Below are 56,228 nucleotides of genomic sequence, written 5' to 3'. Positions count from 1 at the left end.
CGTGCGGCACGCCGCAGGCCTTGAAGCTGACCTTCTTGAAATCGCCCATTTCCACCGGGTGGTCGATCAGCTCGTCGTAGTCGGCGGCGCGATAGCGGCCAAAGCCGGTCTTCTTCTTGACGTCCTCGGCCGGCAGGCTGGTGGCGACTTTCCACTCGGCGTAAGCCTTGCCCTCGGGCGCATGGATGTCGACGGTGCAGGCTTCGCCCTCGTAGCCTTCCGCCGCCAGGAACACGCTGGTGCCGTTGAAGAAGCCGCGCTCGCCGTCGAGGTAGGCGCCGCGCACCGACAGGTCGAAGGCGTAAACCTGATAGCGCAGCGTCAGCGCGCCCTTGGCCGGCGCAGCCTGCCAGCGGTTCTTTTCCAGCTGCCGCAGCGCCACCGGTTTGCCGCCGGCGCTGGCCGCCATCCCGACGATGTGCTTGGAAAATTCACGGATCATATAACTGCCGGGAATCCACGCCGGCAGAAAAAACACCTGGCCATCCTTGGCTGGATGCGAGATGGTGACAGTTGCCTCGAACAGATGCGCCTCCGGCGAAACCGGGCGCAGCGTGTAGTGTACTGGGACGGGTTGAGTCATGATCGGCCTGCGAGCGTTGCAAAACTTGATGATTCTAGCATTTCCGCGATTTCGGCGGTGGCCCTCGTGGCGTATTGATCCATGTCAAGAAGTCATACCGACAGGCCAATACAATTGCATGCGTGGCAACATGTACTATTCGTATTGCTACCCTCGTCATACCGCGAGAATTAGGACAGACAGGAATCGATCCAAGCCGGCTATGCAACTGGCTCGCATAAGGCATTTGATTTAGAATAACGGCATTGGATGCATGGAAATTTGGTGCTATCGAAAAGGCTTCCGAACTGCTAATACAGACATCAAAGCTTATCGGTACAGGTCAAGCACCTGATTCGACTTTTCGCAAAACGGTTCCCCGCGGCTTGCTTTTCCAATTCTCCAGATAGGGATGAAGCCGGAAAGTTCAAGTCGCCTTGGTTTGTCATGTTCTGAGTTAGCAACCTTGGAGAAAACCTTAAATGGAAACGCAATCCACTTATAACTATAAGGTGGTGCGCCAATTTGCCATCATGACCGTAGTTTGGGGCATAGTCGGCATGTTGGTGGGCGTCATCATTGCGGCCCAGTTGGTGTGGCCGGAGCTCAATTTCGGGCCCTGGTTCCACTTCGGCCGCCTGCGCCCCTTGCACACCAACGCCGTCATCTTCGCCTTCGGCGGCTGCGGTCTGTTCGCCACCTCCTACTACGTGGTGCAGCGCACCTGTAACGTCAGGCTGATTTCCGACAAGCTGGCCGCCGTCACCTTCTGGGGCTGGCAGCTGGTGATCGTGCTGGCGGCCATCACGCTGCCGCTGGGCTTCACCACCTCCAAGGAATACGCTGAACTGGAATGGCCGATCAAGCTGCTGATCGCCGTGATCTGGGTGATCTACGCGATCGTGTTCTTCGGCACCATCGCCATCCGCAAGGTCAAGCACATCTACGTGGCCAACTGGTTCTACGGCGCCTTCATCCTGGCCGTGGCCCTGCTGCACATCGTCAACTCCGCCTTCGTGCCGGTGACCATGTGGAAGTCCTATTCGGTCTACTCCGGCGCCGTCGACGCGATGGTGCAGTGGTGGTACGGCCACAACGCGGTGGGCTTCTTCCTGACCGCCGCCTTCCTCGGCATGATGTACTACTTCGTGCCCAAGCAGGCCGGCCGCCCGGTCTACTCCTACCGCCTGTCCGTGGTGCACTTCTGGGCGCTGATCTTCACCTATATGTGGGCCGGTCCGCACCACCTGCACTACACCGCGCTGCCCGACTGGACCCAGTCCGTCGGCATGGTGTTCTCGCTGATCCTGCTTGCGCCGTCCTGGGGCGGCATGATCAACGGCATCATGACCCTGTCCGGCGCCTGGCATAAGCTGCGCACCGATCCGGTGCTGAAGTTCCTGGTGGTATCGCTGTCGTTCTACGGCATGTCCACCTTCGAAGGCCCGATGATGTCGATCAAGACCGTCAACGCCCTCTCCCACTACACCGACTGGACCATCGGCCACGTGCACTCCGGCGCGCTGGGCTGGGTGGGCTTCATCACCATCGGCTCGATGTACTACCTGATTCCGCGCCTGTTCGGCCGCGAAACCATGCACAGCGTCAAGCTGATCGAGGCCCACTTCTGGCTGGCCACCGTCGGCGTGGTGCTCTACATCGCCGCGCTGTGGATCTCCGGCGTGATGCAGGGCCTGATGTGGCGCGCGCTGAATCCGGACGGCACCCTGACCTACGCCTTCGTCGAAGCGGTGAAAGCCACCTACCCGTACCACACGGTGCGCCTGCTGGGCGGCTTCCTCTACCTCTCCGGCATGCTGCTGATGGCTTACAACACCTACCGCACCGTCGTCGCAGGCCGCGCCGTCGATGCCAAGATTCCGGCCATCACCGCAGAAGCACATTAACAGGCGAGAATAATCATGGACAGAATCCAGAAACTGATTGAAGAGCATGTGGGCTGGCTGATCGTGCTGACCCTGCTGGTGGTCAGCGTGGCCGGCCTGGTGGAAATCCTGCCGCTCGCGTTCCAGAAATCCGTGACCGAACCGGTGGCCGGCGTCAAGCCGTTCACCGCCCTGCAGCTGGCGGGCCGCGACATCTACATCCGCGAGGGCTGCACCACCTGCCACACCCAGATGATCCGCCCGTTCCGCGCCGAAACCGAACGCTACGGCCACTACTCGGTGGCCGGCGAATCCGTGTACGACCATCCGTTCCTGTGGGGCTCCAAGCGCACCGGCCCCGACCTCGCCCGCGTCGGCGGCCGCTATTCCGACGAATGGCACCGCGTGCACCTGAACAACCCGCGCGACGTGGTGCCGGAGTCCAATATGCCGGCCTTCCCGTGGCTGTCCAAGAACCTGGCGGACGCCGACGTGGTGCCCAAGAAGATGGAAGCCCTGCGCCTAGTCGGCGTGCCGTACACCGACAAGGACATCGCCGAGGCGAAGTCCCAGGTGGAGGGCAAATCCGAACTGGACGCCGTCGTCGCCTACCTGCAAGGCCTGGGCCTTGCCGTGAAGAACAGGCGCTAAGCCATGGACTGGGTCACTTTCGGGCGTTCGCTGTTCACCGTGGTCTGCTTCGCCTTCTTCATCATGGTGTTGATCATGGCCTACAGCAAACGCTCCAAGAACCGGTACGAGGAAGCGGCCAACCTGCCCTTCCTGGACGACGACAAGGTAGAGGAAGCCACGCATGACGAGGCTTCCCACGGAGCAAGAAAATGAGTCAATTCACAAGCGGTTTCTGGAACATCTGGATCATCGTGATCGTGCTGGGCGGCATCATCGGCCTGACGCTGCTGGTGTTCACCCAATCCAAGACCACGGTCAAGAAGGGCGAGGAAGTCGACATCACCGGCCACATCTGGGACGGCGACCTGGCCGAGTACAACAACCCGCTGCCGCGCTGGTGGATGCTGATGTTCTACATCACGCTGATCTTCGGCATCGTCTACCTGGCGCTGTATCCCGGCCTCGGCGACTACAAGGGCCTGTTCGGCTGGACCCAGGTCGACCAGTACAAGGCGGAAAGCAAGGCTGCCGAGCTGAAATACCAGCCCTTGTACGACAAGTATCTGAAGCAGGACCTGAAATCGGTCGCCGCCGATCCCAAGGCGCAGGAAATGGGCCGCCGCCTGTTCCAGACCTACTGCGTGCAGTGCCACGGCGCGGACGCCCGCGGCGCCAAGGGCTTCCCCAACCTGGTCAGCCATGACTGGATGTACGGCGGCGAGCCGGACACCATCAAGACCACTATCCTGAATGGACGCCACGGCCAGATGCCGGCCTGGGGCGCCGCTTTCGGCGAGGAAAAGGTCAAGGATGTGGCCAACTACGTGATGTCGCTGTCCGCTCACAAGAAGAAGTACGACGCGGAGCGCGCCGCCCGAGGCAAGGAAACCTTCGCCGCGGTATGCGCGACCTGCCACGGTCCGGACGGCAAGGGCAACCAGCAGCTGGGCGCGCCCAACCTGACCCACCCGTCCGGCAGCTGGCTGTACGGCGGCACCGAGAAGGCCATCATCGAAACCATCACCAACGGCCGCAACGGCCAGATGCCGGCCTGGAAGGACTTCCTCGGCGAAGGCAAGGTCCACTTGCTGGCCGCCTACGTCTGGAGCCTGTCCAACAACCCGAAGGCCCAGCAGTAACACGCTTCGCCATCGCGCGCCGCCCGCCCCGAGCGGGCGGCGCGCTTCGCCTCCCACCCACCCAGAGGCTTTGGTAGAGCGCATCGCCCGGTGAGTTTCACCAAACCCTCTTCAGGAAAACGACATGTCCGAATCGCTGAAGAAAATTCCGATCAAGGTTGAAGCCGCCGGCCAGGACAAAGAAACCGTCTCGCTGTACGAATCCCAAAAGAAAATCTACGTCCGCGCCGCCAAGGGCATGTTCAACAATCTGCGCATCCTGTTCGTGCTCGGCACCCAGCTGGTCTACCTGGGCCTGCCCTGGCTGCAATGGAACGGCCGCCAGGCGGTGCTGTTCGACCTGGCGGACCGCAAGTTCTACCTGTTCGGCCTCACCGTCTGGCCGCAGGACTTCGTCTACCTGGCCGCGCTGTTGATGTGCTGCGCCTTCGGCCTGTTCACCTGGACCACCATCGCCGGCCGGCTATGGTGCGGCTACTCCTGTCCGCAGACGGTGTACACCGAGATCATGCTGTGGATAGAACAATGGGTGGAGGGCGACCGCAACAAACGCATCAAGCTTGACGCCTCGCCGATGGGCTTGCGCAAGCTCAGGCTGAAGTCGACCAAGCACTTCATCATGATCGCGTTCTCGCTGTGGACCGGCTTCACCCTGGTCGGCTATTTCACGCCGATCCGCAGCCTGGTCGCGGCGCTGCCCACCTTCGGCTACGGCCCGTGGGAAACGTTCTGGATGTTCTTCTACGGCGGCTTCACCTATCTGTTCGCCGGCTTCATGCGCGAGCAGGTGTGCAAGTACATGTGCCCCTACGCCCGCTTCCAGAGCGTGATGTTCGACGCCGACACGCTGATCATCTCCTACGACGAGGCCCGCGGCGAGCCGCGCGGCGCGCGCAAGAAGGGCACGGATCCGAAGGAGCAGGGCCTGGGCTCCTGCATCAACTGCAGCATCTGCGTGCAGGTGTGCCCGGTGGGCATCGACATCCGCAACGGCCTGCAATACGAGTGCATAGGCTGCGCCGCCTGCATCGACGCCTGCGACGAAGTGATGGACAAGATGGGCTACCCGCGCGGCCTGATCCGCTACACCACCGAGAACGCGCTGGAAGGCAAGTACCCGGAAAAGGAAATCGCGTCGCGGCTGAAACGGCCCCGCGTGGTGCTGTACATGCTGGTGCTGAGCGCGGTGATCATCGCCGCCGTCGCCTCGCTGGCGATGCGCAAGCCGTTCAAGGTGGACATCCTGCGCGACCGCGCGTCGCTGGTGCGCGAGACCGATGAGGGCTGGCTGGAAAACACCTACATCATCAAGATCATCAACACCACGGAACATCCGCAGCAATTCCGCATCACAGCGGAAGGCCTGCCCGACATCAAGGTCAAGACCGAAACGCCGCTGGTGGCCATTCCCGCCGCCGCCACCGACAGCGCCACCGTGCACGTGGAGGCCGACCCGCAGTACGCGACCAAGGGCAGCCACCCGATCCGCTTCATCGTAGAATCCGCCGGCGATCCCTCGCTGCGGGTAGAAGAAAAATCCAGCTTCATCGGAGAATGACATGCAACACACCGCCCACCACCCCGCCCGCCCCTGGTACAAGGAGCCCTGGCCCTGGATACTGTTCGGCCTGCCGGCGGTGTCCGTGGTCGTCGGCATCTTCTTCCTGATGGCGGCGATCAAGTCCGACGACGGCCTGGTCACCGACGACTATTACAAGAAGGGCAAAGCGATCAATATGGAGCTGCGCCGCGACAAGGCCGCCGCCCAGATGGGCCTGTCCGCCCAGCTGATGTTCGGCAGCGACGGCCGCAGCCTGCGCCTGGTCACCGCCAGCAAGGTCAAGCTGCCGGACACCCTGTCGCTGCGCATGATCCACCCGGCCCAGGACGATTACGACCTGTCCGCCGTGATGACCATGGCCGGCCCCAATCTGTACCAGGGCATCCTGCCCAAGATCCCGGTCAACGCCAATCACTGGTACGTGCAGCTGGAAGACCATGACAAGAAATGGCGGATCCAGGGCGAGTGGAAGCCCGGCTCGGGACAGATGGTGATGCTGGGCCAGCCCCATCTGGAGCCGGCCGAGCACTGAGCGCCAAACTCGCATCCCTATCGAAACGGCCCGCAAGCGGGCCGTTTTCTTTGCCTGGCCGACGGCTGGACTACGCCACCGCCCTCACCCGGCTGAGCCAGGCAAGCGCGCCCGCGCCCGCCTGCCACGCCGCCGTCGCCAGCATCAAGTCCCGCAGCGGCATGCCGGCCGACAACACGCCGCCCAAAACCAGCGCCAGCGGCATCAGCAGCTTGAACAAGGAGCCGGTCAGCCCGGACACGCGGCCGATCAGCGCCGCGGGCGTCGCCTCCTGCCGGTAGCTCCACACCCCGACATTGCCGCACACCACGACAAAGCTCTGCAGCGCCATCGCGCCCGCCAGCCACGGCATCTCGCTCAACACCGCCTGGGCCGCCATGCCGCCGGCTTCCAGCAGCAGCGCCAGACAGATCATCCGTCCCAGGCCCAGCGCCGCTCTCACCCTCGCCACGCACAAGCCGGCCGCGATGCCGCCCGCGCCGGCGCAGCCGAACAGCAGTCCCAGTTGGCTGGGCGAGAAGCCGAGCTGGTCGCGGGCGCGAAACAAGAACAAGACCTCGGCCACGCCGGCCGCGCCATTGGCCAGCACCACCACCCAGCTCAACTGCCACAGCGCCGCGTTGCCGCGCAGTGTCCGCCAGCCGGCGGCCAGCTCCGCCAGAAAGCGCCGCTCGCCGGCCTGTCCCGGCCCTTGCGCCGGCACCCTGGCCATCAGCGCCGCCGACAACAAGAACATCAGCGCCGGCGCGCCCAGGCTCCAGTGCGGGCTGGCCCAGGCGATCAGCAGGCCGGACAGCATCGGGCCGCTGACGGCGAACACGTCGAACAAGCTGCCCAGATAGCCATTGGCCTGCACCAACTGCGCCGGCGGCACGCTCTCTTTCACCAGCGCCATCCGGCAGATGGCGGTCACGTAGTTGCACAGCATCACGCAGAAGGTCAGCGGATAAAACAGCCATGCAGCCATCCGGCCGCCGGCCAACGCCAGCGCGCAAACGCCCAGCAGCGCAGCCATCACCAGCAAGGCACGCTGCGCCCAGCTGCGGCGGCACACCCGGTCCACCCACACGCCGATGAACACCGCCAGCAGCAGATTGGGCAGAAACTCCACCGCGCGCAGATTGCTCATCGCCGCCAGCGAATGGGTCAGCTCGTACAGGATCAAGGGCAGCGCCAACTGGTAGATCTGGCCGCCCAGCGCTAGCAATGCGGTGGATGCGAACAAGCCGGCGAACACCGGCTGCCGCCATAAAGAAGAAGAAACCGCGGACATGCGCGCTCCATGACATTTGACAGAAGCGGCAGTATCCGGCACAAAAGCGGGAACAAAAACGGAACAGATCAAAGCCATTCCTCCCCTTTTATGCGCCTGCTCCAACACTACCAGCGCCTGAGCCTGGCCTTCCCCGCGCACGACGGCCCGGCGCGGCTGGCAGACATCGCCGCCGCCCTGCATTGCAGCCCGCGCCATGCCCGCGAACTGCTGCAGAGCATGGCGGCAAACGGCTGGCTGCGATGGCTACCCGGCCTGGGGCGCGGCCATCCGTCGCGGCTGCGCCTGCTCGCGCCGACAGGCCAGTTGGAAACGGAAGCGGTGCGCGCCCACCTGGCCGCTGGCGACATCGAAAAGGCGATGCGCTTGCTGCCCGCAGCCGCCCGCAGCCAAGTGGCCGAGCTGCTGCCCGCTTATCTCGGCGTGTCGCCGGCCGAACCGCAAACGCTGCGCCTGCCCTTCTACCGGCCGCTGCACAGCCTGGACCCGGTCCGGATCAATCGCCGCACCGAATGCCACCTGATCCGCCAGATCTTCGACGGCCTGACCCGCTACAACCGCGCCCAGGGGGAAATCGTCCCGGCGCTGGCCCACCACTGGAGCCATGACGGCGCATGGCGGAACTGGCGCTTCCATCTGCGCCCCGGCGTCGCCTTCCACCATGGCCGCGCGCTGGATGGCGAAGACGTCCGCCAGAGCCTGCTGCGCTTGCGCGACGAGGCCGGTCCGCACCAGGGCCTGCTGCTCCATATGGAAAATGTGAGCCTGCCCGCGCCGCTGACCGTCGACATCCGCCTGGCCCGCCCCGACGCCTTGCTGCCGCGGCGGCTGGCCGACAGCGCCGCCACCATCCTGCCGCGCGACCGCTGGCCGCAAGCCGACTTCGGCCGCTTCCCCATCGGCACCGGCGCGTTCAAGCTGGAAGCCAACAACGACTACCGCGCCACGCTGCGCGCCTTCGACCGCCACTGGAAAGAAAGGCCGCTCTTGGACGCCGTGGATATCTGGGTGGTGGACGATCCGGATGTGCGGGCCCGGCTGGATGCCCGCTTCTGCCACCCGGATAAGCCCGCAGTCCGGCCATCACTGCAGCAACTGGAGGCCGGCTGCAGCTATCTGGCCGCGAACCCGGCCCGGCTGGACGCCGCTCAACGGCGGACGCTGGCCGACTGGCTGCACCCAACCGTCTGGCAAGCCGCGCTTGCCGGCGAGCCGGCGCTGGGCATGCTGCCGCAATGGCGGCACCGCCCGGCGCCCGTCCAGCCGCAGCCCCCGCGCCTGCCGCCGACGCTGCGGCTGGTCACCTACCAACTGCCGGCCCATATCGAGCTGGCCGAGGCCGTGGCGCGCCGCTTGCGCGACATTGGCAGCCGGATCGCGCTGACCGTCATGTCCTATCCCGATTTCGCCCGCTACGACTGGCTAGATGACGCGGACCTGCTGCTGACCGGCGAAGTGATGGCCGACGATGTGGATTTCGGCGTCTACCAATGGCTGTGCCAGGATGCCGGCTATCGCCATTGGCTGGAAGAAGGGACTCGACAAAAAATCCGGCTAACGGAAAGAAGACTGGCGATGGAACCGGACGCGGAGCGGCGCTGGCAAGGCTACGAAGCGCTGGCGCGAACGCTGGTGGAGGAAGCCAGCCTGATTCCGCTGCGGCATCATGTCCAGACGATGGAATTCGCGCCGCAGCTGCGGGGCGTCACGCTGGCGCAGTGCGGCTGGATGGATTTCGGCAAAGCGTGGCTGGCTCCCCCGCTCTGAGCAAGCCCTGGCTCAGATGGCGGCGTCCGAGTGATAACGCAGCCAGAAAGCCTCGCGGCAGCCGTTGTCGAAGCTTTTGCTCATCGGCTCGATGCCCGGCGAGCTGCCCAGCTCCAGCACTTCATAGGTGATCCAGCTCTCGGCGCAGGCCTGCTCGCTAGGGTAATCATCCACCTCGATGCGGCGGCGGATCGCCACGCCGTTGTCGAAGCGGTACACCCGCTCCTGCAAGCTCACTTCGCAATCGGCCTCGCGCCAGCTGTCGCGCCGCTCCTCGCGGCCGACGATGCGTTCCGCGCCGGCGCCGCCCATGATCGCCCGCGCGTAGCCGGCCAAGGGTTCGCTCGCGCCGTCCATCACGCGCTCTCCTTGCGAATGTCGGTCAAGAGCGGCCGGGCCAGGCGGCGGTAATCGTCGCCGTCCAGCACGATGGACGCGTCCAGCCGCCCGGCGTTGAAGGCGATCTCCCGATAGCGCGCCAGCAACTGCGGATCCGCCACCAGGCGGATGGAAGGATCGAAACTGAACGGCGGGATGGCGCCGATCACGCAGCCGGTCGCCGCCTCGGCGTCGGCCGCATCCGCCAGCTTCACCTTGCGCGCGCCGACGGCGGCGGCCACCTTGGCGAAATCCACCCGCTCGTCGCCGGGCAGCACCGCCAGCACGAACTGGCCAGGCGCGTCCGCCACCCGGCACAGCATCGCCTTGGCGCCCTGCCCCACCTCGGTGCCGCGTATCTCCGCCACCTTGTGCGAATTGCCCTCGGCCGGATGTTCTATCACCCGGAAGCGGGCGTCGCCCGCTTCCAGCATTTTCCGCAAACGTTCAAACACGGCACACTCCTCACGCGCATACCAGATATTTCCAAACAACATGAGGCCGGAAAGCGAATCGGCAAGCCCCGGCCATGCTTGCGGCTCTGGCCACGACGGACTGGACGAGGCCGCGCGGCAAGGCGGGCGTTGGCGATGCGCGCGCAGCTTCTCCGCCAGACTGAGTCCCTTGCCCCCGCGCCTGGGCCTGCCTTGCCCAGCGTCCCATCCGGCCGTTCCGCTTGCCCGGCGCGCGCCGTCCATGCATGATGCATGACCAGGCAGTAGCCGGGAGACCGTCCCGCCGCGCGCCTGCGCCGCAGCCACCACATAGAAAGGTTGGAGATCATGTCGAAAGAGCTCGTCTTCTATACCAACCCGCAGTCGCGGGGCAATATCGTGCACTGGATGCTAGAAGAAGTGGGCGCGCCCTACCGCCCGGTGCTGCTGGAATACGGCGCGTCGATGAAGGCGCCGGAGTATCTGGCCATCAATCCGATGGGCAAGGTGCCGGCCATCCGGCACGGCGACCAGGTGGTCACAGAAGGCGCGGCCATCTGCGCCTATCTGGCCGACGCTTTTCCCGAAGCCGGCCTCGCGCCGGCGCCCGCCGAGCGCGGCGATTATTATCGCTGGCTGTTTTTCGCCGCCAGCTGCGTGGAACACGCTTGGACCAACCAGGCCGCCGGCTTCACGCCCACCCAGGAGCAGCAGCGCATGTTCGGCTACGGTTCCTACGAGGCGACGATGAATGCGCTGGCCAAGGCGGTGGCCGGCCGCCGCTATATCGCCGGAAACCGCTTCAGCGCGGCCGACGTCTATGTCGGCCGCACGATAGGCTACGGCATCGATTTCGGCAATATGCGCGACTGGCCGGAACTGGTTGCCTACTGGGACGGCCTGAAAGACCGGCCGGCCCTGCTGCGCGCCGCCGAGCAGGCGGCCCGGTGGCAGGCCGGCAAGGCTTAAGCTCCCTGGCGACGCCGGCAGCGGGGGGCCTTCCGCCCCCCGCGCCAGGCCCCGCTACGCCGGCCGCAGCCGCGCGGTGAAGTGGCGCAATATCGGCGGCTCGTAGTCGAAAACCAGCCCTCTCACCCCCGCCGCGCGCCGCTTCACGTCTATCAGGCAGTCGGCGATGTAGTCCATATGGTCGTTGGTGTAGACCCGCCGCGGTATCGTCAGCCGCATCAGCTCGAACGGCGACGGCTCCTGCCGGCCGGTCTGCGGATGGCGCCCCAGCAGCAGCGAACCGATCTCCACCGCCCTAACGCCGCCTTCCAGATACAGCTCGCAGGCCAGCGCGTGCGCGGGGAACTGCCCGGCCGGGATATGCGGCAGCAGCCGCGCGGCGTCGACGAAGACCGCGTGGCCGCCGGTCGGGGTCTGGATCGGCACGCCGCCCTCGCGCAGCCGCTCGCCCAGGTAGGCCACCTGGCCGATGCGATAGCTCAGGTAAGCGTCATCCAAGCCCTCCTTCAGGCCGATGGCCAACGCCTCCATGTCGCGGCCGGCCAGGCCGCCGTAAGTGATGAAGCCCTCCATCGGCACGCAGCGCACCTGCACCGCGCGGAACAGCGCCTCATCGTTCTTGAAGCAGCACAGGCCGCCGATATTGACCAGCCCGTCCTTCTTGGCCGACATGGTGAACATGTCGCCGTAATCGAACATCTCGCGCACGATGGACGAGATGGCAACGCCGGCATAGGCCGGATCCCGTTCGCGGATGAACCAGGCGTTCTCGGCGAAGCGCGCCGCGTCGATCACCACCGGAATGCCCTTCGAACGGGCCAGTGCGCTGGCCGCGCGGATATTGGCCATCGACACCGGCTGGCCGCCGGCGCTGTTGCAGGTGACGGTGACGATGATGGCCGCGACGTTTTCCCCCTCGGCCTCGACGATCTCGCCCAGCCGCGCCAGATCGAAGTCGCCCTTCCAGTCGTAGGCCGCGCCAGTGTCCAGCGCTCGCGGCGTCAGCGCGTTGACCGCGCGCGCGCCGGCCAGCTCGACATGGGCCTTGGTGGTGTCGAAATGGTAGTTGGACAGAAACACCGGCCGCTCGCCGCGGCAGCGCTTCACCAGCTCCGGAAACAGGATCTGCTCGGCGCCGCGCCCCTGGTGGGTGGGAATGGTGTGCGCGTAGCCGAACAGCTCGCGCACGGTGTCGGCCAGCCGCAGGAAGTTGCGGCTGCCGGCGTAGGCCTCGTCGCCCATCATCAGGCCGGCCCACTGGCGGTCGGACATCGCGCCGGTGCCGCTGTCGGTCAACAGATCGATATAGACATCCTCGGCCTTCAACAGGAAGGGATTCCACCCGGCCTCCTGCAGCGCCTGGCGGCGGTATTCGGCGGTGGTTTGGCGGATCGGCTCCACCATCTTGATGCGGAACGGTTCGGGAATGCGTCGTGCCATGGTCTTCTCCTCGGCGCGGTCGCGCCGTCCGCTCGAAGGCGGACAGGGCGGCGGCCAGCCGTCATGCGATCGAAACAAATAGGGAACGTTTGCCGGAGGAGATCAGGCGTGCGGAAAGTCGAACGTCAGGATGATGTCGACGGTATACCAGTTGGGACGCAGGCCATTGAGGTGAGTCAGCGCCTGGCCAGCATGGGGTTCGATGTTCATCGCCACACCTTGAGGCAGTTGCACGGTCGCCCGGACGCGGGCGCAACCTCAAGATAGGCCAGAATTGTCAGACTGCGCAACAATCATCAACTAACAGAAACAATCAGGGCATTGATTTGTATACATTCAACAATAGCCGACATGCAATAAACTCATAAAACTTAGAGTATTGACTAGCAAAAAATCATCCATAAAGAAAAGCATTTGCTCTATTTATTACAATGTAATTGATCTTGTTTAAAAAAAATTTTCACATCTCAACATTTAATCGATATGATCTTGCGCTGCCTACAAAATCCAAGGCATGCATAAAAAACAAAAAACACCGCTCGTTGCTGGTGATATCTCAAGTCACTCGAAGGAACCCTTATGTCTACACAATCGCATCCCAAGGGGCTTTATCTGCTCTTTGTGACGGAGATGTGGGAGCGCTTCAGCTACTACGGCATGCGCGCCATCTTCACCCTGTACATGATCAAGGCGCTGCTGTTCGACAAGGCCCATGCTTCGGACATCTACGGCACCTATACCGGCCTGGTCTATTTCACCCCGCTGATCGGCGGCTACATCGCCGACCGCTACTGGGGCAACCGCCGCTCCATCCTGGCCGGCGGCGTGCTGATGGCCATCGGCCAGTTCATGCTGTTCTTCTCCGGCTCGCTGCATGAAACCAATGTCGCCGCCGCCTCCTGGCTGCTGTACGGCGGCCTGGGCATGCTGATCGCCGGCAACGGCCTGTTCAAACCGAACATCTCGTCCATGGTCGGCCAGCTGTACGCCCCGGGCGACAAGCGCGTGGACTCCGCCTTCACCATCTTCTACATGGGCATCAACACCGGCTCGCTGATCGCGCCGCTGGTTTGCGGCACCCTGGGCGACACCGGCAATCCCGCCGACTTCAAATGGGGCTTCATGGCCGCCGGCTTCGGCATGCTGCTGTCGCTGGTGGTGTTCACCCTGTTCAAGAACCAGTACCTGGTGACCCCGGAAGGCAAGCCGATCGGCATGGCGCCCAAGCGTCACCACGACAGCGGCGAAAAAGTGGTGCACGCGCCGCTGACCAGCATCGAGAAGCAGCGCCTGGCGGTGATCCTGATCGTGTCCGCCTTCGTGATCTTCTTCTGGTCCGCCTTCGAGCAGGCCGGCGCCTCGCTGACCTTCTTCGCCGAAGAGCAGACCAACCGCAACCTGATGGGCTACGTGATCCCGGCCTCCTTCTTCCAGTCGCTGAACCCGATTTCGGTGGTGATTTTCGCGCCGATCTTCGCCTGGATCTGGACCAAGCTGGGCAGCAAGGGCATGGAGCCCTCCTCTCCGGCCAAGATGGCGCTGGGCCTGTTCTTCCTGGCGCTGGGCTATCTAGTGATCGCCTTCGGCGTCGACGGCCTGGCCCCGGGCGTCAAGGTCAGCATGCTGTGGCTGGTCAGCCTGTACGTGCTGCACACCTTCGGCGAACTGAGCCTGTCTCCTATCGGCCTGTCGCTGGTGGTGAAGCTGTCCCCGGCCCGCTTCACCGGCCTGATGATGGGCATCTGGTTCCTGTCGTCGTCCGCCGCCAACAAGTTCGCGGGCACGCTGTCCGAGCTGTACCCGGACCCGGCCAAGCCGGTGCCGCACTTCCTCGGCTACGCGGTCACCAATCTGCACGACTTCTTCATGCTGTTCGTGATGATGGCCGGCGCCAGCTCCCTGGTGCTGTTCGCGCTGTCTTCGGTGCTGAAGAAGATGATGCACGGCCGCTGAGCCGCCGCTTACCCGATCCAAGCCAACGCCGCCTCCGGGCGGCGTTTTCGCTGGCGGGACGGAAGACGCCGGTCCCGGTCTGTGATAGCCTTGCGCCGATCCTCTACCCCGTTTTGAAAACAAGTTTACGGATGAATACCGCTGCCACTTCCTCCTGGCGGAAGGCGGCCGGCTACGCCTTGCTGGCGCTGCTGGCCATCCGCCTGCTGGCGCTGTGGGCGATCCCGCTCACCGACACCACCGAGGCCCGCTACGCCGAGATCGCCCGCAAGATGCTGGAAACCGGCAATTGGGTGACGCCGCTGCACGACTACGGCGTGCCGTTCTGGGCCAAGCCGCCGCTGTCCACCTGGCTGTCCGCAGCCAGCATGGGCCTGTTCGGCGTCAACGAGTTCGCCGCCCGCCTGCCCGCGCTGCTGCTGGCCATCGGCGCGCTGTGGCTGACGGCAGATCTGATGCGCCGCCGCGCCGGCAACGACGCCGCGATGGCCGCCGCGCTGATCTTGGGCGGCGGCCTGCTGTTCTACGGCGCGGCCGGCACCGTGATGACCGATCCCTCGCTGATGTTCTGCGTCACGCTGAGCCAGGTGGCGTTCTGGCATGCGATGAGCGGCGGCGGCCGGCCGTGGCGTTACGCCTTCTTCGCCGGCCTGGGCCTGGGCCTGTTGGCCAAGGGGCCGCTGGCCGTGGTGCTGGTGGGCATGCCCATCTTCGTCTGGGTATTGGTCCGCAATCAATGGAAAGCGCTGTGGCGCGAGCTGCCCTGGATATCCGGCACCCTGCTCGCCGCGGCCATCGCCCTGCCCTGGTACACATGGGCGGAAATCCGCACGCCGGGCTTTCTCAACTACTTCATCATGGGCGAACACGTCAGCCGCTTCCTGGACGCTGGCTGGAAGGGCGACAAGTACGGCTTCGCCCACGCCACGCCGCGCGGCATGATCTGGCCTTATGCGCTGGGCGCGCTGTTTCCATGGTCCATCGCCATGCTGGCCTGGCTGGCCAGCCGGGCGCGCCGACTGCCGGCCATCGTCCGCGCCGGCGAAAACGACGGCTGGCTGCTGTATGTCTCCTTGTGGACCGTGATGACGCTGCTGTTCTTCACGATGTCCGGCAACATCATCTTCCCGTACTCGCTGCCGATGCTGCCCGGCGCGGCGCTGCTGATGGCGGAGCTGTGGCATCGCGGCCGCGACGAGCGCGCCGGCCGCGCGCTGCCGTGGCTGGCGCTGTCCTCCGGCCTGCTGGTGCTGGCGGCGATCGGCCTGCAATGGCATGACGGCGCCAGATATTTCCGCACCCAGAAGCCGGTGATAGCCGCCTGGCGCCAGCAGCAGCCCGCGCCGCAGGCGACGCTGTTCTACTGGGACAGCCGCCGCGAGTTCTCCGCGGAGTTCTACAGCCAGGGCCGGGTGCGCACCACCGCCGACGCGCACGCGCTGGCCCCGCAGCTGGCAGCCCATCCGGGCAGCTGGATCGTCACCGAGCAGCGCGACTTCGCCAGCCTGCCGCCGGCCATCGCCGCGGGCTATCTGAAGGCCGGAGAGTTTCCGGTGATGAAAGACAGGATGTTGCTGCTCAAGCCGGCGACAGCCCATTGACTGCGAAGACCACCATGACCGACGCACGCAACTTCGTACCGCCCTACCTGCTGGAACTGCACGCCGCCGAACGGCCGGCCGACCCGCTGGTCAGCTGCCTGATCCCGGCCTACAACGAGTCGGAAAACATCGTGCCGATGCTGGAGACGCTGCACCGGCTGCTGTCGGCGCACGGCTATCGCCACGAACTGGTGGTGGTGGACGACGGCAGCCGCGACGACACCGTGCCCAAGGCGCTGGAAGCCGCCAAGCGGCTGCCGGTGACGCTGATCCAGCTGTCGCGCAATTTCGGCAAGGAAATCGCGCTGACCGCCGGCATCGACAATATCGGCGGCGATGTCGCGGTGCTGATAGACGGCGACTTCCAGCATCCGCCGGAAATGGTGCCGGTCTTCCTCGCCAAATGGCGCGAGGGCTATGACATGGTCTACAGCGTGCGCGCCAACCGCGACGGCGAAACCCTGGCCAAGCGCGCGTTCACCCGCGTGTTCTATGCGCTGCTGAACAGCGGCGCGCCGCTGAAAATCCCGGAAAACACCCAGGATTTCCGGGTGCTGGACAAGAGCATCCTGGAGGCGCTCAGGCGCATGCCGGAGCGCAACCGCTTCATGAAGGGCCTGTACAACTGGGTGGGCTTCACCCAGCTGGCGATGGAGACGCAGACGCGGGAACGCCGCGCCGGCAAAAGCAGCTTCAATTTCCGCAGCCTGTTCAATCTGGGCCTGACCGGACTCACCGCCTTCTCCAACATGCCGCTGCGGATCTGGACCCTGGTCGGCTGCGTGATCTCGCTGCTGTCCATCGGCTACGCGATCTGGGAGCTGGTGCACACGCTGCTGTTCGGCAACCCGGTCAGCGGCTGGCCGACGCTGGCGGTCGCCGTCACCTTCCTCGGCGGCGTGCAGCTGCTGTCCATCGGCATACTCGGCGAATACGTCGGCCGCATCTTCAACGAAGTCAAGGGCCGGCCTACCTATTTGATCAGCCGCATCGCCAAACCCAGGGACGAGCGGGACGAATGAAAAAGCAGTTGTTCTGGTTCGGCGTCGTCGGCGTATCGGCGATGCTGCTGCACTTCGCGCTGGTGACGCTGGTTCTGGTGCCGCTGGGCGCGCCGCCGCTCGCCGCCAACGTGCTGGGCTTCCTCGGCGCCTTCCAGCTCAGCTACTGGGGCCACCGCCGCTTCACTTTCGAAGCCGGCCACGTGCCGCACCGCCAGGCGCTGCCGCGCTTCTTCGGCGTGTCCTGCCTGAGTTTCTGCGTCAACGAGGCGATGTATTTCGCGCTGCTGCGCTACGCGCCGCTGGATTACCGGGTTTCGCTGGCCATCGTGCTGTTCGCGGTGGCGGCGCTCACCTTCCTGCTCGGCAAGCTGTGGGCCTTCGCCTCCGCGCCACAAACAAATTAACGCCCGGCCGGCTCGCTCGGTAAACTTTCCCGCCAGCCACCGGTCATACCGCCCATGACGAAACGATTGACACTCTGCGCCGACGACTTCGCCCAGTCCGGCAGCATCAGCGCCGGCATCCTGCAACTGGTCGATGCCGGCCGCCTGTCCGCCACCAGCGTGCTCTGCCAGTCGCCGCTCTGGCCAGAGCTGGCCGGCGAGATCAAGGCGCGGGCCGATCGCGTCGATGTCGGCTTGCATTTCAATCTCACCCACCCGTTCGACGCGCCGGTCAAGCCGCTGTCTCACTGGCTGATGAAGAGCCAGTTGCGCCAGCTGTCGCAGGCTGCGCTGCGCGACGAGGCGCTGGCGCAGATCGACAGGTTCGCAGAGCACTACGGCCGCTTGCCGGACTTCGTCGACGGCCATCAGCACGTGCACGCGCTGCCGGTGATACGCGACGCGCTGTTCGACGCCATCCGGCGGCGCTGGCAACAGGATGCGCCGCCCTACCTGCGCTCGCCCGACAAACTGGGCCATCCCGGCGACAACCGGCTGAAGGCGCTGGTGCTGCGCAGCGTGTGCACCAATTTCGACGAGCAGGCGCGCGAGCGCGGCTTTTCCACCTCGCCGTGGTTCGGCGGCATGTATTCGCTGAGCCCGCAGGCGGATTTCGCCGGTCTGATGCAGGCCTGGCTGGCCCGCGCGCCGGACCGCGCGCTGATCATGTGCCATCCCGGCCTGCCCACCAACGACGCCTCCGACCCCATCGCCGCCAGCCGCGGCCGCGAATTCGATTTTCTCTCCGGCAGCGCCTTCGCCGAGCTTTGCCTCAAGCACAAGGTCGGCATCGCCCGCTTCCAGCCCGAGCCCGCCATCGCCGCCTAAAGGCCTGGGGCGCTCAGGCGCCCGGCCACGGCTGGCACCAGGGCTCGCCCAGGTCCGCCAGCCTGTCGCGGCAGGCCTCGCCGATAAAGCGCTCTCCCGCCAACGGCGGGCAGACGAAGGCGAATCTCTCCCCGTCCAGTTCGAAACGCAAGGCGTAGGCGTGCAGGTAGCCGCGGTCGGCCTCGCTGCCGCCGTACAGCGCGTCGCCCAGTATCGGCGCGCCCTGCGACTTCATCGCCACCCGCAGCTGGTGGGTCTTGCCGGTACGCGGCCGCAGCAGGAACAGCCTCAATCCCGGCTCCAGCGCATAGCTGAAAAACTGGGTGACGGCCGGATTCTCCCGGCCTTCCGTCAAACGCCAGGCGCCGCCCCTGCCCTTGGCCATGTCGCCGGCCACCCTGCCCTGCTTCTTCAACGGCTTGCGGTCCGACAAGGCCAGGTAGTATTTCTCGACCTCGCGCCCGGCCAGCGCGTCGCCCAGCGCGCGCGCCGCCTCGGCCGAGCGCGCCACCAGGATCAGCCCGGACGTGATGCGGTCCAGCCTGTGCACCGGCCACAGGGCCTCGTCGTCCAGCCCCGCGCGCAGGGCATCCATCAAGCCGGGCGCATCGCCCTCGCGGTGGAAGCTCGCGCCGGGGTGCTTGTCGACGAGATAGAAACGGGGATCTTGGTGGATCAGGGTGAACATGGCAGCCGAAGAGGAGGGAAAAGCCCCGCATTGTAGGCCACCCGCCGCAGGGGGAACAGCGGCGGCGTCACTGTCCGGCGTCCTTGCGCTGCTGCATCTCCATCCGCAACTGCTTGCGCATCTCGGCGGCGCGGAAGCGCTGCCGCTGCTCCTCGGTCTCCAGCACCAGGGTCGGCACCGTCATCGGCTTGCCGTCCTGATAGGCCACCATGGTGAAATAGCAGCTGTTGGTGTGGCGCTGGCTGCGCTGCTGGATGTTTTCCGCCACCACCTTGATGCCCACCTCCATCGAAGTGCGGCCGACATGATTGACGCTGGCCAGGAAGGTCACCAGCTCGCCGACATGAATCGGTTGCTTGAATAGCACCTGGTCCACCGACAGCGTCACCACATAGCAGCCGGCGTAGCGGCTGGCGCAGGCATAGGCCACCTGGTCCAGCAGCTTCAGCAGCACGCCGCCGTGCACATTGCCGGAAAAATTGGCCATGTCCGGCGTCATCAGCACCGACATCACCAGCTCTCTTTGCCTCTGGGCTTCTTCGCTCATCGTTTGCTCCCGCATATATACAGGCGGACATTCTGCCACGGTCATTGGAATAGCGGGCAGGCGCTTCTATACTGTATGGACAGAGGAACGCGTTTCATGTCCATTTCAAGTGTAGCCGGCGGCTATTCCAGCTACGGTTTCAGCATGCATGGCGCCAATTGCCAGTGTCCCGCCTGCCAAGCCTTGCGCTCGCAGGCCGCGCCCGTTTCCGACGCCTCCTCTTCCCCGCCGCAAACCGCCAACGCCATCCCCAGCGCTTCAGCGGGAGACAAAACCGGCAACGACGCCCCAGGCCAGGGCCAGGCCGACAACGCGAAAACCGCGCGGCAAGCCGGGCCCGCCGCGCCCAAAACGCCAGACGGCAAGCCCCTGAACGACGCGCAGCAGAAGGAAGTGGAAGACCTGAGGGCGCGCGACACCGACGTGCGCCGCCACGAAGCCGCCCACCAGGCCGCCGGCGGCGCGCTGGCCGGCGCGGCCAGCTTCACCTATCAACAGGGACCGGATGGCAAGCAATACGCGATAGGCGGCGAAGTGCCGATCCAGATCAGCCAGGGCGGCACGCCGCAGGAAACCATACGCAACGCGCAAACGGTGCGCGCCGCCGCGCTGGCGCCGTCCGACCCGTCCGGCCAGGACCGCGCGGTGGCGGCAGAAGCCACCCAGATGGAACAGCAGGCGCGGATGCAATTGCTGCAACAGCAGAGCGGCAATCAGAATCTCAGCCCGCTGCAGAAACTGCAGCAAGCGACCGCCCCGGCCGGCAGCGCGCAGGCCAAGGGCGGCAATATCGACACCTACGCCTGATGGCCGCTGACAAACCGCTGATCCTGCGTCGCGCCTCCTTGCCGTGCTGCGTGCGCTGTCTGCGTCGGCGCGCCTGGGCTCTGGTGCGCTACGAGGTTTTGTTCGCGGCGCCAAGCGCCTGCCCGCGATCCCCGTCGTTTTGGCGATGCCGCGCTGAAAGCGTCTCGGGGATGCGCATGGACTGCATGCGCATTCCGCCTCCTCGGCCGCTTCGCCCTGCCTCGCGCCCGTGCGCGAAAGCGTGTGCCCGCGTTAAACCCGCCGCGCCAGCCGCAGGCCGTTGGCGATCACGATCAGGCTGGTGCCGACGTCGGCGAACACCGCCATCCACAGGCTGGCCACGCCGGCCAGCGCCAGGCCGAAGAACACCAGCTTGATGCCCAACGCGATCGCGATGTTCACTTTGAGCACCGACGCGGTGCGGCGGGCGTGAACGATCAGGTCGGCCAGCCGCGACAGCTTGTCGTCCATCAGCGCCACGCCGGCCGTCTCCAGCGCGCTGTCCGATCCTGCCGCGCCCATCGCGACGCCCAGGTCGGCCCGCGCCAGCGCCGGCGCGTCGTTGACGCCGTCGCCGACCATCGCCACCTTGCCGCAGGCCTGCAGCTGCTCGATGAAGCGCAGCTTGTCCTGCGGCAGCAGGCCGCCGTGCGCGGCGGAGACGCCGGTCTGCGCCGCCACCGCGGCCGCCACCTGCGGACTGTCGCCGCTGAGCATCACCGCGCGCACGCCCATTTCGCCCAGACGGGCGATGGTGGCCGCGGCCTCCGGCCGCACCTGGTCGGCGACGGCCAGCACGCCCAGCGCCCGCTCGCCGTCCAGCAGCACCAGCGCCCCCTCGCCCGCGGCGTCCATCCGCGTCAGCTCAGCCGCCAGCGCCGGCGTCAGCGCGCCCTGCTCCTCCGCCAGCCGGCGGCTGCCCAACTGCAGCGCGCGGCCATCCACCCGGCCGCGGACGCCGCGGCCCACCAGCTCGCTGACCTGCTCTGCCGCCGGAACGGCGATGCCGCGCCGCGCGGCCTCGTCCAGCACCGCCTTGGCCAGCGGATGGGTGGAATGGCTGTCCAACGCGGCGGCCATCGCCAGCACCGCGGTCTCATCGCCGCCGTCCAGCGCCGCCACGCGGGTGACGCGCGGCTCGCCCAGGGTCAGCGTGCCGGTCTTGTCCAAGCAGACGGTGTCGATGCGGGCCGCCATTTCCAGCGGCGCGCCGCCCTTGACCAGCAGGCCGTGGCGCGCGGCCGAGGCCAGCGCGCTGACCACGGTCACCGGCGTGGCGATCACCAACGCGCACGGGCAGGCGATCACCAGCATCACCAACGCGCTGTAGATCGCCTGGTGCCAGGCCATCAGGCCCAGCAGCGGCGCGGCCACGGCGAACAAGGCCGCCAGGGCCAGCACCACCGGGGTATAGACCGAGGCGAAGCGATCGATGAAGCGCTGCGTCGGCGCCTTGGACGCCTGCGCGTCGCGCACGGTGGCGATGATGCGCGCCAGCACCGAGCCGGACGCCGGCGCCGTGGTCTCGATCTCCACCACGCCGCTGCCGTTGATGCTGCCGGCGAACACCGCGTCCTTGGGCCCCTTGTCCACCGGCAGGCTCTCGCCGGTGATGCTGGCCTCGTTGAAGCTGCTGTGGCCGTCGGCGATGCGGCCATCCAACGGCACGCGCTCGCCCGGGCGCACCCGCACCCGGCTGCCCACCGCCACCTCGGCCGCCTGCGCCTCGCGCCAGCCGGCGCCGTCGGCCACCCAAGCGGTTTCCGGCGCCAGCGCCATCAGCGCGCGCACCGCCTCGCCGGCCTTGGCCAGCGACATCGCCTCCAGCCGCTCGGCGATGGCGAACAGGAACAGCACCATCGCCGCCTCCGGCCACTGGCCGATCAGCATCGCGCCGATCACGGCGACCGACATCAGGAAATGGATGTTCAGCGTGCGGGAGGACAGCGCGATCCAACCCTTCTTCAGCGTCGGGATGCCGCCCAGCAGGATGGAGGCCAGCGCCAGCGCCGCCACTTCCAGCCGGCCGTCGCCCAGGCTCCAGGCGATGGCCTCCGACGCGGCGGCGGCCAGGCCTGACGCCGCCAGCAGCAGGTTGGCGCGCCCTCCATGGCCTTGCGGCGCCCGCGCCTGCGCGCCCGCGTCCAGCTCCACCGCCTTCATGCCCACCTTGGCGATGGCGCTCCTGACGCCGTCCAGGTGCGGCAGGTCGTGGCGCAGCAGCAACACCCGTTCGATGAAATTGAATTCCAGCGCCACCACGCCGTCCATGCCGGCAAGCGCCTTCTCGATCAACCTGGCCTCGGTCGGGCAGTCCATCGCCTGGATCTGCAGCCGAGACAGATTCGCGCCCTTGCCCTCGCCCAGTTGCACCCGGGCCGGCGCCGCATGGCCATGCGAATGGCCGCAACCCGCGCCATGCTGGTGGCCTTGATCATGCTTGTGGTCGTGCCCATGCCGGTCGCCCGGTTGGTGTTCGTGGCCGCAGCCGCCCTGGCGTCCATGGGCATGCTCGCGCGTCTGCCGCTCTCCGCCGCCCTGGGCCAGCGCGGCCCCCGCCTTGGATGAGCAGCAATCGCCGCCGCGGGCAGCTTGGTGTCCCTGGTGCGGCGATGCGGCCTTGCGATAACGCGTGATGCTTGACATATGCGCCTCCATTGGTAGTCTGGGCACATTGCACACCCTGTAGTCACTACAGGGTCAAGCGTTTTTCTCGGGAGAACGTCATGTTGATCGGAGAACTGGCGCGCCAGACCGGCTGCGAGGTGGAAACCATACGCTACTACGAGCGCGAGGGCCTGCTGTCCGCGCCGCAGCGCTCGGCCTCCGGCTACCGCCGCTACACCGCGGAGCAGCTGGGCGAGCTGAACTTCATCCTGCACTGCCGCTCGCTGGGCATGTCGCTGGCCGACATCCGCAACCTGGCCGCGTTCAAGGCCGACCACGAACACGACTGCGAGGACATCAATCTGCTGATCGACCAGCAGATCGCCAAGGTGCATCAGCAGGTGGAAGCTCTGCGGCTGCTGGAGCAGCAGCTGCTGGCGCTGCGCGACAAGTGCCACGACAGCCACGCGGCGGCCGATTGCGGCATCCTGCAGACGCTGGTGGAGGCAGCCGAGGGCGCGCCCTGCGTCTGCCACACCCCGTTCGGCCAGGACAACCACGGCCACAGCCAGGACTACGACCACGCGGCCAAAAAAAATGGCCGGACCCCAAAGGGCCGGCCTTAAATCAACGCTCGTTTGGGGAAGAGGAGAAACCCACCGACCACCACCCCACGGCAGTCAGCTCACAACACAATCGTTACAGCCAGTGGCTGATCAGCGGCGCGGCGAATACCGTCGCCACCCCGGCCAGCATCATGGTCAGGCTGGCCACCACGCCTTCCTCGGCGCCTATCTCGCTCGCCTTGGCGGTGCCGGCCGCATGGGCCGCCGCGCCGAACAGCGCGCCGCGCGCCAGCTTAGAGCGGATCGGCAGCAAGGCCAGCATCAACTGCCCCAGCATCATGCCGCACACCCCGGTCACCACCACGAACAGCGCGGTCAGGTCGGCCGAGCCGCCCAGCGTCTGCGCCGCCGCCAGCGCGAACGGCGTGCTGATCGATCGCGGCGCCAGGCTCTTCTGCATCAGGTCCGGCAGATCCAGCCAGCGCGCCAGCATCACCGAGCTGGCCACCGCCACCGGGATGGCGGCCAATACGCCGCAACCCAGCGACAGCCAATGCCTGCGGATCAGCGCGCGGTATTCGTAGATCGGCACCGCGAACGCCACCGTCGCCGGCCCCAGCAGCCAGGTCAGCCAGCGCGTGTCGGCGAAGTAGGTCTGGTACGGCACCCGCGCCAACACCACCAAGCCGATGATCAGCAGCGGCACCGCCAATATCGGCGTGCTCCACCAGCTGCGCGTCTTCAGGTAATACTTCTTGACCACCCAGTACAGCACCACGGTGAGTACGAAGGAGATCAACGCAATTTCATGCTCCATGGACTTCAGCCCTCATCTGCGCCCTGCGGTTGCTGTCGCGGCGCCGCAGCCGAATTTCCAGCCGGTAGCAGCGGTCGACAACCAGCGCGGTCACCGCCATCACCAGCGCGGTGGAGGCGACGATCACCAGCAGCAGGCGCGCCCCGGCGGACAGGATCACGTCCGGGTACTGCACCACCGCCACCACGGCCGGGATGAAGAACAACAGCATCTCGGCCAGCAGCCAGCGCGCGCCGTGGCGGAACCAATCCACCGGCAGCAGGCCCGACCACAGTCCGGCCAGCACCAGCAGCATGCCCAGCACCCCGGCCGGCATCGCCGGCAGGAAGCGGTGGCTCAGCTGGCTGGCCGCCAGCCACACCAGGCTCAGCAGCAGTACCTGGAAAAAGGTCTGCAGCGGTTGCGACAGGCGGTGAAACAGGCGGGCCATGCTTGGCTTCCATCAACTTAGGAGTTGAGCAAAGTATAGCCAGCCGGCATTCATTCTAAAAATGAATTAAAATTATCAAGACGATTCCATACAGGAATGAAAATGGACATCCGCGCCTTACGCTATTTCGTCGAACTGGTGAAATGCCAGAGTTTCACCCGCGCCGCCGACGCGCTGTTCGTCACCCAGCCGACGATCAGCAAGATGGTGAAGCAGCTGGAGGAAGAGCTGGACATGCCGCTGATCCTGCGCGAGGGCCGCAGCTTCCGCCTGACCGACGCCGGCCGCGTCACCTACGAGCGCGGCCTGGACGTGCTGTCGGCGATGAACCAGCTCAAGCACGAACTGGCCGACCTGGCCTCGCTCAGCCACGGCGAGCTGGTGGTGGGCCTGCCGCCGATGGTGGGGGTCGCCTTCTTCGCGCCGGTGGTCAGCCGCTACCGCCGCCGCTATCCGCAGATCGAGCTGAAGATGGTGGAGGACGGCGCGCTGGCGATAGAGAACCGCATCAAGAGCGGCGAATTGGAGATAGGCGTGGCGGTGCTGCCGGTGGACAGCCAGCTGTTCGAGCACTACTCGGTGGTGCGCGATCCGCTGTGCCTGGTGGCGCCCGCCGGCTCGCGCTGGCGCGACAAATCGCTGGTGCAGCTGGCGGACATCGCCGACCAGCCGCTGGTGCTGTACCCGGACGACTTCACGCTCAGCCGCCGCGTCGGCGACGCCTTCCGCGAACTGGGCAAGACGCCCAACATCGTCGGACGCAGCGCGCACTGGGACTTCATCGTCGAACTGGTGGCCGCCAACCTGGGCGTCACCCTGCTGCCGCGCAGCATCGTCGAGCGGCTGGACCGCCAGCTGTTCGACGTGGTGCCGCTATACGACCACAAGCTGTACTGGCATCTGGCGTTGATCTGGCAGCGCGGCGGCTATCTGTCCCACGCCGCCCGCGCCTGGCTGGCGCTGACGCGGGAGACGCTGGGCGGGCAGGATTGAAAAAAGCCGCTGACGCGGCCTTTTTCTCGCGGCGGACAATCCGCTCAGCCCGCCTTCAGCACGCGCTGGCGGCGGCTTTCCGACAACACCATGCCGGACGACACCGACACGTTCAGGCTTTCCACGGTGCCGAACATCGGGATGGACACCAGCACGTCGCAGTGCTCGCGCGTCAGCCGGCGCATGCCCTCGCCTTCGGCGCCCATCACCCAGGCCAGCGGGCCGGAGGCGTCGAAGTGGTAGAGGTCGGTGTCGGCCTCCATCGTGGTGCCGGCGATCCACACACCGGCGTCCTTCAGGTCGCGCAGCGTGCGCGCCAGATTGGTGACGGTGATATAGGGCACCACCTCGGCCGCGCCGCAGGCCACCTTGGACACGGTGGCGTTCAGCGTGGCGGAGCGGTCCTTGGGCGCGATCACCGCGTGCGCACCCATCGCGTCGGCGACGCGCAGGCAGGCGCCCAGATTGTGCGGGTCGGTGACGCCGTCCAGGATCAGCAGCAAGGGCGGCTCGGACAGGTTTTCCAGCACGTCGTCCAGGTCCACGTAGTTCATGCTGGCGTCTATCATCGCCACCACGCCCTGGTGCCTGGCGTTGCCGCTCATGCTGTCCAGGCGCTCCTTGTCGACGATGTGCAGCTTGACGTTCTCCGCGCCGGCCTTGTCCAGCACCGCCTTGGCGCGGGCGTCGTGGCGGCCGCCGGCCAGCCAGATCTCGATCAGGCTCTTCGGGTTCTGCCACAGGCGGGCATTGATGGCGTGGAAGCCGTGGATCAGGCGTTTGTTGCTCATGGCGGGAAAGTCTCGAATGCTCAATTCCCGCCATTGTAGCCGCAAGCCGCCCACCGGCCCAGCCTCGGCGTCAACTAGGCCGGCTCGGCCTCGCGCCGCCAGCCTGCCGCCAGCGCGGCGAACTCGCCGGCCGGCAGCGGCCGGCCGAAATGATAGCCCTGCAGCACATGGCAGCCCTTGCCCTCCAGGAAGGCCGCCTGCTCCTCGCTTTCCACCCCTTCGGCCACCACCTGGAATTTCAGCTTCTTGGCCATGGCCAGGATGGCTTCGGCGATGGCGGCGTTGTCGTCGTCGTCCGGCAGCCCCTCGACGAAGGACTGGTCTATCTTCAGCGTGTCCAGCGGGAAGCGCTTCAGGTGGGACAGCGACGAGTAGCCGGTGCCGAAATCGTCGATGGACAGCCATACGCCCAGCGACTTCAGCTCCGACAGCAGGCTCACCGCCTCGGTCGGGCTCTGCATGATCATGCTCTCGGTGATTTCCAGCTCCAGCCGCCCGGCGGCGAGGCCGGCGGCCTGCAGCGCGCCAGCCACCTTGGCCGGCAGCGAAGGCTGGCCGAACTGGCGCGGCGACAGGTTCACCGCCAGCCTGGGCACCCGCAGCCCCTGGGCGTCCCAGGCCGCCAGCTGGCGGCAGGCCTCGCGCAGCACCCAGTCGCCTATCGGCTTGATCAGGCCGGTTTCCTCGGCCAGCGCGATGAAGCGCGCCGGCGGCACCAGGCCCAGCTGCGGATGGCGCCAGCGCAGCAGCGCCTCGGCGCCGGCCAGCGCCCGCTCGCCCGCGCTCAGCTGCGGCTGGTAATGCAGCTCGAACTCGTGCCGCTCCAGCGCCATCCGCAGGCCGTTTTCCAGCAGCAGCCGCTCGAAGGTCTGGGTGTTCATGCCGATGTCGAAGAACTGGTAGGTGTTCTTGCCCGCCTCCTTGGCGCGGTACATCGCCACGTCGGCGTTCTTCAGCAGCGTGCGCGCGTCGCGGCCGTCGTGCGGAAACACGCTGATGCCTATGCTGCCGGTGATGAACACCTCGTGCGCCTCCAGGCACAGCGGCTTGCCCAGCGCCGCCAGGATGTCGGACGCCATGTCGGCCAGCTGGTGGTGGCTGTCGAAGCCGCTCATCAGCAGCGTGAACTCGTCGCCGCCCAGGCGCGCCAGCATGCCGCGCTCGCCCACCACCCGCGACAGGCGGATGGCGATCTCGCACAGCAGCTGGTCGCCCACCTGGTGGCCGAAGGAATCGTTGATCAGCTTGAAGCGGTCCAGGTCGATGAACATCACCGCCAGCCGGCCGTCCTCGCCGTCCATCCGCGTCAGCGCCTCGTCCAGGCTGGCGGTCAGGCGGCTGCGGTTGGGCAGCCGGGTCAGCGGATCGTGGTTGGCGAGGAACTGCAGCCGCTCCTCGGCTTCCTTGCGCTGGGTGATGTCGGAGAACACCGCGACGTAATTGGACAGCAGCCCGTCCTCGTCGCGCAGCGCCGAGATCGACAGCTCGGCCGGATACCACTGGCCGCCCTTGCGCCGGTCCAGCATCTCGCCTTGCCAGTGGCCGCAATCGGCCAGCGCCTGCTGCATCGCCGCCCGCGCCTGTTGCTCCGCGCTGAAGATGCGCGACGCCTTGCCCAGCGCCTCCTCCTCGGCGTAACCGGTGATGCGGGTGAAGGCGTCGTTGACGGCGATGATGCGCGCGCCGGCGTCCAGAATCAGGATGCCTTCGGCCGAGTTCTCGAACACCTTGGCCGCCAGCCTGAGGTTGGTGTCGGCCAGCAGGCGCTCGGAGATGTCCATCACCACGCCTATCACCGCCTTGCGGCCGTTCAGCTCGAACAGGCGGCTGTGCACCTCCATGTCCACCAGCACGCCGTCCTTGCGCAGGCCGCGGGTGGCGTAATGCATCACCGAGATATTGTCGCGGAAGCGGCGCAGCAGTTGCTGCCGCAGCCGCTCGGCTTCGCCCGGCACCAGCAGCTGCGGCATGGTCATGCCCTCCATCTCCTCCGGCTGGTAGCCCATGATCTCGGCCAGCTTGGGATTGACGTAGGCCAGCTTCTCGTCCTGCATGATGTAGATGCCGACCAGCGACTGCTCGACCAGCGCCAGGTAGCGGTCCTCCGCCTCGCGCTTGGCCTTCTGCTCCTGCCGGGCCTGGGTGATGTCGGTGTCGACGCTGCCGACGCCGGCCGGCCGGCCGTCGGCGTCGAACAAGGGAAACTTGGACGCCAGCAAATAGGTTTCCACGCCGTTGAGCACGAAATGCTCGTCGAACTGGCGCGGCGACAGCAGGTTCAGCACCTGCTGGTCCTGCTCGCGTATCTGCCGCGCGTCCTCGGCGTCGAACACGTCCTCCGGCCTGCGGCCCAGCAGCGACTCCGCCGACACGCCGACCCGGCGCGCGTAAGCGGCGTTGACCAGCAGGTAGCGGCCGTCCATGTCCTTCAGCGACATCATGGTGGGGCTGTGGTTGACCAGGGAGGCGATGCGGGCGCGGAACACCCTCAGCGCCTCGCCGTCGGCGCGATGGCCGTCCATCAGGATGGCCACCAGCATGCCCGACACGTTCAGCGCCAGCGCCAGCAGGAGGTCGGTGGCGGCGCTGCCCATGCCCGCGCGCACCAGGCCGGCCGGCGGCAGCGCCGCCAGCGACAACAGCAGCGACACCATGCCGGACGTCAGCGCCGCGCCGCCAAGGCCGGTGCGGCAGGCCGCCCACAAGATCAGGGGGAAAAACAGCAGCTGGCTGGGCACGCCGGGCGGCTCGCCGACCGCCAGCAGCAGGCCGACGCCGCCGGCCGACAGCAGCAGGATCAACGCCAGCTCCAGGCGCAGCGGCAGCGGCAGCGGGCGCCCGGCCGGCAAGGCCAGCGGCGCGCACAGGAACAGGGCCGAAGCCAGCGCCGCCCAGCATTGCCAGGTCCAGGGCCAGGGGTTGCCGGAAAGCCCGCCTGCCGCCCAGGCGTAGCCGCCCGGCAACAGCGCCGCGGCCAGCGCAGGATAGAAGATCAGCGCCAGCAGCAGGTGGCGCAGCTGCTGCGGCGTGCCGGGCCGCTCCAGGCCGGCCAGCAGCCCGCCCAGGCGCAGGCCCGGCCGGATCAGATACAAGGACGCCGCCATCAGCAACGCCCACAGCGGCGGCATCCACGCCGCCGCCGCGCTGCCCGCCGCCAGCGGCCACCACCAGCAGCGGCGCGGCTCGCGCGCCAGCAATTGCCAGCACAGCAGGCCGTGCGGCGCGAAACTCGCCAGAGACAATGCCGCGTGCGGACCGCGCGGCCACAAGGCCACGCTGGCGACAAAGCCCAGGAAAACCAACAACTCCTCCACCCTAGGTGTGGCTCTCACGCTCCCATCCTCTTCCTGTCGTCCGGTTGGCCGGATCTTGCTCCATCTCGACTCCGGCGCCCTGGGCGGCAGCGGAGACTTGTCTATTATTTTTTTTGATATCTGATTCGCATCAATAGCCTATTTTCTTCATGCAAAAGTAAAATAGGCTTGAAGCAAACGCATACGATAGCCGGGAATCCCCGCGCCGGCTAGCGCCGTTCGCCGCCAAAGCCTTAAGGCCGCGCGGCGCACTGTTATAATCGCGACAAGCACAACTCCGCACAGAAGCCCGACCAAGTTGGATACGCTCACACACCTGCCACCCGCCGGCCAGAAAACCCGATGCGGCCGTCTGCCGGACGGCCTGGACAGCCACGCCATCGCCGCGCTGGCCAAGCAGCGCCGCCCGCTGCTGATCCTGGCCGCCGACGCCCAGGCCGCGCAGCGGCTGAAGGCCGAACTGCCGTTCTTCGCGCCCGATCTCTCCATCGCGCTGTTTCCCGACTGGGAAACGCTGCCCTACGACCACTTCTCTCCGCACGGCGACCTGGTCAGCGAGCGGCTGGCCACCTTATGGCAGATCCGCCAGCGCGAATGCCAGGTGGTGATCGCGCCGGTCAGCACCGCGCTGGGCCGGCTGGCGCCGGTGAGCTACCTGCTGGGCCGCACCTTCTTCCTGAAAACCGGCCAGCAGCTGGACGTGGAAAAGCTGCGCGGCGACATGGTCACCGCCGGCTACCAGCACGTCACCCAGGTGATGGCGCCGGGCGAATTCTCGGTGCGCGGCAGCCTGATCGACCTGTACCCGATGGGTTCGCCGCTGCCGTACCGGATCGACCTGTTCGATGCCGAGATCGACAGCCTGAAGACCTTCGACCCCGACACCCAGCGCACGCTGTACCCGGTGCCCGAAGTGCGCATGCTGCCGGCGCGCGAGTATCCGGCCGACGAGAGCGGCGTCACCGCCTTCCGCCAGCGCTACCGCGAGAAGATGGAAGGCGATCCGAGCAAGAGCCGCGTCTACAAAGACGTGTCGCAGGGCCTGTGGCCAGCCGGCATCGAGTACTACCTGCCGCTGTTCTTCGACGAAACCGCGACGCTGTTCGACTACGTCGGCGACGACGCGCTGGTGGTGCAGCACCACGACGTGCAGGCGGCGGCGGAAACCTTCTGGCGCGACGCGCAAAGCCGCTACGACATGGCGCGCGGCGACGTCGACCGCCCGGTGCTGGCGCCGGCCGACATCTTCCTGCGCCCGGACGAACTGATGGCCCGGCTCAAGCCCTATGCCCGCATCGAATTCGCCGGCGACGGCGAAACCGGCGCCGCGCTGCCGGAGCTGGCGGTGGACCGCCGCGCCGAGGCGCCGCTGCACAAGCTGCAGCGCTTCATCGCCAGCGGCGGCAAACGCGTGCTGCTGGCGGCGGAAAGCCTGGGCAGGCGCGAAACCATGCTGGCCTTCCTGGCCGAAAACGGCATCAAGCCGACGCCGGTTGACAGCTGGGCCGATTTCGCCGGCGGCAAGGCAGCGCTGGCGCTGGCCGTCGCCCCGCTCTACTCCGGCTTCATGCTGGCCGATCCGGCCATCGCCGTCGTCACCGAAAGCGAGCTCTACCAGCACGTCGCCCGCAGCCACACCCGCCGCAAGGCCGGCCGCGCCGGCTCGGACGCGATGCTGCGCGACCTGGCCGAGGTCAAGGCCGGCGACCCGGTGGTGCACGAGGCCCACGGCATCGGCCGCTACGTCGGCCTGGTGACCATGGACCTGGGCGAGGGCGAAACCGAACTGATGCAGCTGGAGTACGCCGACGGCGCCACGCTGTACGTGCCGGTGTCGCAGCTGCAGCTGATCTCCCGCTACGCCGGCGGCGCCACCGACGACATCCAGCTGCACAAGCTGGGCAACCCGGCCTGGGAAAAGGCGAAAAAGCGGGCCGCCGAGAAGGCGCGCGACACCGCGGCCGAGCTGCTGAACCTGTACGCGCAGCGCGCGGCGCGCGAAGGCCACAGCTTTACCCTGTCCCACGCCGACTACGCCGCCTTCGCCGCCGGCTTCGGCTTCGAGGAGACGCCGGACCAGGCCACCGCGATCGAGGCGGTGATCCAGGACATGTGCTCCGGCAAGCCGATGGACCGGCTGGTCTGCGGCGATGTCGGCTTCGGCAAGACCGAAGTGGCGCTGCGCGCCGCCTTCGTCGCCGTGATGGGCGGCAAGCAGGTGGCGGTGCTGGTGCCCACCACGCTGCTGGCCGAGCAGCACTTCCAGAACTTCTCCGACCGCTTCGCCGACTGGCCGGTGCGCATCGCCGAGCTGTCGCGCTTCCGTAGCGGCAAGGAAACCAAGGCTGCGCTCGCCGGCCTGGCCGACGGCGGCGTCGACATCGTCATCGGCACCCACAAGCTGGTGCAGCCGGACGTGGCGTTCAAGAACCTGGGCCTGGTGATCATCGACGAGGAGCACCGCTTCGGCGTGCGGCAGAAAGAGCAGCTGAAGCGCCTGCGCGCCAATGTCGATGTGCTGACGCTGACCGCGACGCCGATCCCGCGCACGCTGTCGATGGCGCTGGAAGGCCTGCGCGACTTCTCCGCCATCGCCACCGCGCCGTCGCGCCGGCTGGCGGTGAAGACCTTCGTCAGCCCCTTGAGCAACGGCGTGGTGCGCGAGGCGGTGCTGCGCGAGCTGAAACGCGGCGGCCAGGTGTTCTTCCTGCACAACGAGGTCGACACCATCGAAAACATGCGCGAAAAGCTGGCAGAGCTGATCCCGGAGGCGCGCATCGGCGTCGCCCACGGCCAGCTGCGCGAACGCGAGCTGGAACAGGTGATGCGCGACTTCCTGCAGCAGCGCTTCAATCTGCTGCTGTGCTCCACCATCATCGAAACCGGCATCGACATCCCCAACGCCAACACCATCCTGATCAACCGCGCCGACAAGTTCGGCCTGGCGCAGCTGCACCAGCTGCGCGGCCGCGTCGGCCGCTCGCACCACCAGGCCTATGCTTATCTGCTGACCCCGGACGGCATGACCCGCGACGCGCAGAAGCGTCTGGAAGCCATCCAGCTGTCCGGCGAGCTGGGCGCGGGCTTCTACCTGGCGATGCACGATCTGGAAATCCGCGGCGCCGGCGAGGTGCTGGGCGAAGGCCAATCCGGCGAAATGCAGGAAGTGGGCTTCAGCCTGTTCACCGAGATGCTGAAGCAGGCGGTGCGCGATCTGAAAAAGGGCCGCGCGCCGGACCTGGACGCGCCCTTGGGCGTCACCACCGAGATCAATCTGCACAGCCCGGCGCTGCTGCCGGATGGCTATTGCCCGGACGTTCACGAGCGGCTGCTGATCTACAAGCGCCTGGCCAGTTGCGAGACCGAGGCCGAGATCGACGATATCCACGAAGAGCTGATCGACCGCTTCGGCCTGCCGCCGCAGAGCGTGAAGACGCTGATCGAAAGCCACCGCCTGCGCCTCGTCGCCAAGGAGCTGGGCGTGCAGAAGCTGGACGCCAGCGAGGTGGCGGTGCAGATCACCTTCATCAAGAACCCGCCGATCGACCCGGTGAAAATCATCATGCTGATCCAGAGCAAAAAGCATTACCGCCTGGCCGGGCAAGACAAGCTGCGCGTCGAGCAGGCGCTGCCGGAGGTGGCACAGCGGATCGTGAAGGTGAAGGAGGTGTTGAAGGAGTTGAGCGCCTAGGCTGGCTTGATTTCCATCCGTGCCGCTAATGAACGGCCGGCTCGATTGAGCTGGCCATTCTCCTATCCGCGCAATCTCTTCTGATGAATCCGCTACGCGGATTCCTTCCCTCCCCCCAACTTGCCCCATTGCAAGGCAAGCCCCCCGCTGCGGGGCTAGATTGGAAAGACCAGTACAACGAGGAGCCGCCATGCCCCGCCGCAACGCCGAAACCGACGACGACGACAAGCCCGTCCCGCTGTACCGCCAATACGAAACCCAGGGCACGGTGCGGCAGATATCGTTTTATCTGTCCGAGGAGATCGGTGCCGCCATCCACTACACCGATCTCCTGTACACGCTGCGCACCGCCAGCAGCACCGACATCGTCTACCTGCACCTGAACACCCCCGGCGGCAATTTCGACGCCGGCCTGCAGATCATCAACAACATCACCGCCAGCCAAGCCCACGTGGTCACCATCCTGGAGGCGCGGGCGTATTCGATGGGCGCGCTGATCTTCCTCGCCGGCGACGAGCTCGTGGTGCACGACACCTGCCAACTGATGTTCCACAACTATTCGTCGGCGCTGATCGGCAAGGGCAACGAGCAGCAGGCGCAGGTGGCGGCCAGCGGCAAGTGGTTCGAGAAGGTGATGCGCCACGTCTGCCGCCCCTTCCTCACCGACGAGGAACTGGACCGCATCCTGAAAGGCGAGGACATCTGGCTGGACAGCGACGGCATCCGGCGCCGGCTGAACAACATCCAGAAAGGCGCGCCGGCGGTGACGGCGCGCAAGCCGGGCAAGAAGGGCGGCGCAGCCGAACCCCGCGGTTAGCGGGATGGGCATTGCCGGCAAGGCGGCGCGCCGATAAAATGACATCGTCAAAACATGGACAATTCTGAGATGTCATTGCGCGATATCCGCATGCTGGCCCGCTACAGCGCCTGGGCCAACCGCCGCCTGTTCGACGCGCTGGCCGCGCTGCCGGAAGAGGAATTGCTCAAGGCGCGCGCCACCGTGTTCGGCAACGTGCTGTCGACGCTGAACCACAATCTGGTGGTGGACCGCATCTGGCAGGGCCATCTGCTGGCCCGCCCGCACGGCTACAGCGGCCGCAACACGCCGGACACGCCCCGCCTCGCGCAACTGGCTCGGGCGCAGGCGGAGCTGGACGGCTGGTACATCGATTACGCCGACCGCCTGGATGTGGCCGAATACGAGCAGGAGGTGGACTTCGCCTTCGTCGACGGCGGACGCGGCCGCATGCGGCGCGGCGACATGCTGCTGCACATCGTCAATCACAAGAACTACCACCGCGGCTTCGTCGCCGACATGCTGTACCAGATCCCGGCCACGCCGCCGACGACCGATCTCCCGGTCTACCTGCGGGACGCGCATCGGGAGGAAGACGTCGCCCGCTAGCGCTGCAGCGCCGGCTCGGCCTCGCGCGCTATCTCCACCCGGTTGCGGCCCTTGCGCTTGGCCTGGTACAGCAGCAGGTCGGCCTCCAGAAACAGGCTGGCCAGGCTGTCGTGCTCCGGCGGCCTCAGGCAGGCCACGCCTATGCTGGCGCTGATGGGCAAACGCAATTCGCCCACCTTGGGCTCCAGATTGACGATGGCCTGCCGCAGCCGGTCCGCCACATTGCCCGCCTCCACCCGGCTGGCCTGCGGCAGCATCACCACGAACTCCTCTCCGCCGTGCCGCCCCAGCAGATCGCCCTGGCGGGACTCGGCGCGCAGGCAGTCGGCCAGCTGGCGCAGCACTTCGTCGCCCGCCTGGTGGCCGTAACGGTCGTTGACCTCCTTGAAATGGTCGAGGTCTATCAGCAACAGCGCCAACGCGTCTCCCGCGCGCTGCGCCCTGGCGAACATGGCCGCGGCCTGCTCGTGGAAGGTCCGATGGTTGTACAGCTGGGTCAGACCATCCTGCTGCGCCTGCTGGCGGACTTGCAGCAACAGCTGCTCATAGCTGATCAGCAACACGCAGAGGCTGAAGCTGTATCCGAGCCAAAACAGAGCCTGGGACGCCAACGCGTTGAACAGGATGCCGTCTTGATCGTAACGCCCTCCGACATGCCAGCCGTACCAAACCCTGGCGAGGGACACCAGGGCCTGCAGCAGCGCGAACAGTCCGGCAATCCAATGCCCTATGCCCCGGTAGGCGTGCCTGAACCGCCAGAACGCCCAAACCGATAACATCCAGAACAGCATCGAGAAGCCGGCCACGACTTGCACCCTGGCCGCGAAATCGTCAGGCCCCGCCCAGTAACGATAAGCCAGCAGTTGCAACAGCCAGAGCGCGAAACAGCCCCGCCAACCGCTGGGCAAGCCGTGCAACTGACGCGTGCAGATCACCGCTAGCGGACAGAACGCCAACAACAGGTAATTGGTCAGCTGCAACTGCTGCCAACCCGACAGCCCTAGCGGCAAGACATTGATCAGGAAACCCAGATCGCTCAGCAGGCCGGCGATGCCCAAGGTAAGCAGCGCGCGCTCCCGCCGTCCACTGAACCAGGTCAACAGCAGAACCGCGGTCAGCACCAGCGAATAACCGGCATTGCTGATCAGCGTAGCCTTGAAGTCAAGGATGCTGGGAGTATGTACGGACACAATGGGCATGGAAAGCGGCTTGCGGTATGGGTCAGGCGGCTGCCAGAGCGAATGTCGCCCTGCTCCGCGGACAAAACGCCGACACCATAGCAGAACTGCGCTGCGCCAGTACGATCGCGTCATGTCTTTCGCATCATCGTAGCCGCGCCGCGGGCCGCCCGCAACGATCAATCAGTCTACATAATTGTCGTTACAGATATAGTTAGGTAGAATACTCTATCTTTCAGAGAAGGCACTTCGCCGGCTCTGTATCTTCAGCCACGCGTTCCCATCGGATCGCGCCAGCCACCGCTCCATGCAACATCGGGCCACTCGGCCTTTTCCGCAGGTATCAAGATGCGCTTACGCCTTTTCCTGCTGCCCTTGGCGCTATCCAACGCGCCGGCGGCGGCCCCGCTCCCTTCCTATGCTTTCGCCCTGACGCCGGAAAGCGAGAAAACGCGCCCGGACATGAGCTTGCCGCGCCGCCCGCTGCGCGCGGAAGCCAAATTGCAGCTGCCGGACTTCGATGTCCCGCCTCCGCCCAGTTGGGCGCTGGAGCAAAAGAGACGCAAACGGCCAAACCGTTTTCAGCCGCCGCCGCATATCGCGCCCAAATTCGACGCGGCAACCATCAAGCTGATGCAGGAGCGCGCGAAGCGGTAAGGCGCCAAGCGCGGGCATTCCGCTTGTCGCTGCCCCGCCATTTAGGTAGAATGCTCTATCTATTCAGGACAGCGCCTATGCGACGCTTCTGTCCAAGCCAGCCACGCGTTTTCGCCGCGAAACGCGCCAGCCACGCCATCCACGCAACACCCGCCGCCCCGCGCGGCCCATCCACGCAGGAATCAAGATGCGCCCACACGCCCTCCTGCTGCCATTGGCGCTTTGCAGCGCGTCCCTGGCGGCGGCACCGCTTCCCTCCTATGAATTCGCGACCCAGCACGAGCAGCCAAAGCCTCGCGTCCAGATGAAAGCGAAAGCCGCTCCCTTGAACGTCGAGCCCCGCATCCGACTGGAAAACCTGGAGCGCCCGCTCATCGAAGTCAAGCCAGTACCTCCTTACGCGGACGCTCGCGGTTCCCCCCGTTTCGCGGACAGCTTTTCGATCAGTAAATCGCTGAGCGAATCAGGCCCGGTTCAGTTACAGCCGCGAAACAGCGGCTTTTCTCCTCATCCCGCACAGCCTGGCCTACTGCCCTCGCTGCAGCCAGGCATGGCGCCGCCCGGGGCCGATGGCAAGCAACGCGCCATCCCCATGCAGCTGCTGCCGCCATTGCCCTACCAAAGAATGCGCTGAGCGCCGCTGCCGGATCAGCGGTTGACCATGCCCATCACCTCGGCGGCGTAGCGCAGGCCGCTGACCTGGCCGCCGGCGAACATCGAGCCCAGCTCGGCCAGATCGCCGGCATCCAGTTCGACCGCCAGCGCGCCCAGGTTGTCGCGCAGGTTTGCCTGCTTGCGCGCGCCGGGAATGGCGACAATATCTTCCCCCTGCGCCAGCAGCCAGGCCAGCGCCAGCTGCGCCGGGCTGCAGCCCTTGGCGGCGGCCAGCGCCCTCACCTTGTCCACCAGCCGCAGATTGCGCTGGAAATTCTCGCCCTGGAAGCGCGGGTTGCCGCGGCGGAAGTCGTCAGCGGCGAAATCGTCCGGACTCTTGATCGCGCCGGTCAGGAAGCCCCGTCCCAGCGGGCTGTAGGCGACGAAGCCGGCGCCGACCTGGCGGCAAGCGGCCAATACGCCGTCTTCCGGGTCCCGCGTCCACAGCGAGTATTCGCTCTGCAGCGCATGGATGGGGTGGACGGCGGCGGCGCGTCGCAGCGTGTCGGCGGAAGCCTCCGACAAGCCCAGCCAGCGCACCTTGCCCGCCTTGACCAGCTCCGCCATCGCGCCGACGGTGTCCTCTATCGGCACCTCGGGATCGACGCGGTGCAGGTAGTAAAGGTCGATGCAGTCGACGCCCAGCCGCTTAAGGCTGCCCTCGCAGCTGCTGCGCGCGTAGTCCGGACGGCCGTTGACGCCGCGCCGGGCCGGATCGGCCGGATCCATCACGATGCCGAACTTGGTGGCCAGCACCACCTCGCCGCGGCGGCGCGCCAGCAGCCTGGCCAGCAGCCGCTCGTTGCTGTAAGGACCGTACATGTCGGCGGTATCGAGGAAGTTGACCCCCAGGTCCAACGCCGCGTCCAGCGTCGCCAGCGACTCGGCGTCGTCGCGCGGGCCGTAGAAAGCGCTCATGCCCATGCAGCCGAGACCCAGCGCCGAAACCTGCGGGCCGTTACGGCCCAGCGTGCGTTTTTGCATTGCCTTGCTCCCTTGGTGAAAGTGCGTTCAGCATAGGCGCTGGCACTACGTAGAAAAATGGCTGAAAATGACAAACATTATTTAGCCAGGCTTCACAATGTCGAAAATCCCGCAAGAGGCGCTGCAGGCTTTCTGCGCGATCGCCCGCCACCGCAGCTTCACCCGCGCCGGCGCCGAGCTGGGCGTCAGCGCCTCGGCGCTCAGCCAGACGATGCGCCAGCTGGAAGGGGCGCTGGGCGTGCCGCTGCTGACCCGCACCACGCGCCAGGTGGCCCCGACCGAGGCCGGCGAGGCCTTGCTGGCTCGGCTCGCGCCGGCGCTGGACGAGATCCGCGCCGCGCTGGACGAAGCCGGCCAGGCCCAAGGCCAGCCCGTCGGCCGGCTGCGCGTGACCTTGCCGCACACCGCGGCGCAGCTGCTGTTCTATCCGGCGCTGGCCGATTTCGCCGCGCGCCATCCCAGGCTCAGGCTGGAGCTGGACGTCAACAACGGACTGGTGGACATCGTCGCCCAACGCTTCGACGCCGGCGTCCGCTTCGGCGAGGCGCTGCAGCCCGGCATGCAGGCGCTGCCGGTCAGCCGGCCGCTGCGCTTCGTCGTCGCCGCCGCGCCCGGCTACCTGAGCCGCCGCGGCGCGCCGCAGCACCCCGAGGATCTGGCCGGCCATGCCTGCCTGGGCTACCGCTTCGGCGGCGGCCAGCACTACCGCTGGCAATTCGTCCGCGACGGGCTGCCGCTGCAGCTGGCCGTAGACGGCCCGCTGATCGCCAACGACAACACGGCGATGCTGCATGCGGCGCTGGGCGGCGCCGGCCTCGCCTACCTGGCCGAGCCGCTGATCGAGCCCTGGGTCGCCGCGGGCAAGCTGGCCGTGGTGCTGGACGGCTACGCGCCGCCGGCCGAGGCGCTGTACCTGTACTACCCGCATCGACCGCAGCAGCCGGCCAAGCTCAGGGCGCTGATCGCCTTCCTGCGCGAGCGCGCCGGGCTGCCGCAGGCGTGAAAAAGCCCGCCGGGAGGCGGGCTGGATGAAATGGGCGGCTCTAGCCTCAGCGCGACTGCTGCGCCAGCCGCCAGGCGGCGTCCTGCTTGTGGTAGCCCAGCAGATAATAGGCCGCCACCAGGAACACCAGCCAGCCGGGGCCGACGATCAGCGCGACACGGGTGTCCGGGAAATACGCCATCAGGCCGATCACCAGCGCCAGGAAACCCAGCGTCAGGTAGGAGCCGTACGGCCACAGCGGCATGCGGTGGCTGATGGACGCCAGCTCATCGGCCGACAGCGAGCGGCGGAAGCGCAGCTGCGCCAGCAGAATGATCAGCCAGGTCCATACCGCGCCGAAGGTGGAGATCGCGGTCAGCCAGGTGAACACTTCCTTGGGCGCCAGGTAATTCAGCAGCACGCCCAGCAGCAGCGCGGCGACCGACATCAGCAGCGCCGGCACCGGCACGCCCCGCTTGGAGACATGGGCGAAGATGGGCAAGGCCTGCTTCTGCTCCGCCAGGTTGAACAGCATGCGGCCGGTGCTGAAGATGCCGCTGTTGCAGGACGACAGCGCGGCGGTCAGCACCACGAAGTTGATGATGCCGGCGGCGGCGGGAATGCCCATGCTTTCGAAGGTGAGCACGAAGGGGCTGCCGCGGGTGCCCAGCTCGTTCCACGGGTAGATGGACAGGATCACGAACAGCGCGCCGACGTAGAAGATCAGGATGCGCCAGAACACCGAATCCACCGCGCGCGCCAGCGCCTTCTTCGGATTCTTCGCCTCGCCGGCGGTCAGGCCCAGCATTTCCACCCCCAGGTAGGCGAACATCACCATCTGCAGCGACATCAGCACGCCGGAAAAGCCGTTGGGCATGAAACCGCCGTGCGCCCACAGATTGGAGATGCCGGTGGCGACGCCGTGGTTGCCGAAGCCGAAGGCTATCATCGCGAAGCCGCCGGCTATCATCAGCACGATGGTGACAATCTTGATCAACGCGAACCAGAACTCGAACTCGCCGTAGGCCTTGACCGCGATGAAGTTGACGCCGCCCATCGCCAGCATCGCCGCCAGCGCCCAGTACCAGGACGGCACGTCCGGAAACCAGATGCCCATGTAGACGCCGACGGCGGTGATTTCCGCCATGCAGGTCACCAGCCACAGGAACCAGTAGTTCCAGCCGGTCAGGTAGCCGGCCAAGGGGCCGAGGTAGTCCTGCGCGTAGCGGCTGAAGGAGCCGGCCACCGGGTTGTGGATGGCCATCTCGCCCAGCGCGCGCATGATCATGAAAATGGCGAGGCCGCCGAGGCCGTAGGCCAGCATGATGGCCGGACCGGCCATCTTGATCGCGGTGGCGGACCCCAGGAACAGGCCGACGCCTATGGTGGCGCCCAGCGCCATCAGGTTGATATGCCTCTCCTCCAGCCCGCGGTGCAGGGTCTGTTGTTCTCCTGGCATGCATTGCTCCTTGTGTAAGCGTTGAAGTCCCGGCTCTCGTTTTGGCGCCGCCGACAGAGCCCCTGATCCTGCGCTGCGCCTCCTGGTCGGACTCGCGGTGCCGCCTGCGGCGGCGCGGCTTGGCTCAAGCGGTTTGTCAGCGGCGCTTACGTATTTTTCTCGCCGGTTAATGACAAAGCATTTTACATATATTCATATCAATATGAATAATCGAGCACATTAAAACCAGACTTGAACATTATCAAGCACACAAAAAGCCAATCTCTCGATTCGTCACGTCAAGATGAATGACACGCATCGCAAGCTGTGGACACAAAAAAGCCCGGACTCGCGTCCGGGCTTGGCTGATGCGGCAGGCCGCGCGGCGGCTCAGGCCTTGGCTTTGGACTTGCCCTTGGCCGGCTTGTCTTCCACGGCGGCCTCGTCGCGCTCCCAGGCTTCCTTGTACGGGCGGCCATAGAAGCTGTCGAGCAAGAGCTGCTTCAGCTCGCTGATCAGCGGGTAGCGCGGGTTGGCGCCGGTGCACTGGTCGTCGAAAGCGGCTTCGGCCACTTCATCCACCTTGGCCAGGAAATCGGACTCGGCGACGCCCGCGGCCTGGATGGAAGCCGGGATGCCCAGGGTCTTCTTCAACTCGTCCACCCACTCGATCAGCTTTTCCACGCGCTGATGGTCGCGGCTGGCTTCCAGGCCCAGGTGGCGGGCGATCTCGGCGTAGCGCGCCACGCTCTTCGGTCGGTCGTACTGGCTGAACGCGGTCTGCTTGGTCGGCACGTCGGCGGCGTTGTAGCGGATCACATTGCTGATCAAGAGCGCGTTGGCCAGGCCGTGCGCCAGGCCGAACTCCGCGCCGATCTTGTGCGCCATCGAGTGGCAGACGCCCAGGAAGGCGTTGGCGAAGGCGACGCCGGCGATGGTGGCGGCGTTGTGCACCTGCTCGCGCGCCTTGGGATCGTTGGCGCCGTTCAGGTAGGACGACGGCAGGTATTCCTTCAAGAGTTTCAGGGCCTGCAGCGCCTGCGGGTCGGAGTACTCGTTGGCCATCACCGAGACATACGCTTCCAGCGCGTGGGTGACGGCGTCGATGCCGCCGAAGGCGGTCAGCGACTTGGGCATGCTCATCACCAGGTTGGCGTCGACGATGGCCATGTTCGGCGTCAGCTCGTAGTCGGCGATCGGGTACTTCACGCCGGTCACCTCGTCGGTCACCACCGCGAACGGGGTCACTTCCGAGCCGGTGCCCGAGGTCGTCGGCACGGCCACCATCATGGCTTTCTGGCCCAGTTTCGGGAACTGGTAGATGCGCTTGCGGATGTCCATGAAGCGCAGCGCCAGATCGGCGAAGTGCACTTCCGGATGCTCGTACATCACCCACATGATCTTGGCCGCGTCCATCGGCGAGCCGCCGCCGATGGCCATGATCACGTCGGGCTTGAAGGCGTGGGCCAGTTCTGCGCCCTTGCGCACCACGGCCAGCGTCGGATCGGCGGGCACTTCGAAGAAGGTTTCCACCTCCAGGCCCATTTTCTTCAGCAGGCGGATCGGCTCGTCGACGAAGCCGTTCTCGAACAGGTACTGGCCGGTGACGATCAGGCAGCGTTTCTTGCCGGCCAGGTCTTCCAGCGCCACCGGCAGACAGCCGCGGCGGAAGTAAATGGACTTCGGCAGCTTGTGCCACAGCATGTTTTCAGCCCTCTTGGCGACGGTTTTCTTGTTGATCAGGTGCTTGGGACCGACGTTCTCGGAGATGGAGTTGCCGCCCCAGGAACCGCAGCCCAGCGTCAGCGACGGCGCCAGGCTGAAGTTGTACAGGTCGCCGATGCCGCCTTGCGAGGACGGGGTGTTGATCAGGATGCGGGCGGTCTTCATCTTGTCGCCGAAGTAGCGCACGCGTTCTTCCTGCAGGTCCTGGTCGGTATACAGCGCCGAGGTGTGGCCGATGCCGCCCATGGTCACCAGCGCGGCGGCCTTGTCGCAGGCGTCGAGGAAGTCCTTGGCGCGGTACATGGCCAGGGTCGGCGACAGCTTTTCGTGGGCGAAGGCCTCCTTCTCCGACACTTCCGTCACTTCGCCGATCAGCACTTTGGTGGTCGGCGGCACTTCGATGCCGGCCATGGCGGCGATCTTGGCGGCGCTCTGGCCGACGATGGCGGCGTTCAGGCTGCCGTCCTGCAGGATCACCTTGCGCACCGCCTCGGCTTCGCTCCCCTTCAGGATGTAGCCGCCGTGCTTGGAGAAGCGCTCGCGCACCGCGTCGTAGATCTCGTCGACGATGATCACCGACTGCTCGGACGCGCACACCACGCCGTTGTCGAAGGTCTTGGACATCAGGATGGAGGCGACCGCGCGCTTGATGTCGGCGGTTTCGTCTATCACCGCCGGGGTGTTGCCGGCGCCGACGCCGATGGCGGGCTTGCCGGAGGAGTAGGCGGCCTTCACCATGCCCGGGCCGCCGGTGGCCAGGATCAGGTTGACGTCGGGGTGGTGCATCAGCTGGTTGGACAGCGCGACCGAAGGCTCGTCGATCCAGCCGATGATGTCCTGCGGCGCGCCGGCGGCGACGGCGGCCTCCAGCACCAGGCGGGCGGCCTCGCAGGTGGAGCGGCGCGCGCGCGGGTGCGGCGAGAAGATGATGCCGTTGCGGGTCTTCAGCGAGATCAGCGCCTTGAAGATGGCGGTGGAGGTCGGGTTGGTGGTGGGCACGATGCCGCACAGCACGCCGATCGGCTCGGCGATGGTGATGGTGCCGAAGGTGTCGTCCTCGGACAGCACGCCGCAGGTCTTCTCGTCCTTGTACTTGTTGTAGATGTACTCGGAGGCGAAGTGGTTCTTGATCACCTTGTCTTCCATCACGCCCATGCCGGTTTCGGCGACGGCCATCCGCGCCAGCGGGATGCGGGCGTCGGCGGCGGCCAGCGCCGCGCAGCGGAAGATGTGGTCGACCTGCTCCTGAGTGAACTGCGCGAACGCGGTCTGGGCCTTCTTGACGCGGGCCACCAGGGCGTCGAGTTCGATTTGATTGCTGACTGCCATTTTGTCTCTCCAAGAACCAAATGAAATTGCCGAGCGCTTGATTGTTCGTTTTTGCTTAAAAATTTTCGAATTCGAAAAAAATGTCAGTAAAAACCCAATCCATCACCGCTGCGCGATGACGACGCCATCCAACCCTTTGTAGCGGAGCCGTTACATCCTCGACGCGATACCTTCATGAATTTCATAGGCTTCAGCGGCCATCGCGCCGGACTCGCTTGATTCACGACCATGCTAATCCCTTTTCGGATATTCGTTTTTGCGCATGGCCAAACAATTTCCGCTTTTCCCGCAAAAAGAGCGCCGGTTCGGCGCTCTCGAAACTGTCCTGATGAAAACCGCTGTAACGGCGATGCTACCGGCCGGAACTCAACGCCCCATGAAACCGTAATGGAAGTAGCGGCCGCCGCGGGTCAGCTCGCGGATGCGCGCCGGGTCGGTCTCGCCGTTGATATTGGTGATCACCAGCTTGCCGCGGCCCTGCTTCAGGTCGTTGTTGAAGTCGTAATAGCCGCCCAGCACCGCCAGCCTGCCGGCCTCCACCTCGCCGGAGAATTTCAGGATGGCGCCCTCCACCTGGTTGTTGATGTTGATCAGCGCGCCGTTGGTGGCGTCTATGCCCTTGGGAATCTCGATATTGTCGAGCTCCTTCTGCACCGCCGGGCCCAGATTGCTGTAGTCGCCGGCCGCCGCCTTGATCGCCCCGCAGCCGGTGTGGCTGACGAACATCAGCAGCGGGGTGCGCAGGTCGCGCACGCCGTACTCGACCGAGCCTTCCGAGCTGGCCAGCTGGTTGCCCAGGTTGCTGATCACGAACAGCTCGGCGTCGGCGTCGCCGCCCAGCATGCCCACGCTGCCGCCTGGGCTGGAACAGGTGACGACCGTCGCCTTCGGCGCGGCGCGCCCGCCCAGCCTGGCCAGGTAGCCCGGGGAATGCTTTGCGATGTAGGCGTTGTTGGCCTTGAGGATGCTGCCCACCACGCTCTTCACCTGGCCGGCCTCTCCCACGGCCTTCTTCTCAGCCGGCTTGGCGGCTCGCCGCGGCTTGGCCCGATGCGCGGCGCGGGGCTTGCTGCCCGGCGCCCGCACTTCCGGGCTGGGCTGGCTCAGATCCCGCGCCGGCGGCTTGGCCATCTGCACGCCCGGCTCCATTTTTTCCGGCGCGGCCTTGGCAGGCTCCGGCTTCTTGCCCGCCTCCGCCGCCGGCTTGGCCGCTTCCGCAGGCTTGGTTTCCGCTGGTTTCGCCTCGGCCGGCTTCGCTTCAGCCGGCTTGGCCGCCGGAGCGGCGCCATGCTCGGCGGCTGCCTGCGGCGGCTTGTTCAGCTTCAGCGGCAGCTTGATCACCTGCTGCACCTGCTCCTGGCCATGCGCCTCCTCCGCGGCAGCCTGATAGGCAAGCAGCGACAGGGACAACGCCATGCAAGATCCGATCCGCCGACGATTCATGCTCGATTCCTTACGTCAATCGCAATTGTTTCTATTCTGCATCATCGACCATGACGGGAAAAGCCGCCAGCCGCCTTTCACGTCGGCCTCCGCTGGCTCAGCCACACGCCGGCAAACACCAGCGCGCCCGCCGCGCCCTGCCAGGGCTGCGGCGTCTCGCCCAGCAGCAGCCAGGCCATGGCGACGGTGAACACCGGGATCAGGTTGTTGAACGCGCCGGCGCGCGCCACTGGAATCCGCGACACCGCCCAGGTGTAGAGGCCGTAGGCGCCCAGCGTGATCGCCGCGCCCAGGTACAGCACCCACAGGCTGGGAACCAGCAGCAGCGCATCCGGCCACGCGCCCCAGGGCGTCAGCATCGCCAGTCCGAACCAGGCGCAGCCGGCCAGCGTCTGGACGCCGGTCAGCGCCAGCGGCGAATAGCGGGCGGACAGGCGCTTGGCGATCAGCACGTAACCGCTGGCGCACACCATCGCGCAGAATTCCAGCGCATTGCCCAGCAGGGGATTCGGCGCGCCCGGACCGGCCTGGCTGTCCATGCTCAGCCAGATCACGCCGGCGAAGGACAGCGCGATGCCCAGCCAGACCTGGCGCGGCTGGCGCTCATGCAGAAACGCGGCCGCGCCCGCCGCCATCATCATCGGCAGCGTGGCGGTGATCACGCCGGCCTGGGACGCGCTGGTATGCATCAGCGCATTGGCCTCGAACAGGAAATACAGGCAGGGCTCGCACAAGCCCATGGCCAGCAGCCAGGGCCAGTCGCCCTGGCGGTAGCGCCAGCGGATGCGCCCGCCCATCGCCAGCGGCAGCAGGCACAGCGTGGCGATGGCCATGCGCGCGAACAGCACCGCCAGCGGATGGTAGAACTGGAACACGTACTTCAGGACGATGAAGGCGCTGGACCACAGGAACATGGCCAGCGTCAGGGCGAGATAAGGCAAGTCGGCTCCTCGGCATTGAGCGGGCCGTCTGCGCGGCCCTGTCGAGGCGGTATTGTTTCAGAAGAGAATGACGGATGTCTAACGATGCTTCACCGCGCCCGCAGCTGCGGCGCCAGCCCCATTCTGTCCGCCTGTATCCAGTATTCGACGATCTTGCCGTTTTCCACCCGGTAGCAGGCGCTGTCTATCAGCGCGACCGGCGCGCCGCTGGGCGGGTAGCCGTCCATCTCGGCCAGATGGCGGCCGAACTGGGTCCAGCGCGCGTAGGCGCGGTCGCCGTCGACCAGCAATTCGTCCACGCGCAGCGTGAAATCGCCGAACAGGCGCTGGAACTCGCGCACATGCTCGGCGTAGTTGGCCGGGCTGCGCGTCAGGGTGCGCGGGTTTTCCGACTCCAGCTGGTGCGCGGCCACGCTGGCCGCCAGGTAACGCCCGGCCGCGTCCGGATCGCGTCCGGAACGCACCTCGTCCAGAAAGCCTTGCACCACGCGCCTGGTGTCCTCGCTGCTCATGGCCTCTCCTCCATGCGGTTGCGGATGCGCTCCAGCGCCTCCATTTCGTCGCGGCAGACCTGCCGGGCATGAATGGCCATGCCTTGCTGCCACCAGTCCAGCCAATGCCGGAACGCGATCAGTAGCCTGTTCATCCCCGCCTCCATTGTTCAATCATCAATCATGAATCGCATGCTACCTGGGCAATAAACATTGAAAAACCGCATTTCCCATGACACACTGTTCATTAAATGAGAACAGATCACTTACCCGATGCCCAGGCCCTGCTCGCCTTCGACGCGCTGGTCCGCCGCGGCAGCTTCACCGCCGCCGCCGAAGAGCTGGATTGCACCAAGAGCCGGGTCAGCCAACTGGTGAAAGCGCTGGAAAAACAGTTCGGCACCGTGCTGGTGTTGCGCAACACCCGCCGCGTGGCGCTGACCGAAACCGGCCAGCGGCTGGCCGTGCATGCCCGCGAGCTGCGCAGCCTGCTGGAGCGCGCGCGCATCGACATCAACGAGGCCGAAGGCGAAGTCAGCGGCCCGCTGGTGATCAGTTCCATCACCTCCTTCGCCCAATACCTGCTGGCGCCGATACTGGCCGAGCTGGCGGTGCTGCACCCCTGCCTGCAACTGAAGCTGCAGGTGGAGAACCGGCTGCAGGACCCGATCGCCGAAGGGCTGGATTTCTGCATCCGCACCCGCAACGTCCACGACGACGCGCTGGTGGCCAAGCCGCTGGGCCTGGTGCGCGAATGGGCGTTCGCCTCGCCGGACTACCTGGCCAAGGCGCCGCCGCTCGCCACGCCCGACGACCTGCCGCTGCACCGCATCCTGCTCGACACCAGCCGGCCCAAGCTGCGCGACACGCCGGAATGGCTGTTGGAAAAGGACGGTCAGCAGAAGCAGGTACGGGTGCAGCCGGTGCTCAGCAGCCACCAGTACGCGCCGCTGCTGTCCGCCGCCATCGCCGGCAGCGGCGTCGCGCTGCTGCCCGCCTACGTCGCCAGCGAGCATCTGAGAAGCGGCCGCCTGGTGCCGGTGCTGCCGGGCTGGAGCCACGATTGCTGGCCGGTCTACCTGGTCTATCCCTACCGCCATCCGCTGCCGCGCAAGTACGAGGCCTTCATCCAGCACGTGGTGCCACGGATGCGCGCCTTGCTGGAGGCAGGCATTGATCCAGGCCAAGGCGGCATCCGGCCGTCATCGCCAGAATGAGCGCCATTCGCGCCGGCTCAAGGCCGGCCTGACAAGGAGAATGCAATGGAACACCGCGACATCGTCATCGTCGGCGGCGGCATGGTGGGCAGCGCGCTGGGCGCGGCGCTCTCGGGCAAGGGCCTGTCGGTCTCTGTGCTGGAACGGGAAGCCCCCGCGCCGTTCGCGCCGGAACAGGCGCCGGACCTGCGGGTCTCGGCGATCAGCCCGGCTTCCGCCGCCTTTCTGCAAACCATCGGCGCCTGGGGCCAGGCGCTGGCGATGCGCGCCGCGCCCTATCGCCGCATGCAGGTCTGGGAGCGGGACGAGGCCGCCGGCACGCTGTTCGACGCCGCCGAGGCCGGCGTGCCCGAACTGGGCCACATCGTGGAAAACCGCGTGGTGCAGCTGGCCGCCACCGAGGCCTTGCTGGCCAAGGGCGACATCGACTACCGCTGCCCGGCCGTGGTGTCGGACATCGTCTACCGTCCCCAAGCCTCCCAGTTGACGCTGTCGGACGGCAGCAGGCTGCAAGCCAGGCTGCTGATCGCCGCCGACGGCGCCCGCTCTCAGGTGCGCGACGCCGCCGGCATCGGCGTCACCGGCTGGGACTACCCGATGCACGCGCTGGTCCTGTCCTGCCGGATCGACGGCGGCCAGCAGGACATCACCTGGCAGCGCTTCACGCCGGACGGCCCGCAGGCCTTCCTGCCGCTAAGCGGCGACGCGGCCTCCCTGGTGTGGTACCACCGGCCCGAAGAGGTGAAGCGCTTGCTGACGCTGGGCGACGACGAGCTGATCGCCGCCGTCAGCCAAGCGTTTCCGCGCAAGCTGCCGGGCATCCGGGAGCTGGCGGCGCGCGGCAGCTTCGGCCTGACCCGCCGCCACGCCCAATGCTACGTCAAGGACGGCGTGGCGCTGGCCGGCGACGCCGCCCACACCATCCACCCGCTGGCAGGCCAGGGCGTCAACCTGGGCTTCCAGGACGCAGCGATGCTGGCCCGGACCATTCTGGACGCCCATGCCAAGGGAGAGGATTGGGCGAGCGGGAAGACGCTGGTGCGCTATCAGCGCGCGCGCAAGCCCGCCAACCTGGCGATGCAGGCCGGCATGGACGCCTTCTGCTACGGCTTTGCCAACGATATCGGCCCGCTGCGCCTGCTGCGCGGCCTGGGCTTGCGGCTGGCAGACAAGGCCGGGCCGCTGAAGCGCGAGGCGATACGCTACGCGCTGGGGCTGCGCGCCTGAGCGTTTCTCCCCTTCATGCTAGGATCGGGGGACTTCCCCCTCTCCTGGCCTATCCATGAACACATTCCGCATTCGCGCCGCCATCGGTCTGCTGCAAGGGATCGCGCTATACGCGCTGTACCGCGCGGCGGATCATGGCGGCTGGCTGTCTCTCCACCCGCTGCTGTTCGCTCCGCTGCTGCTGGCGGCTGCGTTTCTGCCCTTGCCGTACCAGACCGGGCTGGGCGCGCTGCGTCCCGCCCGGCTGGCGGCATGGCTGGCGGCGCTGGCCATCGCCGTCGCCGCCTTCGGCGCGCATGACCGCTGGCGCGCCGGGCTGGAACACGCCGCGCGCTCCGATCTGACGCCGGGCGCGCTGGCGACGCTGGGCATCGCCCTGCTGCTGTTCATCGCCTGGACTATGATCCTGGCCGGCGAGGGCGAGCGGCGCTGGCGGGCGTCCTATCCCGCCTATTTCGACGCGGCCTGGAAGCTGGGCCTGCAGCTGATGTTCTCCGGCCTGTTCGTCGGCGTGTTCTGGCTGGTCCTGAACTTGGGCGCCGAGCTGTTCGCGCTGGTGGGCATAGACGGCCTGCGCCGGCTGATAGCAGAAGCCGAATTCGCGATACCGGCCAGCGCGCTCGCGCTGTCGGCCGGCCTGCACCTGAGCGACGTCCGCCCGGGCATCATCCAGGGCCTGCGCTCGCTGCTGCTGACCCTGCTGTCCTGGCTGCTGCCCCTGCTTGTGCTGTTGATCGGCGCCTTTCTCGCGCTGCTGCCCTTCACCGGGCTGGACAGCCTGTGGAAAACCGGCCACGCCGCCGCGCTGCTGCTGGGCGCGAGCGGGCTGCTGATCTTCCTGCTGAACGCCGCCTACCAGGACGGCGTCGAAACGCCCGGGCGCCTGATCGCCCTCAGCCTGCGCGCCGCCTGCCTGCTGCTCGCGCCGCTGCAGACACTGGCCGCCTATGCGCTGGCGCTGCGCGTCGGCCAGTACGGCTGGTCGCCGGACCGGGTGTTCGCCGCCAGCCTCGTCGCCCTGGGCGCCTGCTATGCCGCCGGCTACGGCTGGACGGCACTGCGGCGTCAGGCCGGACTCCCCGGCGTGGCCAGCGCCAATATCGGCGCCGCCTGGCTGTCGCTCGCGCTGTTGGCCGCCTTGCTGACGCCGCTGGCCGATCCGGCGCGGATCTCGGTATCCAGCCAGCTGGCGCGGCTGCAAGCCGGCCGCGTGGCCGCCGAGCGTTTCGATTTCGATTTCCTGCGCTACCACGGGCTGCGCTATGGCCATGCCGCGCTGCTGCGGCTGAGGGACGATCCCGCCCTCAGCGGCGCCGTCCGCCGCAAGGCAAGCGACGCCCTCAGCGAGGACAAGGCCAAACCCAGGCCTCCCGCCCAGGCGGTCCGTCCGCGCGGCCCGGCCGCGCTGCCGGCCGGCTTCCTAGCCCAGGACTGGAAGCAAGCCGCCAAACGAAGCGGAGAGCTGCCGTCCTGCCTGCTGGACGGCCGCGAGGCATGCGATGCCTATGTCGGCGATTACAGCGGCGGCGGCAAGCAGGAGGTGCTGCTGGCGGAGCCGCTCCCCGCCCGGCTGTCCTTGTTCCAGCGGAATGCCCAGGGGCTGTGGACGCTCGTCGCCGCCTACGACCTTCCCGCCGGGTGCCCGGCGCCGCTGGAGGCGCTGGCGGCGGGAGGCGCGCATGCCCTGCCGCCGCAGCTGCCCGACCTGGACGCCGGCGGGCTGCGGCTGCGGCCGCGCTATCCCTACACGCCGCTCGAGTGTCCCGGCGCGAAGAAATGACGTCAGCCCAGGATAACCGGCGCTGCGAAACGCCTGCCGCGCCATCGGTTGCGGTCGCCTCAACCCTGTCGGCGCGGCGCGCCATGCGCCGGGTTTGAAATAAATGGGCGAAATCTGATCGTCAGACCGGCCCCTGTCCCTATACCATGAGGGACACGAGGCCGGACGCCCTTGCTCCGGCCGCAACGGAGCCGCCCATGTCCTTTACCGACGATCACGACCACGCCGCCTGCCAGCGCCCGCTGGAACGGGTCCGCCCGTTCGACGCCGCCGCCTTCGAGCGGGCGGTGGCCGACATGCTGACCGCCAGCGGCATCGCCATCGATCCCATCCACACCGGCAAGACCGCCCAGCGCGTGCGCGAGCTGTGGCAGAAGCGCCTGCTGGACGGCTACGACACCGTGCCAGCCGAAGCGCTGGGCAGCGGCTTCGCCGACGAGCGCCGCGACATGGTGGTGATACGCAGCCTGGCGGTGCACGGCATGTGCCCGCACCACTTGCTGCCCTTCCGCGGCGTCGCCCACGTCGCCTACCTGCCCGGCGGCCGGCTGCACGGCTTCGGCCGCATCGCGCGCATGGTGGACGCCATCAGCCACCGCTACACCTACCAGGAATGGATCACCCACGAGATCGCCCGCACCCTGGTCGAGCACGGCGAGGCGCGCGGCGCCGCCTGCCTGATCGAGGCCGAGCAGCTATGCCTGCTGATGGGGGAAAACCGGCGCGGCGACGAACGGGTGATCACCCAGTGCTACGCCGGCGACTTCGAAACCGACGCGGAAGCCCGCAACCAGTTCCTGCGCGCGATCGAGCGCTGAGCGGCGGACAGCGAAAAGGCCGCTGCCCGTAAAAGGCAGCGGCCTTGATGTCTTTTGCGCGGGCGTCCGCCGCGCTAATCCAGCAAGCCGCCGGATTCGGACTTGGGCGAACGCCTGAGCAGGCCGTCCACCACTTGTTGCGGATCGTGGCCCTGGTACAGCAGGCCGCACACCGCGGCGGTGATCGGCATGTCCACCTGCAGCCGCTCGGCCATGGTCAGCACCTCGCGCGCGGTGGCCACGCCCTCGGCCACGTGGCCCAGCTCCTCCAGCACCTGCTGCAGGGGCTTGCCCTCGGCCAGCTTCAGGCCCACCTGGCGGTTGCGCGACAGCGCGCCGGTGCAGGTGAGGATCAGATCGCCCATGCCGGACAGGCCCATCATGGTCTGCGGGCTGGCGCCCAGCGCCATCGCGAGCCGGGTGATCTCGGCCAGCCCGCGGGTGATCAGCGCCGCGCGCGCGTTCATGCCGAAATCCAGCCCGTCGGCGACGCCGGTGGCGATCGCCATCACGTTCTTCACCGCGCCGCCGACCTCGACGCCCACCAGGTCGTCGTTGGCGTACAGCCGCAGCAGCGGACTGTGCAGCTCGCGCGCGACGCTGGCGGCGAACTCGGCGTGATCGGAAGCGATGGTCACCGCCGCCGGCAGGCCCTGCGCCACCTCGCGGGCGAAACTGGGGCCGGACAGCGCGCCGTACAGATGATCGGCCGGCAGCTCCTCCTCCGCCACCTGGTGCGGCAGCAGGCTGGAGCCAGCCTCGAAGCCCTTGCACGCCCACAGGATGGGCGGCAGCGGCGCATCCAGCGCGGTCAACGCCTTCAGCGTCGGCCGCAGCCCCGCCATCGGCGTGACGATCAGCACCAGCTCGGCGTCATGCGCGGCCTCGGCCAGATCGGACGACAGCTTCAGCTGCTCCGGAAACGGACAATCCGGCAGATAGCGGCGGTTGACCCGCTCCTCGCCCAGTTGCCGGATCTGTTCGGCGTCGCGCGCCCACAGCGTCACCTGGTGGTGACGGGCAAAAGCTATCGCCAGCGCGCTGCCCCAGGCGCCGGCGCCGAGAATCGCCAGTTTCATGCCCTATCCTTACAAGCCCCAGAGGTCGGTAATACGAGCATAGCCGACGCTGCCGTCGCGGTGGCGGACCTTGGCCCAGCCGTTCTGCGGCGGCTCCTGCAATTCCAGCACGCCGTCCTTGGGCACGGTGAACAGCAGCTTGCCGTCCTCGGCGCCCCGGTCGCGCACGCCGGCCTGGGCCGACACCACCAGCAGCCAGCGCTGCTTGGACAATGCCGCGGCCGGAATCCAGGCGATGCCGCCGGTGGCGTCGCGCACCCGCGCCCACTCCTTCTGGCTTTGCAGCACCTCGACCGGATAATAGCGGCTGACCGCGAACAGCTTCTTCGCGCTCAGCGAGGGCGCCTCGTACAGCGCGACGCCGGTTTCCTTGACCGAACGGAATTCCAGGGCATGGGCGGACGACGCCGCCAACGCGGATGCCAGCAGCAGCGGCAGAACGAGACGCTTCATGGCCAGCCTCAGGCGTTGCCGGCTTCGGCTTGCTGCGCGCGCTGCTGCATGTACAGCGCTTCGAAGTTGATCGGCGCCAGCAGCACCGGCGGGAAGCCGGCGCGGTTCACCACGCTGGACACCGTCTCGCGCGCGTACGGGAACAGGATGTTCGGGCAAGCCACGCCCAGGATCGGGTCCAGGTCTTCGCCCGGGATGTTGCGGATCTGGAAGATGCCTGCCTGGGCCACTTCGCACAGGAACATGGTTTTTTCCGGCAGCTTGGCGGTCACGGTGACGGTCAGGGTCACTTCGAAGAAGCCGTCGTCCAGCTGCTGGCCGGCGCTGGCCAGCTGCATGTCGATTTCCGGCTGAGCTTGTTCCAGGAACACCTGGGGCGCGTTCGGCACCTCCAGCGAGATGTCCTTCACATAGATTTTTTCGATGGAAAACGCCGGTTGCAGCTCTTGTTGTTCGCTCATGTTCTTTCTCGCAAAAAGCCGTCTCATGACAGCAGAATGTTATGGGTACATCGGCGGGCATCATCGCACGAAAGCCGCGCGGCGGCCAATCGGGGCAACGCCGCCGCTCAGTCAGCCAGCAGCGGGTCCAGCTTGCCGGCCTGGTTCAGCGCGACCAGGTCGTCGCAACCGCCGACATGGGTGTCGCCGATGAAGATCTGCGGCACGGTGCGGCGGCCGGTCAGCGCCATCATCTTGTCGCGCGCGTCCGGGTCGAGGTCGATGCGGATCTCGTTGATGCCGCCCACGCCCTTGCTGGCCAGCAGCTGCTTGGCGCGCACGCAGTACGGGCAGACCGCCGTGGTGTACATGGTTACCGGTTTCATGGTTGTCGCCTGAAAATTCGATCGCCGACGATTATAGCCGGGTTCGCGGCTCAGCGCTTTGCGCTGGATCGCATCGTGTCGGTGTTGAAGGCGAGCGCCAGGTCGGCCACCACCGCGTCCAGCGCCTTGCCCGACTCCATCGCCCGCGGGCCGTTGACGATGGCGACGATGGCCAGCCGCCTGCCGTCGGCCGCCTGCCAGTAGCCGGCCAGCGCCTTGACGTCGTTCAGCGTGCCGGTCTTCATCCGCAGCCGCGGCCCCAGCTCTACGAAGCGCTTCTTCAGCGTGCCGTCGGTGGCGGCGATCGGCAGGCTGGCGATGAACTCGCCGGCGTACGGCCCGCGCGCGGCGTCCAGCAGCACCTCGCCCAGCAGCCGGGCCGTCACCCGCTCGCGCCGCGACAGTCCGGAGCCGTTCTCCAGCCGCAGCGCGCCGGCGTCGGCGATGCCGCGCAGGCTCAGCTCCTCGCGCAGCGCCCGCTCGGCCGCGGCGGCGGTATCCTCGCCGCCGGCCGCGCGGCCCAGCGTCAGGAACAGCGTGCGCGCCATGGTGTTGTTGCTGTACTTGTTGATGTCGGACAGCGCCACCGCCAAGGGCTGCGACTGCCAGGACGCCAGCTCGCGCGCGTCGTCCGGCGCGCGGCCGCGCGCCACCCGCAGCGGCCCGCTGCCGCCCAGCGCCTGCCACAGCGCCGAGAAGTCCTGGCCGGCGAACGCGTCGTGGTCCAGCACGTTGACGTAGGCGCGCTGCCCGTCGCAGGCCGGCGGCAGACTGCCCGTCACGCGCACCCGGCGGCCATCGTTGTCGATGGAGACGAAGCGGCGCACGTCCGCGCAAGGCTGGTCCGGGCCCGGCGTCAGCGCCGCGCGCAGCTCTACGCCGGCCAGCGGCGGGTCCAGCGCGACGCGCGCGCCCTGTCCGTCGTTGAAAAAAGTCAGCCAGGCGACCTTCAGATTGGTCAGATGGGCATCCGGGCCGACGACGAAGGCCCGCCCGGCGTCGCCGTCGAAATCATCGGCGCCGCCGACATTGCCGAAGGCGCGCTTGTCCAGCAGCAGGCGCCCGTCCAGCTGGCGGATGCCGCGCAGCCGCAGACTGTACAGCAGGCTCAGCAGGTCGCCGTTGTCGAAGCGCGGATCGCCGCCGCCCAGCCAGTACAGATCGCCCTTCAGCGCGCCGCCTTCCACCGGCGCGGCCGACAGCAACGCCGTCTTCCAGCGGTAATCCGGCCCCAGGCGGTTGAGCGCCGCCCAGCCGGTCAGCAGCTTCATCGTCGACGCCGGATTCACCGGCGCGTCCGCCCTATGGGTTATCGCCGGAGCGTCGCCCTCCACCGGCGCCGCCCAGACCGCAATCTCATCCGGCTTCAGGCCATGCAGATCCAGCGCGAGCGCCGGCGCGCAGGCCAGCGCCAGCAAGACCGGCCACTTCGCGATTGCCATATCGTTTCCTCTCATAATTCCTGCGGATCCACGTCCAGCGACCAGCGCAAGGCCCTCCCATGCGCCTTGGCCAAGCCATCCAGCATCGGCGGCAGGCTATCGAGCAAGCGGTGCAGCGCGCCGCGCTGCGGCGACTCCAGCACCAGTTGCGCGCGCTCGCGCTGGGCCAGCCTGGCCATCAGCGCCGGCGCCGGACCGGAAATCAGCACGCCCTCGGCCAACGGCTCCAGCGTCTCGCGCGCCTGGCGCAGGAAGGCGGTGGCCCGGGCCAGTTCCGGACTGTCGGCGCGCAGCAGCGCCTGGAAGGTGGACGGCGGGAAACCGGCCTGGCGGCGCTCGGTCAGCAGCGTGGCCGCGTAGCCGTCGAAATCGTGGGCCACCAGTGCTTGGTACAGCGGATGGTCCGGCCACTGCGTCTGCACCAGCACCTCGCCCGGCGCGTCGGCGCGGCCGGCGCGGCCGGCCACCTGCATCAACTGGGCGAACAGACGCTCCGATGCGCGGA

The 56,228-nt window shown here is 66.9% G+C and carries 52 protein-coding genes (2 of these 52 running past the window's edge); 26 read left to right on the top strand and 26 right to left on the bottom strand.

Features of this window, described 5'->3' with window-relative positions:
* A protein-coding gene (locus CV_RS05775) for a M61 family metallopeptidase (protein ID WP_011134730.1) crosses the window boundary here: on the bottom strand, positions 1–583 show its 5' portion. It extends 1,211 nt beyond the left edge of the window; 583 of the gene's 1,794 nt are visible here — the first part of the coding sequence; its start codon is at positions 581–583; the stop codon falls past the left edge of the window.
* Between the two features lie 461 nt (positions 584–1,044).
* Between CV_RS05775 and ccoN the strand changes: the two genes are divergently transcribed.
* From ccoN to CV_RS05745, 6 genes are all read left to right on the top strand, one after another.
* Complete coding sequence (gene ccoN / locus CV_RS05770) at positions 1,045–2,469, top strand: cytochrome-c oxidase, cbb3-type subunit I (protein WP_011134729.1); 1,425 nt, start codon at positions 1,045–1,047, stop codon at positions 2,467–2,469.
* A 15-nt stretch (positions 2,470–2,484) separates the two neighbouring features.
* On the top strand, positions 2,485–3,099 hold the full coding sequence (gene ccoO, locus CV_RS05765; RefSeq protein WP_011134728.1) for a cytochrome-c oxidase, cbb3-type subunit II: 615 nt from the start codon (positions 2,485–2,487) through the stop codon (positions 3,097–3,099).
* Positions 3,100–3,102: 3 nt separating this feature from the next.
* Positions 3,103–3,294, top strand: a complete 192-nt coding sequence (locus CV_RS05760) for a cbb3-type cytochrome oxidase subunit 3 (RefSeq protein WP_011134727.1) — start codon at positions 3,103–3,105, stop codon at positions 3,292–3,294.
* Positions 3,291–4,220 (top strand): cytochrome-c oxidase, cbb3-type subunit III, encoded by a 930-nt coding sequence (ccoP, locus tag CV_RS05755; protein WP_011134726.1) that lies wholly within the window; start codon positions 3,291–3,293, stop codon positions 4,218–4,220. The genes CV_RS05760 and ccoP overlap by 4 nt, the downstream gene beginning before the upstream one ends.
* Before the next feature lie 124 nt (positions 4,221–4,344).
* Positions 4,345–5,778, top strand: coding sequence for a cytochrome c oxidase accessory protein CcoG (ccoG, locus tag CV_RS05750; protein WP_011134725.1), 1,434 nt, complete (start codon positions 4,345–4,347; stop codon positions 5,776–5,778).
* Between the two features lies 1 nt (position 5,779).
* A complete protein-coding gene (locus CV_RS05745; protein ID WP_011134724.1) occupies positions 5,780–6,313 on the top strand; it encodes a FixH family protein in 534 nt (177 codons plus the stop codon).
* A gap of 70 nt (positions 6,314–6,383) precedes the next feature.
* Here the strand turns inward: CV_RS05745 and CV_RS05740 are convergent, their stop codons facing one another.
* Complete coding sequence (locus CV_RS05740) at positions 6,384–7,586, bottom strand: MFS transporter (protein ID WP_011134723.1); 1,203 nt, start codon at positions 7,584–7,586, stop codon at positions 6,384–6,386.
* A 90-nt stretch (positions 7,587–7,676) separates the two neighbouring features.
* On the opposite strand from CV_RS05740, the gene CV_RS05735 reads away from it, so the two are divergent.
* Positions 7,677–9,353 carry an SgrR family transcriptional regulator gene (locus CV_RS05735; protein WP_011134722.1) on the top strand — a complete coding sequence of 559 codons (1,677 nt, stop codon included), beginning with the start codon at positions 7,677–7,679 and terminating at the stop codon, positions 9,351–9,353.
* A 12-nt stretch (positions 9,354–9,365) separates the two neighbouring features.
* Here CV_RS05735 and CV_RS05730 read toward each other — a convergent pair whose 3' ends face one another.
* Complete coding sequence (locus CV_RS05730; protein ID WP_011134721.1) at positions 9,366–9,710, bottom strand: hypothetical protein; 345 nt, start codon at positions 9,708–9,710, stop codon at positions 9,366–9,368.
* Positions 9,710–10,186: a YbaK/prolyl-tRNA synthetase associated domain-containing protein gene (locus tag CV_RS05725; RefSeq protein WP_043595589.1), complete on the bottom strand. Its 477-nt coding sequence runs from the start codon at positions 10,184–10,186 to the stop codon at positions 9,710–9,712. The genes CV_RS05730 and CV_RS05725 overlap by 1 nt, the downstream gene beginning before the upstream one ends.
* Positions 10,187–10,513: 327 nt before the next feature.
* On the opposite strand from CV_RS05725, the gene CV_RS05720 reads away from it, so the two are divergent.
* The gene (locus CV_RS05720; RefSeq protein WP_011134719.1) at positions 10,514–11,134 is read left to right on the top strand and encodes a glutathione S-transferase family protein; all 621 of its coding nucleotides are present in this window, start codon (positions 10,514–10,516) and stop codon (positions 11,132–11,134) included.
* A 54-nt stretch (positions 11,135–11,188) separates the two neighbouring features.
* On the opposite strand, the gene CV_RS05715 is transcribed toward CV_RS05720, so the two are convergent.
* Complete coding sequence (locus CV_RS05715) at positions 11,189–12,574, bottom strand: tryptophanase (RefSeq protein ID WP_011134718.1); 1,386 nt, start codon at positions 12,572–12,574, stop codon at positions 11,189–11,191.
* Positions 12,575–13,153: 579 nt separating this feature from the next.
* Here CV_RS05715 and CV_RS05710 point away from each other — a divergent pair.
* The 5 genes from CV_RS05710 to CV_RS05690 all read left to right on the top strand — a co-directional run bounded on the left by CV_RS05710 (position 13,154) and on the right by CV_RS05690 (position 18,403).
* Positions 13,154–14,527 carry a peptide MFS transporter gene (locus CV_RS05710; protein WP_043595586.1) on the top strand — a complete coding sequence of 458 codons (1,374 nt, stop codon included), beginning with the start codon at positions 13,154–13,156 and terminating at the stop codon, positions 14,525–14,527.
* Between the two features lie 131 nt (positions 14,528–14,658).
* Positions 14,659–16,128 (top strand): ArnT family glycosyltransferase, encoded by a 1,470-nt coding sequence (locus CV_RS05705; RefSeq protein WP_043595583.1) that lies wholly within the window; start codon positions 14,659–14,661, stop codon positions 16,126–16,128.
* Between the two features lie 14 nt (positions 16,129–16,142).
* Entirely contained in the window at positions 16,143–17,150 is a 1,008-nt protein-coding gene (locus tag CV_RS05700) for a glycosyltransferase family 2 protein (protein WP_011134715.1), read from the top strand.
* Positions 17,147–17,536, top strand: a complete 390-nt coding sequence (locus CV_RS05695) for a GtrA family protein (RefSeq protein WP_011134714.1) — start codon at positions 17,147–17,149, stop codon at positions 17,534–17,536. Before CV_RS05700 ends, CV_RS05695 begins: the two co-directional genes overlap by 4 nt.
* A gap of 54 nt (positions 17,537–17,590) precedes the next feature.
* Positions 17,591–18,403, top strand: a complete 813-nt coding sequence (locus CV_RS05690; RefSeq protein ID WP_011134713.1) for a ChbG/HpnK family deacetylase — start codon at positions 17,591–17,593, stop codon at positions 18,401–18,403.
* A 13-nt stretch (positions 18,404–18,416) separates the two neighbouring features.
* Here CV_RS05690 and CV_RS05685 read toward each other — a convergent pair whose 3' ends face one another.
* Both CV_RS05685 and CV_RS05680 read right to left on the bottom strand, forming a co-directional pair.
* Complete coding sequence (locus CV_RS05685; RefSeq protein WP_011134712.1) at positions 18,417–19,091, bottom strand: TIGR01621 family pseudouridine synthase; 675 nt, start codon at positions 19,089–19,091, stop codon at positions 18,417–18,419.
* Between the two features lie 67 nt (positions 19,092–19,158).
* Positions 19,159–19,638: an acyl-CoA thioesterase gene (locus CV_RS05680; protein WP_011134711.1), complete on the bottom strand. Its 480-nt coding sequence runs from the start codon at positions 19,636–19,638 to the stop codon at positions 19,159–19,161.
* Positions 19,639–19,734: 96 nt separating this feature from the next.
* Between CV_RS05680 and CV_RS22050 the strand changes: the two genes are divergently transcribed.
* Complete coding sequence (locus CV_RS22050) at positions 19,735–20,445, top strand: putative metalloprotease CJM1_0395 family protein (protein ID WP_011134710.1); 711 nt, start codon at positions 19,735–19,737, stop codon at positions 20,443–20,445.
* A gap of 252 nt (positions 20,446–20,697) precedes the next feature.
* Here the strand turns inward: CV_RS22050 and CV_RS05670 are convergent, their stop codons facing one another.
* Entirely contained in the window at positions 20,698–23,091 is a 2,394-nt protein-coding gene (locus CV_RS05670) for a heavy metal translocating P-type ATPase (RefSeq protein ID WP_080509109.1), read from the bottom strand.
* Between the two features lie 80 nt (positions 23,092–23,171).
* Here CV_RS05670 and CV_RS05665 point away from each other — a divergent pair, with 80 nt between their 5' ends.
* Positions 23,172–23,678: a Cd(II)/Pb(II)-responsive transcriptional regulator gene (locus CV_RS05665; RefSeq protein WP_011134708.1), complete on the top strand. Its 507-nt coding sequence runs from the start codon at positions 23,172–23,174 to the stop codon at positions 23,676–23,678.
* A 73-nt stretch (positions 23,679–23,751) separates the two neighbouring features.
* On the opposite strand, the gene CV_RS05660 is transcribed toward CV_RS05665, so the two are convergent.
* The gene (locus CV_RS05660; protein WP_031296834.1) at positions 23,752–24,435 is read right to left on the bottom strand and encodes an LrgB family protein; all 684 of its coding nucleotides are present in this window, start codon (positions 24,433–24,435) and stop codon (positions 23,752–23,754) included.
* Positions 24,425–24,865 carry a CidA/LrgA family protein gene (locus CV_RS05655; protein WP_011134706.1) on the bottom strand — a complete coding sequence of 147 codons (441 nt, stop codon included), beginning with the start codon at positions 24,863–24,865 and terminating at the stop codon, positions 24,425–24,427. Before CV_RS05655 ends, CV_RS05660 begins: the two co-directional genes overlap by 11 nt.
* A 102-nt stretch (positions 24,866–24,967) precedes the next feature.
* Here CV_RS05655 and CV_RS05650 point away from each other — a divergent pair, with 102 nt between their 5' ends.
* Positions 24,968–25,858: a LysR family transcriptional regulator gene (locus tag CV_RS05650; RefSeq protein WP_011134705.1), complete on the top strand. Its 891-nt coding sequence runs from the start codon at positions 24,968–24,970 to the stop codon at positions 25,856–25,858.
* A gap of 44 nt (positions 25,859–25,902) precedes the next feature.
* Here the strand turns inward: CV_RS05650 and rlmB are convergent, their stop codons facing one another.
* Positions 25,903–26,649 (bottom strand): 23S rRNA (guanosine(2251)-2'-O)-methyltransferase RlmB, encoded by a 747-nt coding sequence (gene rlmB / locus CV_RS05645; protein ID WP_011134704.1) that lies wholly within the window; start codon positions 26,647–26,649, stop codon positions 25,903–25,905.
* A gap of 74 nt (positions 26,650–26,723) precedes the next feature.
* Positions 26,724–29,981: a sensor domain-containing protein gene (locus CV_RS05640; protein ID WP_147296211.1), complete on the bottom strand. Its 3,258-nt coding sequence runs from the start codon at positions 29,979–29,981 to the stop codon at positions 26,724–26,726.
* Between the two features lie 280 nt (positions 29,982–30,261).
* Between CV_RS05640 and mfd the strand changes: the two genes are divergently transcribed.
* From mfd to CV_RS05625, 3 genes are all read left to right on the top strand, one after another.
* The gene (gene mfd / locus CV_RS05635; protein WP_011134701.1) at positions 30,262–33,654 is read left to right on the top strand and encodes a transcription-repair coupling factor; all 3,393 of its coding nucleotides are present in this window, start codon (positions 30,262–30,264) and stop codon (positions 33,652–33,654) included.
* 190 nt (positions 33,655–33,844) lie between these two features.
* A complete protein-coding gene (locus CV_RS05630) occupies positions 33,845–34,471 on the top strand; it encodes a Clp protease ClpP (RefSeq protein ID WP_011134700.1) in 627 nt (208 codons plus the stop codon).
* 69 nt (positions 34,472–34,540) lie between these two features.
* Entirely contained in the window at positions 34,541–35,059 is a 519-nt protein-coding gene (locus CV_RS05625) for a DinB family protein (protein WP_218567067.1), read from the top strand.
* Here the strand turns inward: CV_RS05625 and CV_RS22045 are convergent.
* Positions 35,056–36,258 carry a GGDEF domain-containing protein gene (locus tag CV_RS22045; RefSeq protein ID WP_052278767.1) on the bottom strand — a complete coding sequence of 401 codons (1,203 nt, stop codon included), beginning with the start codon at positions 36,256–36,258 and terminating at the stop codon, positions 35,056–35,058. The genes CV_RS05625 and CV_RS22045 overlap by 4 nt on opposite strands.
* Positions 36,259–36,699: 441 nt before the next feature.
* Here CV_RS22045 and CV_RS23350 point away from each other — a divergent pair, with 441 nt between their 5' ends.
* Complete coding sequence (locus CV_RS23350) at positions 36,700–36,894, top strand: hypothetical protein (protein WP_139791242.1); 195 nt, start codon at positions 36,700–36,702, stop codon at positions 36,892–36,894.
* A 187-nt stretch (positions 36,895–37,081) separates the two neighbouring features.
* Entirely contained in the window at positions 37,082–37,528 is a 447-nt protein-coding gene (locus tag CV_RS05610) for a hypothetical protein (protein ID WP_011134696.1), read from the top strand.
* 14 nt (positions 37,529–37,542) lie between these two features.
* Here the strand turns inward: CV_RS05610 and CV_RS05605 are convergent, their stop codons facing one another.
* Positions 37,543–38,532, bottom strand: coding sequence for an aldo/keto reductase (locus CV_RS05605; RefSeq protein ID WP_011134695.1), 990 nt, complete (start codon positions 38,530–38,532; stop codon positions 37,543–37,545).
* A gap of 97 nt (positions 38,533–38,629) precedes the next feature.
* Here CV_RS05605 and CV_RS05600 point away from each other — a divergent pair, with 97 nt between their 5' ends.
* A complete protein-coding gene (locus tag CV_RS05600; RefSeq protein ID WP_011134694.1) occupies positions 38,630–39,535 on the top strand; it encodes a LysR family transcriptional regulator in 906 nt (301 codons plus the stop codon).
* 46 nt (positions 39,536–39,581) lie between these two features.
* Here CV_RS05600 and CV_RS05595 read toward each other — a convergent pair whose 3' ends face one another.
* The 6 genes from CV_RS05595 to CV_RS23770 form a co-directional block, all read right to left on the bottom strand.
* Positions 39,582–40,973, bottom strand: coding sequence for an amino acid permease (locus tag CV_RS05595; RefSeq protein ID WP_011134693.1), 1,392 nt, complete (start codon positions 40,971–40,973; stop codon positions 39,582–39,584).
* 369 nt (positions 40,974–41,342) lie between these two features.
* Positions 41,343–44,006 carry a bifunctional acetaldehyde-CoA/alcohol dehydrogenase gene (gene adhE / locus CV_RS05590; protein ID WP_011134692.1) on the bottom strand — a complete coding sequence of 888 codons (2,664 nt, stop codon included), beginning with the start codon at positions 44,004–44,006 and terminating at the stop codon, positions 41,343–41,345.
* A gap of 366 nt (positions 44,007–44,372) precedes the next feature.
* Complete coding sequence (locus CV_RS05585; protein WP_080508925.1) at positions 44,373–45,422, bottom strand: carbonic anhydrase; 1,050 nt, start codon at positions 45,420–45,422, stop codon at positions 44,373–44,375.
* Between the two features lie 104 nt (positions 45,423–45,526).
* Positions 45,527–46,390: a DMT family transporter gene (locus CV_RS05580; protein WP_011134690.1), complete on the bottom strand. Its 864-nt coding sequence runs from the start codon at positions 46,388–46,390 to the stop codon at positions 45,527–45,529.
* 89 nt (positions 46,391–46,479) lie between these two features.
* Entirely contained in the window at positions 46,480–46,902 is a 423-nt protein-coding gene (locus CV_RS05575) for an ester cyclase (RefSeq protein ID WP_011134689.1), read from the bottom strand.
* Positions 46,899–47,036 (bottom strand): hypothetical protein, encoded by a 138-nt coding sequence (locus CV_RS23770; protein ID WP_155295408.1) that lies wholly within the window; start codon positions 47,034–47,036, stop codon positions 46,899–46,901. The genes CV_RS05575 and CV_RS23770 overlap by 4 nt, the downstream gene beginning before the upstream one ends.
* Positions 47,037–47,132: 96 nt before the next feature.
* On the opposite strand from CV_RS23770, the gene CV_RS05570 reads away from it, so the two are divergent.
* The 4 genes from CV_RS05570 (at position 47,133) to folE (ending at position 51,923) form a co-directional block, all read left to right on the top strand.
* Complete coding sequence (locus CV_RS05570) at positions 47,133–48,098, top strand: LysR family transcriptional regulator (protein ID WP_011134688.1); 966 nt, start codon at positions 47,133–47,135, stop codon at positions 48,096–48,098.
* Positions 48,099–48,143: 45 nt separating this feature from the next.
* Positions 48,144–49,325 carry an FAD-dependent monooxygenase gene (locus CV_RS05565; protein ID WP_011134687.1) on the top strand — a complete coding sequence of 394 codons (1,182 nt, stop codon included), beginning with the start codon at positions 48,144–48,146 and terminating at the stop codon, positions 49,323–49,325.
* Between the two features lie 55 nt (positions 49,326–49,380).
* Positions 49,381–51,105: a DUF4153 domain-containing protein gene (locus CV_RS05560; RefSeq protein ID WP_011134686.1), complete on the top strand. Its 1,725-nt coding sequence runs from the start codon at positions 49,381–49,383 to the stop codon at positions 51,103–51,105.
* A gap of 197 nt (positions 51,106–51,302) precedes the next feature.
* Positions 51,303–51,923, top strand: a complete 621-nt coding sequence (folE, locus tag CV_RS05555; RefSeq protein ID WP_011134685.1) for a GTP cyclohydrolase I FolE — start codon at positions 51,303–51,305, stop codon at positions 51,921–51,923.
* A gap of 74 nt (positions 51,924–51,997) precedes the next feature.
* On the opposite strand, the gene CV_RS05550 is transcribed toward folE, so the two are convergent.
* The 6 genes from CV_RS05550 to CV_RS05525 form a co-directional block, all read right to left on the bottom strand.
* Complete coding sequence (locus CV_RS05550) at positions 51,998–53,002, bottom strand: NAD(P)H-dependent glycerol-3-phosphate dehydrogenase (protein WP_011134684.1); 1,005 nt, start codon at positions 53,000–53,002, stop codon at positions 51,998–52,000.
* 9 nt (positions 53,003–53,011) lie between these two features.
* Entirely contained in the window at positions 53,012–53,455 is a 444-nt protein-coding gene (locus CV_RS05545) for an SH3 domain-containing protein (protein WP_011134683.1), read from the bottom strand.
* A gap of 8 nt (positions 53,456–53,463) precedes the next feature.
* Positions 53,464–53,916, bottom strand: coding sequence for a protein-export chaperone SecB (gene secB / locus CV_RS05540; RefSeq protein ID WP_011134682.1), 453 nt, complete (start codon positions 53,914–53,916; stop codon positions 53,464–53,466).
* A gap of 107 nt (positions 53,917–54,023) precedes the next feature.
* Positions 54,024–54,281, bottom strand: a complete 258-nt coding sequence (gene grxC, locus CV_RS05535; protein ID WP_011134681.1) for a glutaredoxin 3 — start codon at positions 54,279–54,281, stop codon at positions 54,024–54,026.
* A gap of 50 nt (positions 54,282–54,331) precedes the next feature.
* On the bottom strand, positions 54,332–55,723 hold the full coding sequence (dacB, locus tag CV_RS05530) for a D-alanyl-D-alanine carboxypeptidase/D-alanyl-D-alanine endopeptidase (RefSeq protein ID WP_011134680.1): 1,392 nt from the start codon (positions 55,721–55,723) through the stop codon (positions 54,332–54,334).
* Between the two features lie 11 nt (positions 55,724–55,734).
* On the bottom strand, positions 55,735–56,228 hold the 3' end of the coding sequence (locus CV_RS05525) for a primosomal protein N' (RefSeq protein ID WP_011134679.1). 1,690 nt of this gene lie beyond the right edge of the window; 494 of the gene's 2,184 nt are visible here — the last part of the coding sequence; its start codon lies off the right edge, out of view; it ends in the stop codon at positions 55,735–55,737.

The organism is Chromobacterium violaceum ATCC 12472 (assembly GCF_000007705.1).
GTDB lineage: Bacteria > Pseudomonadota > Gammaproteobacteria > Burkholderiales > Chromobacteriaceae > Chromobacterium > Chromobacterium violaceum.
The sequence above is the reverse complement of the archived record's forward strand: the minus strand, read 5'-3'. Positions and strand labels throughout refer to the sequence as shown.

Excerpts from the sequence above, each read along its gene's own strand:
- ccoN (WP_011134729.1), top strand. The coding sequence starts at position 1,045 with ATGGAAACGCAATCCACTTATAACTATAAGGTGGTGCGCCAATTTGCC.
- ccoO (WP_011134728.1), top strand. The coding sequence starts at position 2,485 with ATGGACAGAATCCAGAAACTGATTGAAGAGCATGTGGGCTGGCTGATC.
- CV_RS05760 (WP_011134727.1), top strand. The coding sequence starts at position 3,103 with ATGGACTGGGTCACTTTCGGGCGTTCGCTGTTCACCGTGGTCTGCTTC.
- ccoP (WP_011134726.1), top strand. The coding sequence starts at position 3,291 with ATGAGTCAATTCACAAGCGGTTTCTGGAACATCTGGATCATCGTGATC.
- ccoG (WP_011134725.1), top strand. The coding sequence starts at position 4,345 with ATGTCCGAATCGCTGAAGAAAATTCCGATCAAGGTTGAAGCCGCCGGC.
- CV_RS05745 (WP_011134724.1), top strand. The coding sequence starts at position 5,780 with ATGCAACACACCGCCCACCACCCCGCCCGCCCCTGGTACAAGGAGCCC.
- CV_RS05740 (WP_011134723.1), bottom strand. The coding sequence starts at position 7,586 with ATGTCCGCGGTTTCTTCTTCTTTATGGCGGCAGCCGGTGTTCGCCGGC.
- CV_RS05735 (WP_011134722.1), top strand. The coding sequence starts at position 7,677 with ATGCGCCTGCTCCAACACTACCAGCGCCTGAGCCTGGCCTTCCCCGCG.
- CV_RS05730 (WP_011134721.1), bottom strand. The coding sequence starts at position 9,710 with ATGGACGGCGCGAGCGAACCCTTGGCCGGCTACGCGCGGGCGATCATG.
- CV_RS05720 (WP_011134719.1), top strand. The coding sequence starts at position 10,514 with ATGTCGAAAGAGCTCGTCTTCTATACCAACCCGCAGTCGCGGGGCAAT.
- CV_RS05715 (WP_011134718.1), bottom strand. The coding sequence starts at position 12,574 with ATGGCACGACGCATTCCCGAACCGTTCCGCATCAAGATGGTGGAGCCG.
- CV_RS05710 (WP_043595586.1), top strand. The coding sequence starts at position 13,154 with ATGTCTACACAATCGCATCCCAAGGGGCTTTATCTGCTCTTTGTGACG.
- CV_RS05705 (WP_043595583.1), top strand. The coding sequence starts at position 14,659 with ATGAATACCGCTGCCACTTCCTCCTGGCGGAAGGCGGCCGGCTACGCC.
- CV_RS05700 (WP_011134715.1), top strand. The coding sequence starts at position 16,143 with ATGACCGACGCACGCAACTTCGTACCGCCCTACCTGCTGGAACTGCAC.
- CV_RS05695 (WP_011134714.1), top strand. The coding sequence starts at position 17,147 with ATGAAAAAGCAGTTGTTCTGGTTCGGCGTCGTCGGCGTATCGGCGATG.
- CV_RS05690 (WP_011134713.1), top strand. The coding sequence starts at position 17,591 with ATGACGAAACGATTGACACTCTGCGCCGACGACTTCGCCCAGTCCGGC.
- CV_RS05685 (WP_011134712.1), bottom strand. The coding sequence starts at position 19,091 with ATGTTCACCCTGATCCACCAAGATCCCCGTTTCTATCTCGTCGACAAG.
- CV_RS05680 (WP_011134711.1), bottom strand. The coding sequence starts at position 19,638 with ATGAGCGAAGAAGCCCAGAGGCAAAGAGAGCTGGTGATGTCGGTGCTG.
- CV_RS22050 (WP_011134710.1), top strand. The coding sequence starts at position 19,735 with ATGTCCATTTCAAGTGTAGCCGGCGGCTATTCCAGCTACGGTTTCAGC.
- CV_RS05670 (WP_080509109.1), bottom strand. The coding sequence starts at position 23,091 with ATGTCAAGCATCACGCGTTATCGCAAGGCCGCATCGCCGCACCAGGGA.
- CV_RS05665 (WP_011134708.1), top strand. The coding sequence starts at position 23,172 with ATGTTGATCGGAGAACTGGCGCGCCAGACCGGCTGCGAGGTGGAAACC.
- CV_RS05660 (WP_031296834.1), bottom strand. The coding sequence starts at position 24,435 with ATGGAGCATGAAATTGCGTTGATCTCCTTCGTACTCACCGTGGTGCTG.
- CV_RS05655 (WP_011134706.1), bottom strand. The coding sequence starts at position 24,865 with ATGGCCCGCCTGTTTCACCGCCTGTCGCAACCGCTGCAGACCTTTTTC.
- CV_RS05650 (WP_011134705.1), top strand. The coding sequence starts at position 24,968 with ATGGACATCCGCGCCTTACGCTATTTCGTCGAACTGGTGAAATGCCAG.
- rlmB (WP_011134704.1), bottom strand. The coding sequence starts at position 26,649 with ATGAGCAACAAACGCCTGATCCACGGCTTCCACGCCATCAATGCCCGC.
- CV_RS05630 (WP_011134700.1), top strand. The coding sequence starts at position 33,845 with ATGCCCCGCCGCAACGCCGAAACCGACGACGACGACAAGCCCGTCCCG.
- CV_RS05625 (WP_218567067.1), top strand. The coding sequence starts at position 34,541 with ATGTCATTGCGCGATATCCGCATGCTGGCCCGCTACAGCGCCTGGGCC.
- CV_RS22045 (WP_052278767.1), bottom strand. The coding sequence starts at position 36,258 with ATGCCCATTGTGTCCGTACATACTCCCAGCATCCTTGACTTCAAGGCT.
- CV_RS23350 (WP_139791242.1), top strand. The coding sequence starts at position 36,700 with ATGAGCTTGCCGCGCCGCCCGCTGCGCGCGGAAGCCAAATTGCAGCTG.
- CV_RS05610 (WP_011134696.1), top strand. The coding sequence starts at position 37,082 with ATGCGCCCACACGCCCTCCTGCTGCCATTGGCGCTTTGCAGCGCGTCC.
- CV_RS05605 (WP_011134695.1), bottom strand. The coding sequence starts at position 38,532 with ATGCAAAAACGCACGCTGGGCCGTAACGGCCCGCAGGTTTCGGCGCTG.
- CV_RS05600 (WP_011134694.1), top strand. The coding sequence starts at position 38,630 with ATGTCGAAAATCCCGCAAGAGGCGCTGCAGGCTTTCTGCGCGATCGCC.
- CV_RS05595 (WP_011134693.1), bottom strand. The coding sequence starts at position 40,973 with ATGCCAGGAGAACAACAGACCCTGCACCGCGGGCTGGAGGAGAGGCAT.
- adhE (WP_011134692.1), bottom strand. The coding sequence starts at position 44,006 with ATGGCAGTCAGCAATCAAATCGAACTCGACGCCCTGGTGGCCCGCGTC.
- CV_RS05585 (WP_080508925.1), bottom strand. The coding sequence starts at position 45,422 with ATGGCGTTGTCCCTGTCGCTGCTTGCCTATCAGGCTGCCGCGGAGGAG.
- CV_RS05575 (WP_011134689.1), bottom strand. The coding sequence starts at position 46,902 with ATGAGCAGCGAGGACACCAGGCGCGTGGTGCAAGGCTTTCTGGACGAG.
- CV_RS23770 (WP_155295408.1), bottom strand. The coding sequence starts at position 47,036 with ATGAACAGGCTACTGATCGCGTTCCGGCATTGGCTGGACTGGTGGCAG.
- CV_RS05570 (WP_011134688.1), top strand. The coding sequence starts at position 47,133 with ATGAGAACAGATCACTTACCCGATGCCCAGGCCCTGCTCGCCTTCGAC.
- CV_RS05565 (WP_011134687.1), top strand. The coding sequence starts at position 48,144 with ATGGAACACCGCGACATCGTCATCGTCGGCGGCGGCATGGTGGGCAGC.
- CV_RS05560 (WP_011134686.1), top strand. The coding sequence starts at position 49,381 with ATGAACACATTCCGCATTCGCGCCGCCATCGGTCTGCTGCAAGGGATC.
- folE (WP_011134685.1), top strand. The coding sequence starts at position 51,303 with ATGTCCTTTACCGACGATCACGACCACGCCGCCTGCCAGCGCCCGCTG.
- CV_RS05550 (WP_011134684.1), bottom strand. The coding sequence starts at position 53,002 with ATGAAACTGGCGATTCTCGGCGCCGGCGCCTGGGGCAGCGCGCTGGCG.
- CV_RS05545 (WP_011134683.1), bottom strand. The coding sequence starts at position 53,455 with ATGAAGCGTCTCGTTCTGCCGCTGCTGCTGGCATCCGCGTTGGCGGCG.
- secB (WP_011134682.1), bottom strand. The coding sequence starts at position 53,916 with ATGAGCGAACAACAAGAGCTGCAACCGGCGTTTTCCATCGAAAAAATC.
- grxC (WP_011134681.1), bottom strand. The coding sequence starts at position 54,281 with ATGAAACCGGTAACCATGTACACCACGGCGGTCTGCCCGTACTGCGTG.
- dacB (WP_011134680.1), bottom strand. The coding sequence starts at position 55,723 with ATGGCAATCGCGAAGTGGCCGGTCTTGCTGGCGCTGGCCTGCGCGCCG.